This is a genomic window from Blastococcus sp. SYSU DS0510 (genome assembly GCF_054050835.1).
In genome coordinates this window covers 1-55739 of the sequence record NZ_JBJHAC010000009.1, presented here as the reverse complement: position 1 = coordinate 55739, position 55739 = coordinate 1, and the positions used below count along the sequence as shown (strand labels likewise).

The 55739-nt window shown below is 73.6% G+C and carries 55 protein-coding genes and 1 other RNA gene (1 of these 56 running past the window's edge); 35 read left to right on the top strand and 21 right to left on the bottom strand.

The annotated features are described in order from the left end of the window. Window positions 1-96: the final stretch of an HpcH/HpaI aldolase/citrate lyase family protein gene (locus ACI79P_RS09285; RefSeq protein ID WP_456580753.1), read on the top strand. It extends 858 nt beyond the left edge of the window; only the last 96 of its 954 coding nucleotides appear in the window; its start codon lies beyond the left edge, outside the window; it ends in the stop codon at window positions 94-96. Between the two features lie 72 nt (window positions 97-168). Here the strand turns inward: ACI79P_RS09285 and ACI79P_RS09280 are convergent, their stop codons facing one another. Beyond that, the gene (locus ACI79P_RS09280) at window positions 169-531 is read right to left on the bottom strand and encodes a DUF4190 domain-containing protein (protein ID WP_456580752.1); all 363 of its coding nucleotides are present in this window, start codon (window positions 529-531) and stop codon (window positions 169-171) included. A 163-nt stretch (window positions 532-694) separates the two neighbouring features. On the opposite strand from ACI79P_RS09280, the gene ACI79P_RS09275 reads away from it, so the two are divergent. Continuing rightward, window positions 695-1894 (top strand): acyl-CoA dehydrogenase family protein, encoded by a 1200-nt coding sequence (locus ACI79P_RS09275; protein ID WP_456580751.1) that lies wholly within the window; start codon window positions 695-697, stop codon window positions 1892-1894. A gap of 74 nt (window positions 1895-1968) precedes the next feature. Here ACI79P_RS09275 and ACI79P_RS09270 read toward each other — a convergent pair whose 3' ends face one another. Continuing rightward, a complete protein-coding gene (locus tag ACI79P_RS09270) occupies window positions 1969-2673 on the bottom strand; it encodes a DUF4230 domain-containing protein (RefSeq protein ID WP_456580750.1) in 705 nt (234 codons plus the stop codon). A 175-nt stretch (window positions 2674-2848) separates the two neighbouring features. Between ACI79P_RS09270 and ACI79P_RS09265 the strand changes: the two genes are divergently transcribed. The 3 genes from ACI79P_RS09265 to ACI79P_RS09255 all read left to right on the top strand — a co-directional run bounded on the left by ACI79P_RS09265 (window position 2849) and on the right by ACI79P_RS09255 (window position 8584). Then, window positions 2849-3784 (top strand): quinone oxidoreductase family protein, encoded by a 936-nt coding sequence (locus tag ACI79P_RS09265; RefSeq protein WP_456580749.1) that lies wholly within the window; start codon window positions 2849-2851, stop codon window positions 3782-3784. 82 nt (window positions 3785-3866) lie between these two features. Next, on the top strand, window positions 3867-4178 hold the full coding sequence (locus ACI79P_RS09260) for an EthD family reductase (protein ID WP_456580748.1): 312 nt from the start codon (window positions 3867-3869) through the stop codon (window positions 4176-4178). Window positions 4179-4243: 65 nt separating this feature from the next. Next, complete coding sequence (locus tag ACI79P_RS09255) at window positions 4244-8584, top strand: FtsK/SpoIIIE domain-containing protein (protein WP_456580747.1); 4341 nt, start codon at window positions 4244-4246, stop codon at window positions 8582-8584. A 69-nt stretch (window positions 8585-8653) separates the two neighbouring features. Here ACI79P_RS09255 and ACI79P_RS09250 read toward each other — a convergent pair whose 3' ends face one another. Next, window positions 8654-8950, bottom strand: coding sequence for a WXG100 family type VII secretion target (locus ACI79P_RS09250; protein WP_456580746.1), 297 nt, complete (start codon window positions 8948-8950; stop codon window positions 8654-8656). 178 nt (window positions 8951-9128) lie between these two features. Between ACI79P_RS09250 and ACI79P_RS09245 the strand changes: the two genes are divergently transcribed. The 3 genes from ACI79P_RS09245 to ACI79P_RS09235 all read left to right on the top strand — a co-directional run bounded on the left by ACI79P_RS09245 (window position 9129) and on the right by ACI79P_RS09235 (window position 13593). Beyond that, complete coding sequence (locus tag ACI79P_RS09245; RefSeq protein WP_456580745.1) at window positions 9129-10667, top strand: acetolactate synthase large subunit; 1539 nt, start codon at window positions 9129-9131, stop codon at window positions 10665-10667. A gap of 101 nt (window positions 10668-10768) precedes the next feature. Beyond that, complete coding sequence (locus ACI79P_RS09240; RefSeq protein ID WP_456580744.1) at window positions 10769-12220, top strand: esterase; 1452 nt, start codon at window positions 10769-10771, stop codon at window positions 12218-12220. Between the two features lie 179 nt (window positions 12221-12399). Beyond that, window positions 12400-13593, top strand: coding sequence for an MFS transporter (locus tag ACI79P_RS09235; RefSeq protein WP_456580743.1), 1194 nt, complete (start codon window positions 12400-12402; stop codon window positions 13591-13593). A gap of 11 nt (window positions 13594-13604) precedes the next feature. Here ACI79P_RS09235 and ACI79P_RS09230 read toward each other — a convergent pair whose 3' ends face one another. Beyond that, entirely contained in the window at window positions 13605-14273 is a 669-nt protein-coding gene (locus tag ACI79P_RS09230) for a hypothetical protein (protein WP_456580742.1), read from the bottom strand. A gap of 141 nt (window positions 14274-14414) precedes the next feature. After that, a complete protein-coding gene (locus tag ACI79P_RS09225; RefSeq protein WP_456580741.1) occupies window positions 14415-14552 on the bottom strand; it encodes a hypothetical protein in 138 nt (45 codons plus the stop codon). A gap of 307 nt (window positions 14553-14859) precedes the next feature. Between ACI79P_RS09225 and ACI79P_RS09220 the strand changes: the two genes are divergently transcribed. Both ACI79P_RS09220 and ACI79P_RS09215 read left to right on the top strand, forming a co-directional pair. Continuing rightward, window positions 14860-15357, top strand: coding sequence for a GtrA family protein (locus ACI79P_RS09220; RefSeq protein WP_456580740.1), 498 nt, complete (start codon window positions 14860-14862; stop codon window positions 15355-15357). A gap of 116 nt (window positions 15358-15473) precedes the next feature. Continuing rightward, complete coding sequence (locus ACI79P_RS09215; RefSeq protein WP_456580739.1) at window positions 15474-15980, top strand: OsmC family protein; 507 nt, start codon at window positions 15474-15476, stop codon at window positions 15978-15980. Between the two features lie 16 nt (window positions 15981-15996). Here ACI79P_RS09215 and codB read toward each other — a convergent pair whose 3' ends face one another. The 3 genes from codB to ACI79P_RS09200 form a co-directional block, all read right to left on the bottom strand. Beyond that, a complete protein-coding gene (gene codB, locus ACI79P_RS09210) occupies window positions 15997-17304 on the bottom strand; it encodes a cytosine permease (protein WP_456580738.1) in 1308 nt (435 codons plus the stop codon). Further along, the gene (locus tag ACI79P_RS09205; protein WP_456580737.1) at window positions 17301-17789 is read right to left on the bottom strand and encodes a nucleoside deaminase; all 489 of its coding nucleotides are present in this window, start codon (window positions 17787-17789) and stop codon (window positions 17301-17303) included. Before ACI79P_RS09205 ends, codB begins: the two co-directional genes overlap by 4 nt. Window positions 17790-17941: 152 nt before the next feature. Further along, the gene (locus ACI79P_RS09200) at window positions 17942-19318 is read right to left on the bottom strand and encodes an aminotransferase class V-fold PLP-dependent enzyme (protein WP_456580736.1); all 1377 of its coding nucleotides are present in this window, start codon (window positions 19316-19318) and stop codon (window positions 17942-17944) included. A 110-nt stretch (window positions 19319-19428) separates the two neighbouring features. On the opposite strand from ACI79P_RS09200, the gene ACI79P_RS09195 reads away from it, so the two are divergent. From ACI79P_RS09195 to ACI79P_RS09165, 7 genes are all read left to right on the top strand, one after another. After that, window positions 19429-21636 carry a putative bifunctional diguanylate cyclase/phosphodiesterase gene (locus tag ACI79P_RS09195; RefSeq protein ID WP_456580735.1) on the top strand — a complete coding sequence of 736 codons (2208 nt, stop codon included), beginning with the start codon at window positions 19429-19431 and terminating at the stop codon, window positions 21634-21636. Between the two features lie 204 nt (window positions 21637-21840). Continuing rightward, window positions 21841-23061 (top strand): CpaF family protein, encoded by a 1221-nt coding sequence (locus ACI79P_RS09190; protein WP_456580734.1) that lies wholly within the window; start codon window positions 21841-21843, stop codon window positions 23059-23061. Continuing rightward, a complete protein-coding gene (locus ACI79P_RS09185) occupies window positions 23058-23921 on the top strand; it encodes a type II secretion system F family protein (protein ID WP_456580733.1) in 864 nt (287 codons plus the stop codon). Before ACI79P_RS09190 ends, ACI79P_RS09185 begins: the two co-directional genes overlap by 4 nt. Continuing rightward, a complete protein-coding gene (locus ACI79P_RS09180; RefSeq protein WP_456580732.1) occupies window positions 23918-24859 on the top strand; it encodes a type II secretion system F family protein in 942 nt (313 codons plus the stop codon). The genes ACI79P_RS09185 and ACI79P_RS09180 overlap by 4 nt, the downstream gene beginning before the upstream one ends. 29 nt (window positions 24860-24888) lie before the next feature. Next, window positions 24889-25095 (top strand): hypothetical protein, encoded by a 207-nt coding sequence (locus tag ACI79P_RS09175; RefSeq protein ID WP_456580731.1) that lies wholly within the window; start codon window positions 24889-24891, stop codon window positions 25093-25095. Next, the gene (locus tag ACI79P_RS09170; protein WP_456580730.1) at window positions 25085-25495 is read left to right on the top strand and encodes a TadE family protein; all 411 of its coding nucleotides are present in this window, start codon (window positions 25085-25087) and stop codon (window positions 25493-25495) included. The genes ACI79P_RS09175 and ACI79P_RS09170 overlap by 11 nt, the downstream gene beginning before the upstream one ends. Beyond that, window positions 25492-25959 carry a hypothetical protein gene (locus tag ACI79P_RS09165; RefSeq protein ID WP_456580729.1) on the top strand — a complete coding sequence of 156 codons (468 nt, stop codon included), beginning with the start codon at window positions 25492-25494 and terminating at the stop codon, window positions 25957-25959. The genes ACI79P_RS09170 and ACI79P_RS09165 overlap by 4 nt, the downstream gene beginning before the upstream one ends. A gap of 18 nt (window positions 25960-25977) precedes the next feature. Here ACI79P_RS09165 and ACI79P_RS09160 read toward each other — a convergent pair whose 3' ends face one another. The 3 genes from ACI79P_RS09160 to ACI79P_RS09150 form a co-directional block, all read right to left on the bottom strand. Beyond that, window positions 25978-27561, bottom strand: a complete 1584-nt coding sequence (locus ACI79P_RS09160; RefSeq protein ID WP_456580728.1) for a helicase HerA-like domain-containing protein — start codon at window positions 27559-27561, stop codon at window positions 25978-25980. 67 nt (window positions 27562-27628) lie between these two features. After that, complete coding sequence (locus ACI79P_RS09155; protein ID WP_456580727.1) at window positions 27629-28858, bottom strand: hypothetical protein; 1230 nt, start codon at window positions 28856-28858, stop codon at window positions 27629-27631. Between the two features lie 153 nt (window positions 28859-29011). Beyond that, window positions 29012-29236, bottom strand: a complete 225-nt coding sequence (locus ACI79P_RS09150; RefSeq protein ID WP_456580726.1) for a hypothetical protein — start codon at window positions 29234-29236, stop codon at window positions 29012-29014. Between the two features lie 758 nt (window positions 29237-29994). On the opposite strand from ACI79P_RS09150, the gene ACI79P_RS09145 reads away from it, so the two are divergent. Beyond that, the gene (locus ACI79P_RS09145; protein WP_456580725.1) at window positions 29995-30597 is read left to right on the top strand and encodes a DUF305 domain-containing protein; all 603 of its coding nucleotides are present in this window, start codon (window positions 29995-29997) and stop codon (window positions 30595-30597) included. A 158-nt stretch (window positions 30598-30755) separates the two neighbouring features. Beyond that, a complete protein-coding gene (locus tag ACI79P_RS09140) occupies window positions 30756-30956 on the top strand; it encodes a hypothetical protein (protein ID WP_456580724.1) in 201 nt (66 codons plus the stop codon). A gap of 91 nt (window positions 30957-31047) precedes the next feature. On the opposite strand, the gene ACI79P_RS09135 is transcribed toward ACI79P_RS09140, so the two are convergent. Both ACI79P_RS09135 and ACI79P_RS09130 read right to left on the bottom strand, forming a co-directional pair. Then, on the bottom strand, window positions 31048-32559 hold the full coding sequence (locus tag ACI79P_RS09135) for a tannase/feruloyl esterase family alpha/beta hydrolase (RefSeq protein ID WP_456580723.1): 1512 nt from the start codon (window positions 32557-32559) through the stop codon (window positions 31048-31050). 233 nt (window positions 32560-32792) lie between these two features. Beyond that, window positions 32793-33029 (bottom strand): hypothetical protein, encoded by a 237-nt coding sequence (locus ACI79P_RS09130; protein ID WP_456580722.1) that lies wholly within the window; start codon window positions 33027-33029, stop codon window positions 32793-32795. 67 nt (window positions 33030-33096) lie between these two features. Here ACI79P_RS09130 and cutA point away from each other — a divergent pair, with 67 nt between their 5' ends. From cutA to ACI79P_RS09115, 3 genes are all read left to right on the top strand, one after another. Next, on the top strand, window positions 33097-33423 hold the full coding sequence (cutA, locus tag ACI79P_RS09125) for a divalent-cation tolerance protein CutA (protein WP_456580721.1): 327 nt from the start codon (window positions 33097-33099) through the stop codon (window positions 33421-33423). 127 nt (window positions 33424-33550) lie between these two features. Beyond that, complete coding sequence (locus tag ACI79P_RS09120; RefSeq protein WP_456580720.1) at window positions 33551-35317, top strand: putative bifunctional diguanylate cyclase/phosphodiesterase; 1767 nt, start codon at window positions 33551-33553, stop codon at window positions 35315-35317. Window positions 35318-35428: 111 nt separating this feature from the next. After that, window positions 35429-36451 (top strand): lipase family alpha/beta hydrolase, encoded by a 1023-nt coding sequence (locus ACI79P_RS09115; protein WP_456580719.1) that lies wholly within the window; start codon window positions 35429-35431, stop codon window positions 36449-36451. A 23-nt stretch (window positions 36452-36474) separates the two neighbouring features. On the opposite strand, the gene ACI79P_RS09110 is transcribed toward ACI79P_RS09115, so the two are convergent. Continuing rightward, window positions 36475-36765 (bottom strand): DUF6343 family protein, encoded by a 291-nt coding sequence (locus ACI79P_RS09110; protein WP_456580718.1) that lies wholly within the window; start codon window positions 36763-36765, stop codon window positions 36475-36477. 46 nt (window positions 36766-36811) lie between these two features. Between ACI79P_RS09110 and prfB the strand changes: the two genes are divergently transcribed. The 11 genes from prfB to ACI79P_RS09055 all read left to right on the top strand — a co-directional run bounded on the left by prfB (window position 36812) and on the right by ACI79P_RS09055 (window position 47714). Next, window positions 36812-37921, top strand: a complete 1110-nt coding sequence (prfB, locus tag ACI79P_RS09105) for a peptide chain release factor 2 (protein WP_456580717.1) — start codon at window positions 36812-36814, stop codon at window positions 37919-37921. A gap of 209 nt (window positions 37922-38130) precedes the next feature. Beyond that, complete coding sequence (ftsE, locus tag ACI79P_RS09100) at window positions 38131-38811, top strand: cell division ATP-binding protein FtsE (protein ID WP_456580848.1); 681 nt, start codon at window positions 38131-38133, stop codon at window positions 38809-38811. Window positions 38812-38868: 57 nt separating this feature from the next. Further along, a complete protein-coding gene (gene ftsX / locus ACI79P_RS09095) occupies window positions 38869-39753 on the top strand; it encodes a permease-like cell division protein FtsX (RefSeq protein ID WP_456580716.1) in 885 nt (294 codons plus the stop codon). Window positions 39754-39889: 136 nt separating this feature from the next. Further along, window positions 39890-40366, top strand: a complete 477-nt coding sequence (smpB, locus tag ACI79P_RS09090) for an SsrA-binding protein SmpB (RefSeq protein ID WP_091930005.1) — start codon at window positions 39890-39892, stop codon at window positions 40364-40366. 58 nt (window positions 40367-40424) lie between these two features. After that, a complete protein-coding gene (locus tag ACI79P_RS09085) occupies window positions 40425-41345 on the top strand; it encodes an NADP-dependent oxidoreductase (RefSeq protein ID WP_456580715.1) in 921 nt (306 codons plus the stop codon). After that, window positions 41345-42238 (top strand): amidohydrolase family protein, encoded by an 894-nt coding sequence (locus ACI79P_RS09080; protein ID WP_456580714.1) that lies wholly within the window; start codon window positions 41345-41347, stop codon window positions 42236-42238. Before ACI79P_RS09085 ends, ACI79P_RS09080 begins: the two co-directional genes overlap by 1 nt. Next, on the top strand, window positions 42235-42609 hold the full coding sequence (locus ACI79P_RS09075) for a VOC family protein (RefSeq protein WP_456580713.1): 375 nt from the start codon (window positions 42235-42237) through the stop codon (window positions 42607-42609). Before ACI79P_RS09080 ends, ACI79P_RS09075 begins: the two co-directional genes overlap by 4 nt. A 45-nt stretch (window positions 42610-42654) precedes the next feature. After that, entirely contained in the window at window positions 42655-43653 is a 999-nt protein-coding gene (locus ACI79P_RS09070) for a GNAT family N-acetyltransferase (RefSeq protein ID WP_456580712.1), read from the top strand. A 9-nt stretch (window positions 43654-43662) separates the two neighbouring features. Next, entirely contained in the window at window positions 43663-44541 is an 879-nt protein-coding gene (locus ACI79P_RS09065; protein WP_456580711.1) for an SCO6745 family protein, read from the top strand. A 92-nt stretch (window positions 44542-44633) separates the two neighbouring features. Continuing rightward, a complete protein-coding gene (locus ACI79P_RS09060) occupies window positions 44634-46283 on the top strand; it encodes an SLC13 family permease (protein ID WP_456580710.1) in 1650 nt (549 codons plus the stop codon). 279 nt (window positions 46284-46562) lie between these two features. Beyond that, window positions 46563-47714 (top strand): magnesium and cobalt transport protein CorA, encoded by a 1152-nt coding sequence (locus ACI79P_RS09055; RefSeq protein WP_456580709.1) that lies wholly within the window; start codon window positions 46563-46565, stop codon window positions 47712-47714. A 65-nt stretch (window positions 47715-47779) separates the two neighbouring features. On the opposite strand, the gene ACI79P_RS09050 is transcribed toward ACI79P_RS09055, so the two are convergent. Continuing rightward, window positions 47780-48679: an aminotransferase class IV gene (locus ACI79P_RS09050; protein WP_456580708.1), complete on the bottom strand. Its 900-nt coding sequence runs from the start codon at window positions 48677-48679 to the stop codon at window positions 47780-47782. Between the two features lie 4 nt (window positions 48680-48683). After that, window positions 48684-49424: a sulfotransferase-like domain-containing protein gene (locus tag ACI79P_RS09045; RefSeq protein ID WP_456580707.1), complete on the bottom strand. Its 741-nt coding sequence runs from the start codon at window positions 49422-49424 to the stop codon at window positions 48684-48686. A gap of 98 nt (window positions 49425-49522) precedes the next feature. Between ACI79P_RS09045 and ssrA the strand changes: the two genes are divergently transcribed. After that, window positions 49523-49897, top strand: a transfer-messenger RNA (tmRNA) gene (gene ssrA / locus ACI79P_RS09040). 169 nt (window positions 49898-50066) lie between these two features. On the opposite strand, the gene ACI79P_RS09035 is transcribed toward ssrA, so the two are convergent. Then, a complete protein-coding gene (locus tag ACI79P_RS09035) occupies window positions 50067-50426 on the bottom strand; it encodes a hypothetical protein (RefSeq protein ID WP_456580706.1) in 360 nt (119 codons plus the stop codon). 148 nt (window positions 50427-50574) lie between these two features. On the opposite strand from ACI79P_RS09035, the gene ACI79P_RS09030 reads away from it, so the two are divergent. Further along, a complete protein-coding gene (locus tag ACI79P_RS09030) occupies window positions 50575-50898 on the top strand; it encodes a hypothetical protein (RefSeq protein WP_456580705.1) in 324 nt (107 codons plus the stop codon). Window positions 50899-51400: 502 nt separating this feature from the next. Here ACI79P_RS09030 and ACI79P_RS09025 read toward each other — a convergent pair. From ACI79P_RS09025 to ACI79P_RS09010, 4 genes are all read right to left on the bottom strand, one after another. Next, on the bottom strand, window positions 51401-51811 hold the full coding sequence (locus tag ACI79P_RS09025; RefSeq protein WP_456580704.1) for a hypothetical protein: 411 nt from the start codon (window positions 51809-51811) through the stop codon (window positions 51401-51403). Between the two features lie 13 nt (window positions 51812-51824). Further along, window positions 51825-53459, bottom strand: coding sequence for a hypothetical protein (locus ACI79P_RS09020; protein ID WP_456580703.1), 1635 nt, complete (start codon window positions 53457-53459; stop codon window positions 51825-51827). Then, the gene (locus tag ACI79P_RS09015) at window positions 53456-54469 is read right to left on the bottom strand and encodes a hypothetical protein (RefSeq protein ID WP_456580702.1); all 1014 of its coding nucleotides are present in this window, start codon (window positions 54467-54469) and stop codon (window positions 53456-53458) included. Before ACI79P_RS09015 ends, ACI79P_RS09020 begins: the two co-directional genes overlap by 4 nt. A gap of 200 nt (window positions 54470-54669) precedes the next feature. Continuing rightward, window positions 54670-55509: a hypothetical protein gene (locus ACI79P_RS09010; protein ID WP_456580701.1), complete on the bottom strand. Its 840-nt coding sequence runs from the start codon at window positions 55507-55509 to the stop codon at window positions 54670-54672. Window positions 55510-55739 lie beyond the last annotated feature (230 nt).

Sequence of the window (55739 nt, the reverse complement as noted above, 5' to 3'; positions counted from 1 at the left end):
GACGAGGCCAGCCGCAAGATGGCCCTGGTCGTCGCCGGCAAGGGGCGGGCGGCCGGGCTGCAGCGGACGTCGTCCTTCACCCCGCCGGAGGCGTGACCCGGGCATAGGAAGCTCTACCTGCGGCTGGGGCCCTGATCCCGCAGGTAGAGCTTCCTGTGCCGCACTCGCTCAGGGGCCGAAACCCCCGCTGGAGAGCGCCGCGAAGGCGACGACCCAGAGCAGGATGATCAGCACGAAGAAGCCGGTGACCAGGCCGCCGACGATGATCCCGGCCAGCGCGAGCCCGGCGCCGTCCTCGCCGGTCCGGCGGATCTGCCGGCGGGCGACGACGCCCAGGACCAGCCCTGCGGGCGCGAAGACGAACGCCATGATCAGCGCGAGGATCGCCAGGGTGTTGGTGGGCCGGCCCCACTGCGGGGGGCCGTACCCGGGTGGCGGGCCGTAGGGCTGCCCGTAGCCGGGCGGGGGTCCGTAGCCCGGCGGGGGGCCGTAGCCGGGGCCGCCCTGGGGCGGCTCGTCGCGGGAGGTCACGCGGGGCACGCTAGCCCGCGCCGGCCGCCGGCGGTCCGACCCCCGCGAGTCCGCCCGGCACGCCGTCGCCCGCGGGGAGTGACCGAGCGCACGCAGAGCCGGGGGGCCGGGTGCTCCATACTCACCGGTAACCCGGACACCGGAGTCCCCGAGGAGCGAACCTGTGACCCGTCTGGCCCAGACCGCCGACCTGACCGACATCCAGCAGGAGATCCTGTCGACGGTCAGGAGCTTCGTCGACAAGGAGATCATCCCGCACGCGCAGGAGCTCGAGCACGGCGACGTCTACCCGCAGGAGATCGTCGACGGGCTCAAGGAGCTCGGAATCTTCGGGCTGATGATCCCCGAGGAGTACGGCGGCCTCGGCGAGTCGCTGCTCACCTACGCGCTCGTGGTCGAGGAGATCGCCCGCGGCTGGATGAGCGTCTCCGGCGTCATCAACACGCACTTCATCGTCGCGTACATGATCAAGCAGCACGGCACGCAGGAGCAGAAGGACCACTTCCTGCCCCGCATGGCCACCGGTGAGGTGCGCGGTGCGTTCTCGATGTCCGAGCCGGGCCTCGGGTCCGACGTCGCCGGCATCCGCACCAAGGCCGTGAGGCAGGCCGACGGCGGTTACGTCATCGACGGCCAGAAGATGTGGCTGACCAACGGCGGCAGCTCCACCCTCGTCGCGGCGCTCGTGCGCACCGACGAGGGCGCGGACAAGGCCCACCAGAACCTCACCACGTTCCTCGTCGAGAAGCCGGCCGGCTTCGGCGAGGTCAAGCCGGGGCTCACCATCCCCGGCAAGATCGACAAGATGGGCTACAAGGGCGTCGACACCACCGAGCTGGTGTTCGACGGCTACCGGGCCGAGGCCGCCGACATCCTCGGCGGCGCGCCGGGCAAGGGCTTCGCCCAGATGATGGACGGCGTCGAGGTCGGCCGGGTGAACGTCGCCGCGCGCGCCTGCGGCATCTCCATCCGCGCCTTCGAGCTCGCCGTCGCCTACGCCCAGCAGCGGGAGACCTTCGGCAAGCCGATCGCCCAGCACCAGGCGATCGCCTTCCAGCTGGCCGAGATGGCGACCAAGGTCGAGGCCGCGCACCTGATGATGGTCAACGCCGCCCGCCTCAAGGACGCCGGCAAGCGCAACGACGTCGAGGCCGGCATGGCCAAGCTGATCGCCAGCGAATACTGCGCCGAGGTGACCACGCAGTCGTTCCGCATCCACGGCGGCTACGGCTACTCCAAGGAGTACGAGATCGAGCGCCTCATGCGCGAGGCGCCGTTCCTGCTCATCGGCGAGGGCACCAGCGAGATCCAGAAGACGATCATCAGCCGGGGTCTGCTCAAGACCTACAAGCTCAAGGGCTGAGGACCCACCTCTGCCGGGTCCCACCACGCGCAGGCTCGCGGCGGGACCCCGCAGAGGGCGGGACGGGGCCCGTCTCAGCCGGCGTCGCGGGCCGGCGGCTCGAACTCGACGGTGACGTCGTCGACCCCGAGGGAGCGGGCCAGCGCGCCGAGCATGGCGCGGGTGTTGGTCTCCGCCCGCTCGAGCACGTCGCTGTCGGCCGCGGCGGCGGCGAGGCGCCGCTCGGCCACCGCGTAGAGGTCGCTGTCGTCGGTCGGGTTCTCCACCAGCGCGCTGCCGACCCGCTGTACCAGCCCGCGATCGCGGTCGACGACGCGGCTGCTGTCCGCATCGATCCGGACCTCGGACAGCTCCGGCGCCGGCAGCACGATGGTCGCCGACCCGCCGTCGGGGGAGAGCGTGACGGCGCCGTCGTCCAGGCCCTCGAAGTCGACATAGGCGTTCGCGGTGCCGGTCGCGAGGAAGTGCACCCGCTCGCCGCTGATGACCGACGGCACCCAGGGGGTGTCGACCTCGAGGTCGACCATCACCTGCAGGTCCGCCGTGGCGGCGTGGTACTCGGAGAGGTCGTCGAGGGCGATCAGCAGCGCCGGGGTGCTCCGGTCGACGACCTGCGGCTCCAGCGGCGAGCCCCAGTCGGAGATCCAGCCGCCCACGGCCGAGACGACGGGAACGGCGACGGCCACGGCGACGCCGGCACCGATCAGCCGGACGGGCACGCGGCGACGGGCGGCCGGGGTGGCGGGAGCGCTGGGACGGTCGGTCAGGAGTGCGGGCACGCGGACACCTCGCGAATCGGGCCAGGGATTGCGACGGGATGATCGGACGTGTGAGCGCCGCCACGGTCGCCGGTATTCCGCCGGTGGGCGTGTCGGTCGGGTCCGCCCGGGACTGGGACCGTCGCCCGGGGCGTCGCTCGCTGCCGGTGCGGCACCGGGGTGTAGGCAAGAGGTCATGCGCGCAGCGGGAGTGACCGAGTTCGGCGGGCCCGAGGCCCTGCACATCGTCGACGTGGAACCCGAGCCCCTGGGGCCGGGGCAGGTGCGGCTCCGGGTCCAGGCGGCCGCGGTGAGCCCGACCGACACCCACGCCCGCAGCGGCGCCTACGCCGGGCGCGACCCCGTGAAGACCCCGCCGTGGGTGCCGGGCATGGACGTCGCCGGCGTCGTCACCGAGCTCGGCGAGGGCGTCGACCACCTGGCCGTGGGTGACCTGGCGATGGGGATCGTCGTCCCGTTCGGCCCCTACGGCGGCTACCGGGAGGACAAGGTGCTGCCGGGCGACTCCGTCGTCCGCGCGCCGGCCGGCGCCACCGCCGTGGAGGCCTCGACCCTGCCGATGAACGGGCTCACCGCGCGGCTCTCGCTGGACCTCCTGGGGCTGCGGCCGGGAGAGGTGCTGGCGGTGACGGGCGCGGCCGGGGCCTACGGCGGGTACGTCGTCCAACTGGCGAAGGCCGACGGGCTCACCGTGGTGGCCGACGCGGCCGAGGCCGACGAGGAGCTGGTGCGCGGGCTCGGCGCCGACGTCGTGGTGCGCCGCGGGGACGACGTCGCCGGCCGGATCCGCGAGCACTACCCCGAGGGCGTCCACGGGCTGGCCGACGGCTCGGTGCAGGACGAGGTGGTCCTTCCGGCGGTGCGCGACGGGGGAGCGGTCGCGACCGTCCGCGGTTACCGAGGCAACGGCGAACGCGGGCTGCGGTTCTTCCCGACCCTCGTGCGCCGGGTGGCCACCGACCGCGCCGCGCTGGACCGGCTCCGCCGGCAGGTGGAGGAGGGAGTGCTCACGCTGCGGGTGGCGGGCACCTTCCCGGCCGAGCGGGCCGCCGATGCCCACCGGCTGCTCGAGGCCGGCGGCGTGCGCGGGCGGCTGGTGCTGACCTTCTGAGGTCGCGCCGGGGACCGCTGACCTGGTTGGCTGCGCGGACGGACCGGGCGACGGAGCCCGGGGAGAGCGGAGGTCGGTCGAGATGGTGCACAGGCTGGTGGTCAGCTACGGGACCCCGGAGGACCCGGCGGCGTTCGACGCCTACTACCGGGAGACCCACGTGCCGCTGGCGCTGAAGCAGCCCGGCCTGGTGCAGGTCACCTTCGGGCACGGCAAGGCCATGGACCCGGCCCAGCCGGCGCCCTACCTCGTCGCCGAGCTGGACTTCGACTCCGAGGCGGCCATGGGGGAGGCGCTGTCCTCGCCCGAGGGCCGGGCCGCCGGCGCCGACCTCGCGAACTTCGCCACCGGCGGGGTGTCCTTCGTGCACTTCGAGGTGCAGACCGCCACCTGACCCGCCCGGGCGTTTTTCCACAGGCCCGACGGCCCCGGAGCGGCGCGTCCGCCTACCGTCCGGGCGTGCGGGTCCAGCTGAGCGTCGCCCAGGACGACGGCACGTCGCTCGACGTCGTCGTCGACGTGGACGACGACGCGCCGGTCGGCCGGGTCGGCGAGCAGCTGGCCCGGGTGGCCGGCGTGCCCGCCCAGGGCCTGTGGCTGGCCGGCGCGCGGCTGGACGACGACCAGCCGGTGGGGGAGAGCGCGCTCGTCGACGGCGTCGTCGTGCACCTGGCCCCGGTCGCGGCCGACCGGCATGCGCGCGGGTGGCAGCTGCGGGTGCTCAGCGGCCCGTGCAGCGGCCTGGTCGCCGGGCTGCCGATGGGTGAGCACCAGCTCGGCCGCGACGGCGGCTTCGGCCTCGCCGACCGGGCGGTGTCCCGCCGGCACGCCCTGCTGCGGCTGGGTGCGGACGGCGCGAGGCTGCGCGACCTCGGCTCGGCCAACGGCACCACGCTCGAGGGCGCGCCGGTGCCCGAGGACGACGACGTGCCGGTGGCGCCCGGTCAGGTGGTGCAGCTCGGCGACACCCAGCTGGTCATCGGTCCGGCCCCGGTCGCCGACGCCGCGGTCGAGCCCGCCGGCCCCGGGGCGCGCGCGTTCGTGCGGGCTCCGCGGCTGCTCCCTTCGGCGCGCGAGGTGCGCATCGAGCTGCCGCAGGCGCCGAAGGGGCGGGAGCCGCGCCGGCTCCCGTGGATCATGGTGCTGGCGCCGGTGCTGGTCGGCGTCGTGCTCGCCGTCGTCATGCGCTCGCCGCTGTACCTGGTCTTCGCCGTCGCCGGCCCGGTGATGATGGTCGGCAGCACCGTCGCCGACCGCCGGCAGAACGCCCGCGAGCAGCGCCGGGAGCGCGAGGAGCACGAGCGGGCGCTCGCCCGCGCCCACCAGCGGATCGAGCAGGCCCTCGCCGAGGAGACCGCCCGCCGGCGCGACGCCCACCCCGACCCGGCGACCGCGCTGCTCACCGCCCTCCTGCCCGGCCGGCGGCTGTGGGAGCGGCGCCGCACCGACCCCGACGCCCTCGACCTGCGCCTGGGCGCCGCCGACCTCCCGGCCCGCGTGGTGGTCACCGACCGGTCGGGCACCGGCGAGCCGCCGGAGCAGCGCACCGTGCACGCCGTCCCGGCCGTGGTGCCGCTGCGCGAGGCCGGCGTCGTCGGGCTGGCGGGGCCGGCCGGGCCGCTGGCCGGACTGCTGCGCTGGGCCGTGCTGCAGCTCGCGATCGCGCACCCGCCGCGCGACCTCGCCCTCACCCTGCTGGCCGCGCGGGGGAGCGCGGACTGGGGCTGGGTGCGCTGGCTGCCGCACGTCCGCCCGGCCGACGGCGAGGGGCCGGTCGCCTCGGTGGGGAACGACGCGGAGACGGTGACCGCCCGGGTCGCGGAGCTGACGGCGCTGATCAAGGCCCGTCGCGCCGCGAGCACCGGGAGCGGGCGCGCGCTCCCGGAGTCCTTCCCGGCGCACGTGCTCGTCGTCCACGGGTTCCGGGCGCTGCGGGCCACCCCCGGCCTGGCCCAGGTGCTGCAGGACGGCCCCGCCGTCGCCGTCTACGCCGTCTGCGCCGACGAGGAGGAGCGCTTCCTCCCCGAGGCGGCGACCGCGACCGCGGTGCTGGACCCGGCCGAGGAGGCCCGGCTGGTCCTCCGGCGCAGCGGCCACGAGCCGGTGCCCGCGGTGCTGGCCGAACCCGTGCCCGCCGACCTCGCGGAGCGGGCGGCGCGGGCGCTGGCCCCGCTGCGCGACGTGAGCCTGGAGGAGGACGCTGCCGTCCTGCCCGGCAGCGCGCGGCTGCTCGACCTGCTCGGGCTCGAGCCGCCCAGCGTCGACGGCGTGCGGGCGCGCTGGCAGCTGGAGGGGCGGACCACCCGGCTGGTCGCCGGTGCCGGCCTCCACGGGCCGTTCACCCTCGACCTGCGCACCGACGGGCCGCACGGGCTGGTCGCCGGCACCACCGGCGCGGGCAAGTCCGAGCTGCTGCAGACGATGATCGCGTCGCTGGCGGTGGCCAACCGGCCGGACGCGCTCAACTTCGTGCTGGTCGACTACAAGGGCGGCAGCGCGTTCAAGGACTGCGTCGACCTGCCGCACACCGTCGGCATGGTCACCGACCTGGACGCCCACCTCGTGCAGCGGGCGCTCACCTCGCTGCGGGCCGAGCTCACCTACCGCGAGCACCGGCTGGCCGCCGCCGGGGTGAAGGACGTCGACGACTACGTCGAGTTGCAGGTGCGCGAGCCCGGCCGCCCGCCTCTGCCGCGGCTGCTCATCGTCATCGACGAGTTCGCGTCGATGGCCCGTGAGCTCCCCGACTTCGTGAGCGGGCTGGTCGACGTCGCGCAGCGGGGCCGGTCGCTGGGCATCCACCTGGTCCTGGCCACCCAGCGGCCCAGCGGCGTGGTGTCGCCCGAGATCCGCGCCAACACCAACCTGCGCATCTCGTTGCGGGTCACCGACGGCGCGGACAGCAGCGACGTGCTCGACGCGCCGGACGCGGCGCGGATCCCGAAGTCCGCGCCGGGCCGCGGGTTCGCGCGGCTGGGGCACGGCGCGCTGGTGCCCTTCCAGGCGGGCCGCATCGGAGGACGCCGGCCCGGCCAGGGCGCCGTCGCCGCGGCCGCGCCGTTCGTCGTCCCGCTGGGCTGGCACCAGCTGGGGTACGCGCCACCGCAGAAGCCCGCGACGGCGACCCGGGCGCCCGACGTCGAGGTCACCGACCTGTCGGTGCTGGTCGACGCCGTCCGTGCCGCCGCGGAGGCCGAGGGCGTGCCCGCGCAGCGCAGCCCGTGGCTGCCGGCGCTGCCCGCCCGGGTGCAGGCCGCCGACCTCGCGGCACCGGCCGGGGCCCCGGCGACCTGGCTGCCCTACGGCCTGCAGGACCTGCCGGCGAGCCAGGAGCGGCGGGTGGCCGCCTTCGACCCCGCGGTCGACGGGCACCTGCTGGTGATCGGCTCCCCGAGGAGCGGGCGCTCGCAGCTGCTGCGCACGCTGGCGGGGGCGGTCGGCGCGCGGTGCTCGACCGCCGACGTGCACCTGTACGCCCTCGACTGCGGCAACGGCGCGCTGCTGCCGCTGGCCGACCTGCCGCACTGCGGCGCCGTGGTGACGCGTGCGGAGTCCGAGCGCGCGGCCCGGCTGCTCGACCGGCTCGCCCGGGAGCTGGAGCGCCGGCAGCAGGTGCTGGCCGAGGGTGGCTTCGCCGACGTCGCCGAGCAGCGCCGCTCGGTGCCGGTGGGGGAACGGCTGCCGCACGTGCTCCTGCTGCTCGACCGCTGGGAGGGGTTCACCCCGGCGCTCGGCGAGGTGGACGGTGGCCGGCTCACCGACGTCCTGCTGGCGATCGTCCGCGAGGGCGCCTCCGCCGGCATCTCCGCCGTGATCACCGGCGACCGGTCGCTCGGCACGGGCCGGCTGTCGTCGCTCACCGACGGGAAGCTCGTCATGCGTCTGGCCGACCGGGGCGACTACCCGCTGGTCGGTGTGGCCGGCCGGCAGGTGCCCGGGTGGCTGCCGCCGGGCCGGGCGGTCGCGGTCGACGGGGCGGTGGAGACGCAGGTCGCGCTGCTCGCGGAGGACGAGTCGTGGCCGGGGCAGGCCGCGGCGCTCGCCGGGATCGCCAAGGACGCCCACGTGCGCGACGCGCTGGTGCCGCGCTCGGCCCGGCCTTTCCGCGTCGACGTGCTGCCCGCGCGCCCGGGCTTCGAGGCGGCGTGGGACCTGCGCCCGGCCGGCGCCGGGGCCGGGTTCGCGCTGGTCGGGGTCGGCGGCGACGAGCTGGTGGGCGCCGGACCCGACCTGGTCGAGCGGGGCCCGGCCTTCGTGGTCGCGGGGCCCGCGCGCTCGGGCCGCAGCACCGTCCTCGTCGTCATGGCGGAGTCGCTGCTGCGGCAGGGCACCCCGATCGTCCTCTGCGCGCCGAAGGCCTCGCCGCTGCGCGCGCTGGCCGGGCGGCCCGGCGTGCTCGACGTCGTCGTCGACCCCGCCACCCCGGCCGACCGGTGGTGGGAGCTGCTCACCGCCGACCCCGGCCGGCCGCTGGTGCTCCTCCTCGACGACGGCGAGGTGCTGCGCGACTGCCCCGCGGCCGAGGTCTTCCGCGAGGTGGTGCGGGGAGCCGTGCCCGGCCGCGCCCTGGTGCTGGGCGGGAACGCCGACGCCCTCTGCACCGGGCTGTCGGGCTGGCAGGTCGAGGCGAGGAAGGCCCGGCAGGGCGTGCTGCTCTCCCCCCAGGGCAGCACCGATGGCGACCTGATCGGCGTGCGGGTGCCCCGCAGCGCCGTCGGCGGGGCGGTCCGGCCCGGGCGCGGGCTGCTGCACCTGGGCGACGGCGCCCTGCTCACCGTCGCCGTCCCCACCGCACCCTGACCGCGGCCGGCCCGGGGACGGCGACGGCCGCCTCGCGCGGGGCGAGGCGGCCGTCGGGTGGTGCGGCGGTCAGCGGCCGAGCGCCCCGGCGAGCTGGGCGTCGGCCTCACGGAACGTGGCGGCGGCCTGGGTCAGGTACTGGGCCATGCCGTCGAGGCCGGCGACCGTGGTGCGGGCGCCGGTCGTGAACTCGTCGTAGGAGGCCTGGAAGCTGCGGCTGGAGGAGTCCGTGACGTAGCCGTCGGCGACGAGCTGGTCGACCAGGCTCTTGAGCTGCGCGAGCATGCCGTCGATCTCGACCCGCCCGTTGGTGAGCCGGCCGGCGGCGTCCTCCATCTGGTGGTAGGTGACGTTGACGTTCGCCATGTGAGTCCAATCGGGAGGTCCGGGTGCCCCGGGCACCGGCGGGAGCGGATGTGCGGCGGAACGTAACAGCGGGAACAGGGGCACTCCGGGGGTTGTCCACAGGCCCGAGGGGGCCCGTGCGGACGTAGTCGGGCGCTCCGGTCGCTCCCGCGCGGTGGGCGTGCCAGTGTCGACAGGTGTGAACGGCGCACAGGCACTGATCCGGACCCTCGTCGACGCGGGCGTCGACGTCTGCTTCGCCAACCCCGGGACGTCGGAGATGCACTTCGTCGCCGCCCTGGACGACGTCCCCGAGATGCGGGGCGTGCTGACCCTCTTCGAGGGGGTCGCGACCGGCGCGGCCGACGGCTGGGCGCGCATGACCGGCCGGCCCGCCGCGACGCTGCTGCACCTGGGCCCGGGCATGGGCAACGGGCTGGCCAACCTGCACAACGCCCGCCGCGGCCGGGCGCCGATGCTCAACGTCGTCGGCGACCACGCGCGCTCGCACAAGCGGCTCGACGCGCCGCTGGAGTCCGACATCGACGCCGTCGCGGGCACCTTCTCCACCTGGGTGCGGCGCTCGCTCTCGCCCGCCGACGTCGCCGCGGACGCGGCCGAGGCGGTGGCCGCCATCGCGAACGGTGGCGTCGCGACGCTGGTGCTCCCGGCCGACGTCTCCTGGGAGGAGGGCGCCGCCGTGGCCCGGCCGCGCGCGGTGCGCCCACGGCCGCGGGTAGCCCCGTCGGTCGTGGACGACGTCGCCGCGGTGGTGCGCTCCGGCGAGCCGGTGGTGCTCATGCTCGGCGGCGACGTCATGGGCGAGGACGGTCAGCTGGCCGCCGCGCAGGTCGCCGCGGGCACCGGCGTCCGCCTGATGGTGGAGACCTTCCCGGCCCGGTCGACCCGGGGCGCCGGCCTGCCCGACCTGCACCGGCTGCCCTACCCGCCGGAGATGGCGATGGCCGCCCTCGCCGGCACCCGCCACCTCGTGCTCGCCGGCGCCACCGCACCGGTGCACTTCTTCGGCTACCCGGGCGTGCCCGGCCACCCGGTGCCCGAGGACTGCGCGGTGCACGTGCTCAGCGCCCCGGGGGAGGACGGCACCGCCGCGCTGCGGGCGCTCGCCGACGTCGTCGCGCCCGACGCGAAGCCCGGGGTCGCCGAGTTCGAGCGGCCCGAGCTGCCCACCGGTGCGCTGACCCCGCGCACGATGGCCGCGGTGGTGGGCGCGCTGCTGCCGGAGGACGCGATCGTCGTCGACGAGGCTCTCACCTCCGGCGCCGGGCTGACGGAGATGACCTCGGCCGGGCCACGGCACGACTGGCTCGCGCTCACCGGCGGCGCGATCGGCGACGGGCTGCCGATGGCGCTCGGTGCGGCGGTGGCGTGCCCGGACCGCCCCGTGATCGGCATCCAGGCCGACGGCAGCGCGATGTACACGATCTCGGCGCTGTGGAGCTACGCGCGCGAGCAGGCCGACATCACGACGATCATCTGCGACAACGGCTCCTACAAGATCCTCGAGCACGAGCTCTCGCGGGTGGGCGCGGCCAACGATGGCGAGCGGGCCCGCAAGCTGCTCGACCTCGGCGGCCCGCGGCTGGACTTCGTGTCGATCGCGCAGGGCATGGGCGTGCCGGCGAGCCGGGCGGGGACGGCCGAGGAGCTGGCCGAGCAGCTGCGCCAGGCGCTGGCCGAGCCCGGCCCGCACCTGATCGTCGCCACGCTGCGCTGAGCGTCCTCGTCCCGAGACCCGGCTATCCGGTTCCCTCGGTCGTGGGGTAGACAAGGGCGCCCTAGTGACGCGCAGCACAGTGCCGACGAAGGAGTCGCATCTTGTCCCTGCACCGCAACCGGTTGGTCCCCCTCGCCCTCGCCGCAGGCGTCGGGCTCGGGACGTTCACCCTCGGGGGCTCGGCCCTCGCCGCTCCCCAGTCGTCGAACCCGGAGTGGCAGCCGGTCCAGCAGTCCCCGAAGGAGCCGGTCTACAACCTCCGCTGGACGGTCGCCGACCCGCAGTACGACTACGTGAACGGTGGGCAGGGCGCGGAGTTCGTGCCGCTCACCGACGAGGCCGGCAACCCGATCAGCAAGGTGCTCTACGGCATCGACCGCGGCTCGGCCTACCGCATCGAGGTGCCGCTGGACTGGAACGGCGACGTCGTCTTCTGGGAGCACGGCTACCGGGGCACGGGCACGACCGTCTACGTCAGCGACCCGAGCTACGACCTGCGGCGCACCTACATCGAGAACGGCTTCGCGTGGGCGGCGTCGTCCTACGGCGAGAACCGGTACGACATCGAGGCCGGCGCGCTCGCGACCGAGCGGCTCGCGCAGGTCTTCGACGCGCGCGTCGGCAAGGCCGACCAGCGCTACCTGCAGGGCGTCTCGATGGGTGGGCACGTCATCGGCACGCTGCTCGAGCGCGACCGCGGGGTCGAGTGGGACGGGGCGGCTCCGATGTGCGGCGTCATGGGGGACTACGAGCTCTACGACTTCTTCCTCGACTACAACCTGCTGGCGCAGACACTCTCCGGGGTGGACGCCTACCCGTTCCCCTCGCAGGCGGAGTACTTCTCGCAGGCCGTGCCGCAGTTCAAGGCCGCGCTCGGCACCCCGACCACGGCGACCCCGGTGTACTCGGGCCTCACCGAGGCCGGCGAGGTCTTCCGCGACAACATCACGGCGATCACCGGCGGCGAGCGCCCCGGTGACGACGAGGCCTTCGGTTACTGGGAGGGCCAGAACTTCGTCTACGCCGTCGTGACCAACGAGCCCGCCGGGCTCGACGGCGTGCTGCCGGGTGCGGTGTGGATGAACGCCGACCAGGACTACCCGGTCGACTACACGTTCGAGGACGGCAGCACGCTCGACCAGCGCATCGAGCGGGTGGCGCCGGCGCCCAAGACCCGGAGCACCTACCAGGCGGTCCCGGTGCCGGCGATCACCGGCGACATCGACGTCCCGGTGCTCTCCTCGCACACCCTGGGTGACTACTACGTGCCGTTCTCGATGGAGCAGTACTACGCCCGCGACGTCGCCGCCCAGGGCAACGCGGACCTGCTCGTCCAGCGGCCGATCCGGGCCGCCGGGCACTGCGAGTACACGCCCGAGGAGGCGGCCAGCCAGTTCCTCGACCTGGTGAACTGGGTGGAGAACGGCGTCAAGCCCGCCGGGGCCTCCGTGCTCGACCCCGAGGTCGTCGCCGACCCGAACTACGGGTGCGAGTTCACCACCCCCGTGCGCACGGGTACGCGGGCCTTCTACGAGGAGTGCCCGACCCCGTAACAGCGTCGCCTGACGCGCACCAGCACGGCATGACCTGAGGGCCCTCCTCCCCACCCGGGGAGGAGGGCCCTCGGCCGACCCGGGTGGCCGGTGCCCGGCGGCGCTGCCTAGATTGCGTGGCAGTGGACGGCGGAGGAGAACCGGAGCCCGGGCCCGCCGCACCCCGCCCGTCCCGGCGGTTGATCACCGACCCCGTCTTCGGCCCCTACTGGGCCGGCAAGCTGCTCGCGAACGTCGGCATCTGGATCCAGAACATCGCCAGCGCGGCGCTGGTCTGGCAGCTGACCTCGTCGGCGTTCCTCGTCGGTCTGGTGAGCTTCGCGCAGTTCGTGCCGCAGCTGGTGCTGACACCGCTCAGCGGCGCGATGGCCGACCGGGGCAGCCCGCGGCGGCAGATCCTGCTCGGCCGCGCGCTCTGCACCCTCGGCGCGGCGATCCTCTCCGGCTGGGTGCTGCTGACCCCCGAGATCACCGACGTGCCCGCGTGGGTGGTCATGGTGACCGCACTGATCGTGGGGCTCGGGTTCTCCGTCGGCGGGCCGGCGATGCAGGCGCTGCTCCCGTCGCTGGTGCGGCCGGGTGAGGTGGCGCGGGCCGTGGCCCTGGACAACCTCACCTTCTCGGTGGGCCGGGCCGTCGGGCCGGCCGTGGGCGGCGTCGTGGCCGCCACCGCCGGCTACGGCGTCGCGTTCGGGCTCGCCGCCGTCGGTCACCTCGTGTTCCTCGTGGCGGTCTTCCGGCTGCGGACGCCGGGGGCCCCCACCGCACCCGGGCCGCGGCTGTCGGTCATCGCGGGGGTGCGGTACCTCCGCACCGACCCGGTGGTGGGCGTGCTGCTGCTCGGGGTCACCGCGGTGGGCGTCGGCGCCGACCCGGCCGTGACGCTGGGGCCCTCGCTGGCCGACGTCCTCGGGGGCGGCCCGGAGCTCGTCGGTGTGCTGGCCTCGGCCTTCGGTGCGGGCGCGTTCCTCGGCTTCTTCGCGCAGGTGGCGCTGATCCGGTGGCTCGACCACGCCCAGATGGCGACGACGGGGCTCGTGCTGCTCGCGGGCTCGGCGGTGGGCGTCGCGGCGAGCTGGAACGTGCCCGCCGCCGTCGTCGCCTTCGTCGTCGGTGGCGTCGGCCTGACGCTGGCCATGAACGGCATCACGACGCTGCTCTACGACCGGGTGCCGCGGGAGTTCATCGGCCGCATCATGGCGCTCTGGCTGATGGGCTTCGTCGGGTCGCGGCCGCTGGCCGCGGCGCTCAACGGCGCGCTGGCCGACCTCCTCTCGGTCGGCGCGGCCCTCGTGGTGACGGCGGTGATGGTTCTTGGAGCGGCCGTGGTGTGCCGCCCCTCCGTGCTCCGGCGCCCTGCGCCCGGGAGCTGACGCCGCGCCGCTCAGCGGGCGGGTGCCCCGCGGGGTGCCTCCCGGGCGAGGAGGAGCGACGTCACGACGAGCCACAGCCCCCCGAACACGAAACCGAGCAGCCCGGAGGGGCCGACGGCGGTCAGGGCGACGAGCAGCGGCACGAGGGTCGCCGCGCTGAACCAGGTGAACCAGCGGGGGAAGGAGCCGGAGCCGAACCCGGCGACCACCACCGCGAGCACCATGACCAGCGACGGCACGGCCGCCAGGCGGGCGCTCTCCCAGCCGGTGGTCAGCAGCACCTGCGCCGCGGCGCCGTTGCCCAGGTCGGCCGCGGTGGCCAGGCCGATGCCGTCGGCGGCGAAGGAGAGCCACAGCGCGGCGGCGAGGACTGCCCCGGCGGCCCCCACGAGCGCCACCCCGTCGGACGCCGCCCTGAGCCGCTGCCAGAGCGGTCCGGCGAAGACGGCGGCGAGCACCGCGCCGACCGACAGCAGGGAGGCGCCCGCGCGCAGGGCGCCGGCATGGTCCTCCAGGCGGGCGGCGAGCACGTCGGGCGCCATCGTGGGGCTGATCCCCGCACCGCCCAGGTCACCAAGCGAGGCGCCCGCGTAGGCGACGACCACGGAGGCCGCACCGGCCAGCGGGACCAGTCGCCGGAGGGCGCGGGCGCGGTGCACGGTGGCGGTCTCCGTCGTCATGCCTGCTCCCCGGTCAGCGCTCCCGCCTGCGTCGGCGGTCGCAGCACTGTGGGGCACGCGCCGCTGCTCCGCAAGGAGGTGGGCGGCGGTGTCGACGTGGGCACCTGCGCGGGGCTCCGGCCCGGTAGGCCGGAGCGGACGTCAGTGCTTCTTGCCGTGGGTCAGGTTGTCCATCTGCGAGCTGGTGTCGGCCTTCGCCTTCTTCTCGTTCCGCTTCTCCTTGATCGACTTGCCGCTGGCCTTCTTGGTCATCGACTGTCGCGGGGACTTGTCACCCATGGTGCGCGCTCCCTCATCGGGAGCCTGGACGGCTCCGTGCGGCGGACGCTACGCCGCCGACCTCACCGGCGGGGGCGGGCGCGCGCGGCCGGCTCGTGCCCGAGGGACCGGACTGCCGTCGGCGTGGAGCCTCACCGGGCGTGACCGGCACGGACGCTGTGGCGCTCCCGCGAGGCTGCTGGCCGCCGCCCGCGCGCCCGCGTGCCCGCCGGCGCCGGACCCGGGTCGGGGTCAGGGGGCCGGAATCAGGGTCCGGCCAGGGTGCTCCCGGATGTGGCGGGAGGGCCGGGGCGCGAATGCTCGAGGCATGACAGCAGCGGTCCTCGAGCGCCCCCCGGTCACCCGGGCGGGCATGGGCATCGAGGTCCGACCCGCGCCGGTCGCAGTGTGGCTGCGGAGCGACCGCACGCCGGCGCAGTTCGTCCGGTTCGTGCTCGTCGGTGGCTCGGCCAACGTCGTCTACCTGGGGTTGTTCCTGTTCCTGGCAGGCCTGGGCGAGCAGGCCGCGAACCTCGGGGGCGTCGTCGTCTCCACCGCCGTCGCCAACGAGCTGCACCGCCGGCTCACCTTCCGCGCCACCGACCGCGCCGGCTGGGCGACGGCGCAGTGGGCCGGCGGCGGGCTGGCGCTCGCGGGGCTGGCGGCCACCAGCCTGGCGCTGGCCGCGCTGGACTCGTGGACCGCCTCGGCGGGTCCGCTGGGGGCGGTGGCGGTGGTGTGGACGGTGACCGCGGTTGTGGGGGTCGCCCGGTTCGTCGGACTGCGGTGGGCGGTCGGCGGTGCGGTCGGCCGACCCGGACCGTGATCGAGTGGGCGAGGCCGCGGGGCCGCGGGGACGCCCCCGAGCACTGGCGGAGCACCTCCGCACCCCCGACCATGGCAGTGCCGCCCGTCGAGGTCGGTGACGCACCGGGAGGTCGGATGGACGCCGCACGACTGCGCGAACTGCAGGCCCCGCTCAAGCAGCGCTACCGCGACGACCCGCCCTCGGCGTGCGCGCAGATGGAGGCCCGCGCCGACTTCGCCGACCCGGGCATCACGTGCACGGTGCAGACGTGGGCGGGACCGGCCCGTGCGGGCCTGCACCCCGCCACCGGTGGCGACGGCTCGGACGCCTGCTCCGGCGACATGCTGCTGCAGGCGCTCCTGGCCTGCGCCGGCGTGACCATGCGCAGCGTGGCGACGGCGATGGGCGTGGACATCCGGTCAGCCTCACTCACGGCGCGCGCCGACATGGACGCCCGCGGCACGCTCGGCGTCTCGAGGGAGGCACCGGTCGGGCTGGGCCCGGTCACCGTGGACGCCGAGCTGGACACCGACGCCGACGACGCGACGCTGGCGAGGCTCGCCCAGCTCACCGAGCGGTACTGCGTGGTGGCGCAGTCGCTGGCCGCTCCGCCCCGGCTCACGGTGCGCCGCACCGGCTGACCGGTCCCGGGTCGGGTCAGACGGCGGCCGGCTCCTGCGCCGGTCGCCGTCCGCGCTGCACGAGCAGCACCGCGGCCACCGCGACGAGGACGCCGACCACCGGCGGGATGAACCAGCCGGCCTCGTTGCTCCACCAGGCGGCCACCGCGGCGACGACGTAGGCGCCCAGGTTGCGCCACTCGAACGCGGGCAGCACCGACGCGCTGGGCATCCCGCCCCGCCAGCGGGCGAGGAAGTCGCCGATGACGACGCCGCCCAGCGGCGGGATGAGGATGCCGAGCCAGACCAGGTACTCGATGAGGTTGTCGTAGATGCCGGTGATCGCCAGCAGCGTGCCCAGGACGACGCCGCCGATGACGAACGGCTTCTTCGACCGGGAGTTGGCGATCTCCGCGCCTGCGACGCCGAAGTTGTAGGCGGTGTTGTCGTTGGTGGTCCACAGGTTGGCGACCAGGAACACCAGCCCCCAGCCGACCAGGCCGAGCTGGTAGAGGACGAGGACGAAGTCGCCCTCGCCGAAGGAGATCGCGCCGATCGCGCCGAAGCCGAGCATGAGCAGCTCGCCGATCAGGAAGGCGATGACGCAGGCCCAGAAGCCGGCCGAGGGCGTCTTCGCGAAGCGGGTCCAGTTCGGCGCCTGGGTGCCGCCCGAGGCGAAGGTGCCGACGACGATGGTGACCGCGGCGGCGATCGTCATGGTCGACGAGGGCTCGATGGCGGTCAGGCCGCTCCACCCGCCGACCTCCTCCAGCGACCGCCAGGTCACCCAGCCGGCGAGGATCAGCAGCAGCGGGACGGAGACCACCGAGAGGGCGTACATGCCCTTGTAGCCGTAGTAGGCGGTGACGCCCATGACGGCGCCACCGGCGATCATGAGCGCGATCTCGATGCCCCGGCCCGACCAGTCCAGCGCGCTCGCCGTGAGCCCGGCCAGGGTCGCGACCGTGACGCCGTACCAGCCGACCTGCGTGCCGCCGAGCAGCAGCGAGGCGAACTTGGCGCCGGTGGTGCCGAGCGAGTAGCGGCACATCATCACCGTGGTGAGCCCGGTGCGGGCGCCGATGCCACCGATGGCGGCGACGTAGACGCCGAGGACGGCGCTGCCGAGCAGGAGCACCCAGATCAGCGTGCCGACCTCGAAGGCGGCCCCGATCTGGGCGCCGGCCAGCATCGTCGGCGTGAAGAAGGTGAAGCCCAGCAGCACGATCGCCAGCGAGAACAGGGACTTGCGGGCGTGCCGGGGGACCGGGTCGATGGGGTAGTCGGGGTCGATCTCGCCGGCCACCGGCGCGACGTCGTCCCGACTGCTCGTGCTGCTGCTCATCTGCCGGCCTCCTGCGTGGTGTCGTCTTCGCCGATGTCCTCGTTCCACAGGCGCGGGTGCGCGGCGATGAACTCCGTCATCAGCTGCACGCACTCGGGGTCGTCGAGCACCAGGACCTCGACGCCGTTCTCGGCCAGCCAGTCGTGCCCGCCGGTGAAGGTGCGGGACTCACCGACGACGAGCCGGGAGATGCCGAACTGGCGCACCAGCCCGCTGCAGTACCAGCAGGGGGAGAGGGTGGTGACCATCGTCGTGCCGCGGTAGGTCGCCTGGCGGCCGGCGTTGCGGAAGGCGTCGGTCTCGCCGTGCACCGAGGGGTCGTCGTCCTGCACGCGCCGGTTGTGCCCGCGGCCGAGCACCGTGCCGTCCGGCCCGATGAGCGCACCGCCGATCGGGATGCCGCCCTCCGCGAGCCCGGCCCGGGCCTCCTCGATCGCGACAGCAAGCCACCGCCGGGCGGTCTGCTCGTCCAGTGGGACCGTCATGCCTGGTTCACCCCGTTTTTCCGTCGGCGTGGTGCCGAACCATGGCAGGGACGGTGCCCGCCGTCCATGACCTCCTCGTTCCCGTCAGGTCACGACTGGGCATCGGTCAGCCCCGCGAGCACCTCGCACACCCTCGCCGCGACCGTCGCCGGTCAGGCTCCCGCCGGGATCTGGCGGTGGGCCTCGTCGAGGACGTGATCACCGTGCTCGTCGATGCGGTAGCGCACCCCGGCCTCCGGCGTCGCGGCGATGGCCCGCAGCGCCTCCCCGAGGGCAGCGACGTCGCCGCTCCCGGTGGCCCTGTTGGCGCTGGCTCGCACGGCACCGGGGAGCACGCCTTCGCCCCTGCGTGCGTCCCGGTGGAACTGGTCGACCTGCTGCTCGGTCAGGCCGAGCAGCCGGGCCATGTAGGGATGCGCGCAGAAGCAGCCGCTGCGCACACCGATCCCGTGCTCGGCGGACAGCCGGGCAGCCAGCAGGCCGTGCGGGACGCCGTCGAGGTTGAACACGGCGACCGGCAGCCGCTCGCCTGCCGTGGGGCCGTAGCGGCGCAACCCTGGGACCGTGCGCAGCTCGGCGTCGAGCGCCTCGGTGAGCGCCTGCTCGTGGGCGAGCAGCCCGGGCCAGTCGCTCCGGAGCTCCTGGGCGGCAGCGGCCAGGGCGATGGCGCCGACGACGTTGGGCGTCCCGGCTTCGTCCCGGTCCGGGGCGTCGGCCCAGACGACGTCGTCGAAGGAGACGGCCTTGACCGCGCCGCCGCCGACGAGCAGTGGCTCCCCGGAGCGGAGGACGTGCCGTGGTGCGACGAGCGCTCCCGAGCCGAAGGGGGCGTACATCTTGTGGCCGGACAGGGCGAGGGCGTCCACCCCCAGGGCCGTCATGTCGATGGGCCGGTGCGGCGCCAGCTGGGCGGCGTCGACCACCACGAACACGCCCCGTGCCCGCGCGGCCGCCGCGATGGCGGCCAGGTCGGGGAGCCAGCCGGTGACGTTCGAGGCCCCGCTCACTGCGAGGACGCGGGGGGTGGGCCGCTGGTCGAGTGCGGCCACGACCTGGTCCACCGAGAAGGTCCCGCGTGCGTCGACGTCGACGATCCTGAGCTGCGCGTGCCGACGCCACGGCAGGACGTTGGCGTGGTGCTCGATGGCCGTGGTGACCACCACGTCGTCCGGCTGCAGGTCGAGCCGGAAGGCGAGGGCGTTGAGGGCCTCGGTGGTGTTGCGGGTGAAGACCGCGACGTGCGAGCACGGCTCGGCCCCGACGAAGCGCAGCACGCCCTCCCGCGCCTCCTCATAGCGGGCGCTGGTGTACCGGGATTTCGCGCCGGCGCCCCGGTGCACGCTGGAGTACCAGGGCATGAGGTCCTGGACGGCCTGCATGACCTGTGCGGACGCGGAGCTGGTCGCGGCGGCGTCCAGATCGACGTAGCGGGAGTGACCCCCGACGGTGGGCACGTGGATGCTGTCACCGATGAGCCGGTTCGGGGTCGTGTAGCGGACCGGGTGCATGGTGGTCGTATCGGCCGCCACGCTGCTTTCTGAAGTGCAGGTCACGGGTGCCTGCCTTGGTGTGGCCCCTTGTGGTGAGGTGGGCGTCACAGGGCTCAAGACGCCCCCTGTCGTCTGACGACTGACCGGGCATGAGTGGAACCCGGGCCTTGGGCGCCCTCGGGCACCGTCGTCGTCGCGGCTTCCGGCTGACGACCCGGGTGTTCTGGGATCTGGCTGTCTGGATGGTCGGCCTCGGCCTGACGGTCGGGCTGATCTTCCCGCCGTTCGCCACGGGGCTCGGCGTGCCCGCCGAGTTCGCGCAACGCCCGTTGTTCCGGGCGGCCTGCCTGGGCGCCGGCTTCCTCGTCGGCGCACTCAGCTACCTGGTGTGCCGGTGCGTGGTCGGTGGTCGACTCGCCGTCCTCAGCAGTCACCTGCGATCGGTGGCCCAGGGGATCTCGGAGGCCAGCCGCACGGGTGACTGGGCCCAGTCGACGTCCCAGCGCATCCAGGTGGACTCCGACGACCAGCTCGGGGAGACCGCCCAGGCGTTCAACAGCCTGCTCGACGCGCTCGAGGCCGGAGAGCACTTCCGCTCACTGGTGCGGAACGCCTCGGACGTCATCACCGTCGTCGATTCCGCGGGGACGATCACGTACCAGACCCCGTCGGTCGGGTGGGTGCTCGGCTATCCGCCGGGGACGCTCATCGGCACCGACATCCAGGACCTGGTGCACCCCGAGGACGCGCCGGCCTTCCGCGACCAGCTCACCTGTGTCGTCCGGGGCGCTCCGACCAGTTCGTACCCGGCTGCCCGGATGCGGCACCGGAACGGCTCCTGGCGCTGGACCGAGACGGTCGTCAACCACCTCCTGGACGATCCGGCCGTGAACGGCGTCGTGCTGACCACGCGCGACGTCAGCGATCGCAGGGAGCTCGAGGAGCGGCTCCGCACGCAGGCCTACTACGACCCGCTCACCGGCCTGCCGAACCGGGCCCTGTTCATGGAGCGGCTGCGCAGGGCGGAGGAGAGCCAGCGCACCACCGGCGCGCCGGTGGCGGTGCTGTTCCTGGACCTGGACAACCTGAAGACGGTCAACGACACGCTGGGTCACGACGGCGGCGACGCACTGCTCGAGGTCGTGGCCCACCGGATCAGCGGGTGCCTGCGCCCCGGGGACACGCTGGCCCGTCTCGCCGGCGACGAGTTCGCCGTCCTCCTCGTCGGTCCGCGGAGCGAGGAGATGGCACCCGGTGTGGCCGGACGCATCCTGGCGGCGCTCCGCGAGCCGGTGATCGTCCTCGATCGCGCCATCCGTGCCGGCCTCAGCATCGGCCTCGCCACCACCACCGGCTGCGCCGCCAGCGGTATCGGTCTGCTCAGCGCGGCCGACATCGCCATGTACGTGGCGAAGACCAACGGCAAGGGACGCTGGGAGACCTTCCAGCCGAGCCACCACGCCGCCCAGCTCGACCGCGAGCGCCTGCAGGCCGACCTGTACCAGGCGGTGGAGCGGAACGAACTCGTGCTGCACTACCAACCGATCATCGACCTGGCCAGCCGCCGGGTCAGCGGCTACGAGGCGCTGGTGCGCTGGCAGCACCCGGAGCGAGGGCTGGTGTCGCCGGCGCAGTTCATCGACCTGGCCGAGGAGAGCGGCCTCATCGTGCCGATCGGCCGCTGGATCCTCCGTGAGGCCACCCGCCAGGCCGCCGCCTGGCAGCAGGCCGACTGCGCCGGCCCGCGGATGAGCGTCAACGTCTCCGTGCGCCAGTTCCAGCACCCCGAGCTGGTCGACCACGTCACCGAGGCCCTGCGCGGCTCGGGTCTCGACCCCCGGCAGCTCACCCTCGAGATCACCGAGTCCCTGTTCGCCGAGGACACCCACGCCACCACCGAGAAGCTGGAGCAGCTCAAGTCCCTGGGGGCACGGCTGGCTCTCGACGACTTCGGCACGGGCTACTCGTCCCTGAGCTACCTGCGTCGCTTCCCCATCGACATCCTCAAGATCGACAAGTCCTTCGTCGACGGCGTCGCCACGAACGACGAGGACCGGGCCGTCATCGGCGCCATCGTCCAGCTGGGGCAGACCCTGGACCTCGCCCTCGTGGCCGAGGGCATCGAGACGAGCGAGACGCTCGCTGCACTGGAGGCACTGGGTGTCCACTACGGGCAGGGCTACCACCTCGGCCGCCCCGCCGCCCCGCCGCTGGATCCGCTCGCCCTGCCCAGCGCCGAGCGTCGTCGTCCCAGCAGCCCGGGCACCCCGATGCGCGCCGCACCCGAGCCCCGGGGGGGCGTGGAAGCGCTGACCGGGGAGCAGATCGACGTCCGGGAGGCCCCCTTCCCTGCCTAGCCCCGCACGGGCGGGATCCCGCCGGAGCGCAGCCGGCTCCCCGGTGCTTCCACCTCGAACCGGGCCCGTTCACCCGGCCGGGTGTTCGTGCCCCCGATCGGGCCGTGGTCTGTCCACAGATCGCCTGACGTCACCCCATGGGACCGGCCCGTTTCCCTACAGTCCCCGGCGATTCGACTGCTCGCGGTTCTACGGGGGATGGGCGTGCCGACTGCTCTGGACGTCGTGGACGGTGAGGTCCGCGAGCTGATCCGCCGGCGTGGGCTGGACCCGTTCACCGATCCGGGCCCGGTGCGGCTGCTGGTGCGCGACGTCGTCGCCGACTACTCCGAGCGGTCGCTCACCTCGGCGCTGCCGCCGATCGGTGACGTGGAGTCCGTGGTGCGGGACGTGCTGGACCGGGTGGCCGGGTTCGGGCCGCTGCAGCGCTACCTGGACGACCCGGAGGTCGAGGAGATCTGGGTCAACGAGCCCGGCCGGGTGTTCGTCGCCCGCCGGGGGCGCAGCGAGCTGACGACGACGATCCTGGCGCCGGGGGAGCTGGCCGACCTGGTCGAGCGGATGCTGCGCACCTCGGGTCGGCGGATCGACATGTCAACCCCGTTCGTCGACGCGATGATGCCCGACGGCTCCCGGCTGCACGTGGTCATCCCCGACATCACCCGGCGCCACATGGCGGTCAACATCCGCAAGTTCGTGCTGCAGGCCCACTCGCTGGACGAACTGGTCGCGCTGGGCACGCTGACCGCGCAGGCCGCCCGCTTCCTCGAGGCCGCGGTCGCCTCCGGACTGAACATCCTCGTCTCCGGGGGCACCCAGGCCGGCAAGACGACGCTGCTCAACTGCCTGTGCGCCGCCGTGCCGGCCCGGGAGCGGGTGATCACCTGCGAGGAGGTCTTCGAGCTGCGGGTGCCGCTGCCCGACGTCGTCTCCATGCAGACCCGCCAGCCGAACCTCGAGGGTGCCGGGGAGATCCCGCTGCGCCGGCTGGTGAAGGAGGCGCTGCGGATGCGGCCGTCCCGGATCGTGGTCGGTGAGGTGCGGCAGGAGGAGTGCCTGGACCTGCTCATCGCGCTCAACTCCGGCTTGCCGGGCATGTGCACGCTCCATGCCAACAGCGCCCGCGAGGCCGTGGTCAAGATGTGCACGCTGCCGTTGCTGGCCGGGGAGAACATCGGGACGTCGTTCGTCGTCCCGACCGTCGCCTCCAGCGTGGATCTGGTGGTGCACGCGGGCACCGACGCCGATGGCCGACGCCGGGTGCGCGAGATCGTCGCGCTGCCCGGCCGGACCGAGGGCGGGATCGTCGAGACCGCCGACGTCTTCACCAGCCGCGACGGGCGCCTGGTGCGGGCCGACGGCTACCCGCCGCACGCCGAGAGGTTCGCCGCCGCCGGGTTCGACCTCGCCGGCCTGCTGGCATGACGCAGTCCGGCGCCCTGCTGGGGCTGCTGCTCGGGGTGGGACTGCTGCTGATCTGGCGCAGCGGATCCCGTGCGCCCAGGCCGCGCGCCGACCCGCGCCGGCCCGGGCGGCGGCAGGAACTGCTGGCCGCCGCGGGGCTCACCGGCATCAACGGCGCCCAGCTGCTCGCCCTGCAGATCGGGCTGGGGGTGCTGGTCACCGCCGTCGTCCTCGTCGCCACCGCCACCGTGACGGTCAGCCTGGTGTTCGGCCTGTTCGGCTTCCTGCTGCCGCAGGTCCAGGTGCGGCGGCTGGCCGGCAAGCGCCGGGCCGACCTGCGCGAGGTCTGGCCGGAGGTCGTCGACAACCTGGCCTCGGCCGTGCGCGCCGGGCTCTCCCTCCCGGAGGCGCTCACCGTGCTCTCCACCCGCGGCCCGGAGGTGCTGCGCCCGCCGTTCGCGCGGTTCGCCGCCGAGTACCGCTCCAGCGGCCGCTTCGGTACCGCGCTGGACCGGCTCAAGGACGACCTCGCCGACCCGGTGGGCGACCGCATCGTCGAGACGCTGCGGGTGGCCCGCGAGGTGGGCGGAACCGACCTCGGACGCGTCCTGCGCACGCTCTCCACCTTCCTGCGCGAGGACGCCCGCGCCCGCGCCGAGCTCGAGACCCGGCAGGGCTGGGTGGTCTCGGCCGCGCGGCTGGCCGTCGCCGCGCCGTGGGGTGTGCTGCTCCTGCTGGCCACCCAGTCGACGACCCTCGCCGCCTACGACTCCGCCCTCGGCACGGCGGTCCTGCTCGGCGGCGGGGCGGTCTGCCTGGTCGCCTACCGGCTGATGCTGCGGATCGGCCGGCTGCCCGAGGACGTGCGGGTGCTGCGGTGAGCGCCGGCGTGGTCGGGATGCTGCTCGGCCTGCTGGCCGCGAGCGGGCTGGTCCTGGTGCTCACCTACGCGCCGCCGTTCCGCTCGGTGCGGCTGGTCGACCGGCTGGCGCCCTACGTGCACGACACCCCGCCGCCGTCGCGGCTGCTGGGGACCGCCACCGAGCCGGGCATGCTGACGGCGGTGCGCCGGATCGCCGGGCCCTCGATCGCGAACGGCGCACGGCTGGTCGACCGCGTGCTGGGCGGGCGGGCCGCGGTGCGCCGCCGGCTGGACGCCCTCGGTGGCGAGCTGACGGTCGAGGACTTCCGCATCGAGCAGGTGGTGTGGGGCGGGCTGGGGCTGCTCGCGGCAGGCGTGGCCGCGACGCTGGGGGCGGTTGCCGCCGGGAGGCTCAACGTGCTCTCGGCCGGGCTGCTCTGCGTCGCCGGCCTGGTCGGCGGGCTGCTGGGGCGGGACTGGTGGCTCACCCAGGAGGTGCACAAGCGCGAGGAGCTGCTGCTCGCCGAGTTCCCGGTGATCGCCGAACTGCTGGCGCTGGCGGTGACGGCCGGGGAGAGCCCGGCCGCGGCGATCGCGCGGGTCACCCGGCTCTCCGGCGGGGAGCTGGCCCGCGAGCTCGGCGCCGCGCTGGGCCGGGCGCGGGCCGGCGTGCCGCTGACCGACGCGTTGCAGCAGGTCGCCGACCAGACCTCGCTGGACGCCCTGGCCCGGTTCGTCGACGGCCTGCTCGTGGCGATCGAGCGGGGCACGCCGCTGGCCGAGGTGCTGCGCGCCCAGGCCGCCGACGTCCGCGAGGCCGGCAAGCGCCGGCTGCTCGAGGCCGGCGGCCGCAAGGAGATCGCCATGATGGTGCCGGTCGTCTTCCTGGTGTTGCCGGTCACCGTTCTCTTCGCCCTGTTCCCGGGGTTGATCAGCATCGTCTCGCTGTCGCAGTGAGCAGCGGACGAACGACAGGAAGGACGACGATGCGTGCACTCGCGCACCTCGATGCCGCGCTGCAGGCGCTGGCGGCCCGCATGCGGGGCGAGGACCCCGAACGGGGTGACGTGCCCGGCTGGGTCATGGTCACGGTGATGACCGCGGCCCTGGTGGTGGCGATCCTGGGGGTCTTCCAGGACGCCATCGTCACGGCGGTGCAGAACGCGCTGACCTCCGTCACCGGTGCGGGCTAGGGAGCTCCGGGCTGACGACGACGAGCGCGGCAGCGCCGTCGTCGACTTCGTCATGGTCTCGGTGCTGATCATGACGTTGCTGCTGGCGGTGCTGCAGGTGGCGGTCTACGTGCACGTGCGCAACGTCGTCACGGCCAGCGCGCAGGAGGGCGCCCGGTACGCGGCCAACGCCGACGTCGACTCCGCGGCTGGGGCCGCCCGGACGGTGGAGATCGTCGCCCGGGCCACCTCGGAGCAGACCGCGCTGGGGTTGGCGTGCACGTCGGGGGAGGAGGCCGAGCCCTCGGGCGCCACGCTGGTCGTGGTGCGCTGCTCGGGGTCGGTGCCCGCGCTGCTGGCGGCGCTGGGCAACCTGCTGCCGCTGGAGGTCACCGGCCGGGCGATGAAGGAGGCGGCGTGAGGTGGCTGCGTGCGCGCCTGGGGGTGATTGACGGCGAGCGCGGGTCGGCGCTGGTGGAGTTCGTGTTCGTCGCGCTGGTGGTGTTCGTGCCGCTGGTCTACGTGGTGGCGGGGTTCTCGGCGGTGCAGCGCGGGGTGTTCGCCTCGCAGGCCGCGGCGCGGGAGGCCGGCCGGGCGATGGGCACCGCCCCGGACGCGGTCACCGGGCAGGAGCGGGCACTGCGCGCCGCGCAGCTGGCGGTGGAGGACCAGTCGGTGGATCTGGCCGACCTGCAGGTGGCCTACGCGGCGGCCGGGGCCGGGTGCGACGCGGCGGGTGGCTACCTCCCGACGCTGGCGCCGGGGGAGGAGTTCTCCGTCTGCGTGACCGTCACCGTGCGCATCCCGCTGCTGCCGGACTTCGTGGATGCCAACACCGCCACCGGCCAGTTCGTCGTCGAGCGCGACCGCTACGTCGACGGCTGACCCGAGCGGTCTCCGGCGTCAGCGACGGCGACGCCGGGTGCCGAACAGCCCGCGGGTGAGCTCCCGGCCGAGCGCCGACGCCGCCGACCGGGCGAACGAGCGGAAGACCGGTGACTCGAGCACCCGGCTCAGGCCGCCCTCCTCCGGGTTGGGCTCCGGGGAGGCGCGCCGGCGAGGCGTCGGTGGCTCGGAGGCTTCTGGCGGCGCACCGGTCTCAGGGGGAGAGAGCCGGGCCGCCAGCCGTTCGTACGCGGAGTCGCGGTCGACCGGCTGCCCGTACTTCTGCTGAAGCGGCGACCCCGCCACCGCCTGCGCCATCGCGGCCGGCTCGATCGGCGCCATGAGCGAGCGGGGTGCCCGCAGCATCGTCCACGCGACCGGGGTGGGCGTGCCCCGGTCGGACAGCACGGTCACCGCCGCCTCACCGATGCCCAGCCCGGTGAGCAGCTCCTCGAGGTCGTAGTCCTTCGTCCGCGGGAAGGTGGAGACCGTCTTCCGCAGCGCCGTCGCGTCCTCGGGCGTGAAGGTCCGCAGCGCGTGCTGCACCCGGTTGCCGAGCTGACCCAGGACGGCGCTCGGCACGTCGGTCGGGTTCTGCGTGACGAAGAAGATCCCGACGCCCTTCGAGCGGATCAGCCGCACGGTCTGGGTGACCGACTCCAGGAACGCCTTGCTCGCGTTGCTGAACAGCAGGTGCGCCTCGTCGAAGAAGAACACCAGCTTGGGCTTGTCGAGGTCGCCGACCTCGGGCAGCTCCTCGAACAGCTCGGCGAGCAGCCACATGAGGAAGGTGGAGAACAGCGCCGGCCGGTCCTGCACGGCGGCCAGCTCGACCGCGGTGATGACGCCGCGGCCGTCGTCGGTGGTGCGCAGGACGTCGGTGGGCTCGAACTCGGGCTCGCCGAAGAAGACGTCGCCGCCGAGCTCGGCCAGCGCGATGAGCTTGCGCAGGATGACCCCCGCGGTGGCGGTGGAGAGCCCGCCGAGGTTCTTCAGCTCGGGCTTGCCCTCGTCGGACAGCAGCCACTGGACGACCGCCCGGAGGTCCTGCAGGTCGAGCAGCGGCAGCCCGGCGGTGTCGGCGTAGTGGTAGATCAGCCCGAGCGAGCTCTCCTGGGTGGCGTTCAGGTCGAGGACCTTCGACAGCAGCAGGGGTCCGAAGTCGGTGAGGGTGCAGCGCACCGGGACCCCCGTGCCGAGCCCGCCGAGCGCGAGGAACTCCACCGGGTACGCCGTGGGCTGCCAGTCGTCACCGGTGTGCGCCGCCCGCTGCGTGATGCGGTCACCGGAGGCGCCCTGCTGGGCGAGGCCGCTGAGGTCACCCTTGACGTCGGCGAGCACGACCGGCACCCCGGCGGCCGAGAGCTGCTCGGCGATCAGCTGCAGCGTCTTGGTCTTGCCGGTGCCCGTCGCGCCCGCGATGAGGCCGTGCCGGTTGAGCATCGCCAGCGGTACCCGCACGGCGGCTCCCGGGTGCGGAACCCCGTCGTGGACCACCGAGCCCAGCTCCACCGCCGGCCCCGTGGTGGCGAAGCCCGACGCGATCCGCCCGGCCGGGTCGTCGGAGGTGGCGGGGCCGGCTGCGGCGTTCTGGTCACTCACACCGCGGACCGTATCCGCAGGTGCTGCGGAGCGCGGGCGGAGAGCGGCCCCGTCGGCGGAGGCGGGATCAGACGGCGCGCCCGATCGCCCAGGCGACCCCGACGCCCGCGGTCGCGGCCGCAGCCCGCGACCGCCCGCCGCGCGGACGCGCCCACCGGGCGAGCAGGACGGCGCCGCCCAGGGCCAGGGGAGCGGACAGCACCCCGGCCAGCCGGCCGACCAGCCCGAACCAGTACGGCGACGCACCACCGGGGTCGGGTCCGCGGCGATCGTGCACCAGGAAGTCGGACACGTGCGGCAGGACGTCGGGCTGGAGCGCGGCACCGTGGTTGCCCCGGTAGGCGCCTGGCTGCTCCACCACGCGCGCCGGGCGGTCGTCGAAGCCGTCGACCCCGGCCGTCCCGACGTCGCGCATGCCCAGGCCGCGGAGCGCGGCGCACAGCCAGCCGACGGGCGTGTCGTGGGTCGCGCGGTCGTTGAGGACGAGGTCGGTCACCTGGCCGCGCGCGACGACCTCCGTCCACGGGTACTCCCGCGGCAGCACGGAACCTGCCAGGTAGATGCGGTCGAAGTAGAGCGCGGGCACCGCCTCGAGGGCGCGACCGAGCAGGTAGGTGCCGTTGCTGTGCCCGGCGAAGTGGCGGGGGCTCCCGTGGTGGACGACGTGCACCTGGCCGTACCACTCGAGGAAGCGGCGCAGGTTGCGCGACCGGGTGAAGGGCAGCGCGAAGTCGATCGCGCTGAAGTAGCCGTAGCTGGGCGCCCACACGACCGGCGGGCGGCTGCCCGGTTCTCCCACCGGCCGGGAGAGCCGGCTGGTCAGCTCGCCGACCCAGGTCGCGTACCTGCTGGTCCGGATCCCGTGCAGCACGACGTACACGGGAGCGTCCGACGTGCCCTCGGCGCGCAGCAGGTCGGTGTCCAGGTCCCCGAGCAGCGCGTGGCGCAGGATGCCGTACCGCGCGGGGTCGCCGGTGACGTCCACCAGGCTGCTGTGGTCGGCGCCCGGGACGTCGATCCGCATCGCACCCGCCATGTACTCGATGTCGAGGCTGTCCTCCCGGGTGACGAGGTCGTCGCGGTCGCCGAGCACCTGCACCACGAGGACCGCCGGCGGTGCCGGGGTGCGGAAGGCGTTCACCCAGCGCAGCCGGAGCTCGGTGAGGTAGGGCGACCCCGACTGCAGGTCCTCGGCGGTCAGCCGGCCGAGTGCGGCGGCCAGCGCATACGGCCCCCGCATCACCAGCGGCAGCCGGCTGGTCCGGAAGCCGGCGTTCGGCGCGGCCAGGAGCACCATGCGCATCACCTTCGACGTCCAGGGCTGGGCGGCCGATCCGCCTCCGGCGACCCCGGCGTCGAGCAGGAAGGCGTGCCGGACCAGCAGGCCGCCGAGGCTGTGGCCGACCAGCAGGATCCGGTCGACCGGCCGGCCGACACCGTTGTCGCCGGCTCAGGTGCGCACCTGCACGGCGAGCCGGTGCGCGGCGTCCTCCATCCGCTGGGAGCTCAGCGGCGTCAGCCCGTGCGGCCAGACGCGCACCTGCCACCCGGGGCCGAGGTCGGCGCCCACCTGCCGGAGGAGTTCCGCCGACCGGCTGGCCGCGCCGAGCCCGGGGACGTAGACCAGCAGCCCCGTGGCGCCGTCGCTGCCGGGCGGGATGGTGTCGGTGCTCATGACGATTCCTCCTGCTGGTCGACGACGGGTGCGTGGCCGCGCTGGGCCTCGGAGAACGCGCCGGTGCGGGAGAGGCGGGTGAGGGACCGTCCGGGCCGAGGCGCAGAAGGTACGGGGCCGGGGACCCACGCGCGTGGCGCTCGGAATCGGCCGCTGCCACGTGACCCCACTCCTCCGCGCGGCAGTACCCGCTGCGCACGTCACCTCCGTCCGGGGTGACCGGAGCACGAGCCCGGTCCTTTCAGGAGGGCCGCCGCCCCGTGCCGGATCCCCGGCCCTGGCGACGAGCAGCCGGTACCGATGACGTAGGTCGCCTGCTCGGGAGTCGCGAAGCCGTCGGAGATGGTCTGCGCGTTCTGCCATCGGTCCACACCCGGTAGACGACGTCGTTGCCGTCGTCCCGCCGGAGCTCCTGCTCGTGTCGTCCGGGGAACCGTCGTCGGGCTGTCGATGCCGACGATCCACGGCGGGCCCAGCCGCTCCGGAGTCGCTGGTCCGGGAGCCGTGTGACGGTTCCGTGACATCTGCCGGCGGTAGGACCGCAGCAGCGTTGCGTTGCCCCGCGATCGTGTTTGTCCTCCGGATGCACGGGCAGGCGGTCGTCGCCCCGATCCAGGGTGCCGCCCTCCACCTCGCATGTGTCAGCGAACGGCGAGGCCGGGCCGCCGCCGCACCGGCCGGCTCGCGGAAGGCCACGGCGGCACCGCCGGCGCGGAACGGGTGACGCGCCGGCCGACGAGAGAACGGAGACCTCAGCGATGGCTTCCACGCACGACGACGAGCAGCAGGAACGCGAGCAGGGCGGCGGCAAGCTGTCGCACGAGACGAAGATGTACCTGCGCTTCGCGGCCATGATCCTGACGGCGATGGTCGTCATGTACTGGACCATGTTCGTCAGCTCCTGGGAGTGGAGTCACGTCCGCTTCAGCGAGAGCCGCGTCTTCATGGCGCTGACCATGGGCGGGACCATGGGGCTGGTCATGCTCGCGTGGATGCTCAACATGTACAAGAACGTGAAGGGCAACATCGCGATCGTCGTCGGCAGCCTGCTGCTGTTCGGCGGTGCGGTGTACCTGGACCGCAGCCAGGCCACCGTGGACGACCGCAACTGGATGAGCGCGATGATCCCGCACCACTCGCTGGCCATCACCCGCTCCGAGCGTGCGGACATCGACGACGTCCGCGTGTGCCAGCTCGCCGTCGACATCATCGTCGCCCAGAAGAAGGAGATCGCCGAGATGGAGTGGCTGATCGAGGACATCCGGGAGAACGGCGAGGCGGAGACGCTCGAGGAGGCCCGGGAGCGGCCGGTGCCGGAGTTCGCGGCCGAGGCGCTGCGGGACTGCCCTCCGGCCGGCTGACGCCGTGAGAGGCCGGCCGCGGTAGGGCGCTCCGCCCTCGCGGACGGGGACTCTCGACCCTCGTGCCGGGGCCGCGGCGGGAGCAGCCTGGAACCGGGCCCGCAGAGGGCCCGTCCGGGCGCCGGCCGGCGCCCGTCGGTCCTGCACAGGGAGCCGTCATGAGCGTCCACGCCCACAACCCCGGCCTCGTCGAACCGTCCACCGCGCAGGAGGCGGAGGCCGAGCACCCGGCGGTGAAGCTGGCAGCGGAGGACCACGCCTGGCTGTTGGGCCTCGGCGTCCTCGCCGCGGTCGTCCTGGTCTTCGTCGCCATGGTCGTGCTGACGGCGCTCGCCGGCGGGAGCGGCTACGTGCGGTGAGCCACCGCGCTGAGCCGGGGGCGCGGGGGAGAGGACGGGAAAACCGCCGCACGGCCACGGGGGCATGCCGTGCGGCGGTCGTCCTCCCCGGTCAGCCGACGACGTACTCCGGCACCACGCGGGTGCTCACCACGTCGCCGTCGGCGAGCTTGCTGGCGGTCACCTGGTCCGGCGCCTCGCCGTGCTCGACCCACCGCTCGATCGCGGTGAGCCAGTCCACCGTGTCCTCACCGGGGCCGCCGGTGCAGTGGTAGACGCCGGGCAGCAGGAACAGCCGCATCCAGTCCTCGGTGGCCGCCCGCCCACCGTTGGCCGCGACGGCGTCCCGCACGTAGTCGATCGTGCCCTCGGGCGTGATCAGCGGGTCCGCCCAGCCGTGCCACACCAGCAGCTTCCCGCCGGCGCGCTCGAAGCGGTGCATGCGCACCTCGTCGGCGTTGTAGATCGTCGCCATCGACCGCAGCTTGGGGGCGTCCCGCGTGGGGTCGAAGTCGAACAGCGAGTAGTCCGGACCGGGGTCCCGCGGGAAGGCCAGGTACCGCAGCACCGACTCGGCGAAGGCGCCACCGCCGGAGAGCGCCGTGTCGGTGCCGATGGACCAGCCCGGCCAGCCCGCCTCGGACCCGACCACGAGGCCGCCCGGGTAGAGCTGGCGGCCGCGGTCGTCCACCGGCGGGGCGTAGAAGGCGCGCACGACGTCGACCTGCGCGGAGGTCAGGCAGGTCGCCTGGTCGACGTCGTCCGGGCACTGCAGCGTCCCCGGGTCGAAGTCGCAGCCCTCCGGGTCGGCGATCACGCCGTCGACGAGGCCGTCCAGGCCGTCGCACCGGGCCAGCGCCGCGGCGGCGACCACCGGTGCCTTGGTGCCGGGCAGGATCACCGTGCCGTCGGGGTTGCGGTTCACGGTCTCCAGGTGTCCCTGGGAGAGCGGGGCCAGGTAGTTCTGGTAGAGCGCCGGGGCGCCGGCGACGATGCCGTCGAAGTCCTCCGGGTATCGCTGCGCCTCCGAGAGGGCCTGCCGCCCGCCGGTGGAGCAGCCCTGGAAGTACGAGTAGGCCGGCCGCTGGCCGTAGAACTGCTCGATGTACTGCTTGGCGGCCATCGCCACCACGTGCGGTGAGCGGTAGCCCCAGTCGATCTCCGCCCGCCTGTTGTCCAACGCCCAGGAGCCGTCGCTCTGGCCCTGGTGGCCGCTGTCCTCCGCGGCGACCGCGTACCCGCGCGACAGCGCGTCCCCGCAGGCGTCGATGGGGATGAAGCCGCAGAAGCCGCCGCACCCCGTCTGGAAGTACTTCTGGTTCCAGCCGGTGGTGGGGAACTGCATCCGGAAGCGGATGCCGCCGATGGCGCCGGTGATGTCGCAGTGCTCGGGGGTCCCGGCGGTGGCGGGGACGACGGCGGCCGTGTCGACGACCGCGCGGCCACCGTCCACCCGGACCCCGCTGCCGACCAGTGCGGCGCACCGCTCGACGCCCGACGCGCCCGGGGCCGGTCCACCGGGGGGTGCGGCGGACGCCGGTACGGCGAGCGCCACGAGGATGACGAGGGCGAGCAGCACGGCACCCGCCCGTCCTCTCCCGGTGGTGTGCGGAGCCTTCGTCACTCGGGCCTCCCAGAATGCCGGCGCCGCTCGTTCCGCTGATCGGAACAATGGTCGCCCGGTATGACGGGCATTCAAGAAGGCGACTATTCCCCTCGCAAGTCCGGGAGCCCAGAAATGCGTCGACGCGCCAAGAAATTCACACAGACGCCGCCATTGTTCCGATGACCGGAACGAAGCCCAGCCGATCCGGTCCGGGACCGGTGGCCCGCGGGGGGACGTCGAGCGCCCGGGGGTCAGGCGCCCCGCTCGACCTCGGCCTGCACCACGCCGCGCACCGCACGCAGCAGCGACTCGTCGGAGGTGTCCCCGTTCGAGAGGGCGGCGCGCGCCTGGTCGTCGAGCAGGCTCCCGTCCACCGACTCGAGCCAGGTGACCTCGCCGCCGACGCGGCGCCCGACCCGCAGGCCCTCGCCCTCCGGGCTCACCACGTACTCGTCCCCGTCCAGCTGCATCGTCATCTCGTCGCTCATGCCCGCCCCCCTACCCGCGCGGCCCCCGGTTCCACGCAGGACGGCGCCGCGCGGGCAGGATCCGGCCATGGACGAGGAGTTCTGCGAGGTCGTGATCACCGCCGCGGACGCCGACTGGCTGGCCGGCTTCACCCGCACGCTGGTCGAGGAGCGGCTGGCCGCCTGCGGGCACCACACCGCCCCCATCCGTTCGGTGTACCGCTGGCAGGGCGAGGTGCACGACGAGCCGGAGGCGCGGGTGGCGCTGCACACCCGCCGCGCCCTGGTGCCCCGGATCGTGGCCCGCACCCGCGAGCTGCACCCCTACGACGTGCCGTGCGTCATCGCCCTCCCGCTGGTCGGCGGCAACCCCGACTACCTGCGCTGGATCGACGAGGAGACGCGGCAACCCTGACCGGGCCGGTTGTCCGGGCCATCCTGTGGGGGTACGGGACCGCCGTCGGCTCATGGCACCCGCCGCTCCTGCCGATGCAGACGGTGCGCCGTACCGGACGGCGCACCGCGACCCGGCGGAGGGGGATGTGGCGAGAGCACCTGGCGAGCGCGAGCTGCCCCTCGACGTGCGCCGCAGCACGGGCTCGTCCGGTCGGGACGCCGCGCTCGTGGAGGCGGTGCTCGACGCCCTGGCCTCACCGACCGTGCTGCTCGACCCCGCCGGCCGGGTCGTGCTGGCGAACTCCGCGTGGACGGCGGCGGGGCAGGAGCGCCGGGCGCCGATCCTGCCGGGTGCGGACTACCACGACCTGGCCCTGCAGCTCTGCGGCGACGACGCCGCCCGCCGCCTGGTGCGCGAGCTCCGCGAGCTGGCCGACGGCGAGCGCGCCGAGGTGTCGGTCGACCGCTCGGTGCCCGACCCCACCGGCGCCGGCACGAGCTGGTTCCACGTGCAGGCCTCCCGCGTCGACCAGGCGGGCCACGTCGTCGTCACCCACGTCGACATCACCGCGCGTGTGCTGGCCGAGCGCGCCTCCTCCTGGCAGGCCCGCCACGACGCGCTGACCGAGCTGCCCAACCGCACTCACCTGCACGAGCTCATCGACGCCGAGCTGCGCCGCCCCGGCCGCCCCGCCGTCGCCGTGCTGTTCCTCGACGTCGACGGCTTCAAGGACGTCAACGACTCCCTGGGCCACGACGTGGGGGACGAGCTGCTGCGCCAGCTGGCGGGACGGCTGCTCGCCGTCACCCGCGGGCAGGACACCGTGGGCCGGCTCGGCGGTGACGAGTTCGTCGTCCTGTCCCGGGACTGCGAGGCCGACGGCGCCGAGCTGCTGGCGCAGCGCTGCCAGGCCACCTTCGAGCAGCCGTTCGACCTGGGCGGCCGCACGCACCGGCTCAGCGCCAGCATCGGCATCGCCGCCGTCCCCGCCGGCTCGCCCGCCGAGGTGCGCTCGACGGACCTGGTCCGGGACGCCGACCTCGCCATGTACGCGGCCAAGGCCGCCGGGCGCAACCGGGTGCGGGTGTTCAGCCCCGACCTGCGCGACAGCGTGCAGCGCAAGGTGCAGCTCGCCGCCGAGCTGCGGGACGCGATCAGCGACGGCCAGCTCCTGCTGCACTACCAGCCGGTGGTGGAGGTGGCGACGGGGCGGGTCACCGGTGCCGAGGCGCTCGTGCGCTGGCAGCACCCCGAGCGCGGGTGCATCGGGCCGTGCGACTTCGTGCCGGTGGCCGAGCAGCACGACCTGGTCATCCCGCTCACCCGCTGGGTGCTCGGGGAGGCGTGCCGGCAGACCGCGGCCTGGCGCGACGCGGGCGTCTCCGTCGTCACCGCGGTCAACGTCAGCGCCGCGCACCTGGTCACCGGCACGCTCGTCGACGACGTCCTGACCGGGCTGCAGGGCGCCGGCCTGGACCCCCGCCAGCTGGTCGTGGAGCTCACCGAGAGCAGCGCCGCGGAGGACCCGGCGCGCGCGGCGCAGCAGTTCCGGCGGCTGCGCGAGCTCGGGGTGGAGTCCGCGATCGACGACTTCGGCAGCGGCTACTCCTCGCTGAGCCAGCTCGTGTCCATCCCCACCGGGCTGCTGAAGATCGACCGCAGCCTGGTGACCGGTGGGGACGGGCCCGGCAGCCACGCCACCGCCGCCATCGCCGCGGTGGTCGGGCTCGCGGAGGCCTGCGGGATGCGCAGCCTCGCGGAAGGCGTGGAGACGGCCGCGCAGCTGCAGCGCGTCGTCGACCTGGGGTGCTGGTACGCCCAGGGCTTCCACCTCGGCCGGCCCATGTCGGCCGACGAGTTCCTCCGGTGGGCGCGGGCCAACGGCGGGCGGCTGGACCTCGCCGGCGGCTGAGGCGTTCCCTCGCCCGGACTCCGGTGACGCCGGCCACAACCGTCCGGGCGCTCGCTCGTTGTGCTCGGCGAACGGGGCGAGGACGCGCCCCCTGCCCCGAGGAGACACCCGATGCCGAGGTCCCGGCTGCTGACCGCACTGACCGCTGCGCTGGCCACCGCCCTGCTGGGCGGGGGCGTGGCCGCGGCGGCGCCGTCGACGGGGGAGTACGCCCCGCTCGACCAGCGCGGCCCCGCGCTGTCGGTGGCGAAGGCCGACCTCGAGGCGAGCCTCACCTGCAACGGACCGCTGCGCGACCTGCGGCAGGACCCGATCCTGCTCGTGCCCGGCACCACGATGGACCCGTACGTCGGGTTCGACTGGAACTACATGCGGGCCTTCGACCAGCGCGGCTGGCGCTGGTGCGCGGTCACCCTGCCGCACGACGCCACCGGCGACATCCAGGTGGCCGGCGAGCACCTGGTGCACGCCATCCGCACCGTGAGCCGGGAGGCCCGGCGCGAGGTCGACGTCGTGGGCTGGAGCCAGGGCGGGATGGTGCCCCGCTGGGCGCTGCGCTTCTGGCCCGACACCCGCGCCCTCGTCGACGACCTCGTGGGCCTCTCGCCGTCCAACCACGGCACGGTGCTCGCCGACACCTCGTGCAGCACCGGGCCCTGCACGCCGGCCAACCACCAGCAGGCCTCGCAGTCGGAGTTCCTGGAGGCGCTCAACAGCGGGGCGGAGACCTTCGACGGGGTCGACTACACCGTCGCCTACACCGCCGCCGACGAGATCGTCGTCCCCAACACCCCGCCGGTGGCCAGCTCCGCGCTGCGCACCGGCGCCGGCCGGATCGCCAACATCGCGACCCAGGAGGTCTGCCCGGCCAATGCCGCGGACCACTTTGCGATCGGCAGCTACGACCCGGTCGGCTACGCGATCGTGGTCGACGCGCTCACCCACGACGGACCGGCGGTGCGCGGGCGCATCCCGCTGACCACCTGCGCCCAGGTGTTCCAGCCGGGGGTCGACCCGGCGGCCTTCACCGCCGACTACGCGGCCTTCGTCGGCTACGCGCTCGACGACGAGGGGAACGCCCCCGAGGTCGACGACGAGCCGCCGCTCGCGCCCTACGTGTACGCCCGCCGCTGACCCCCCAGCGCCGGGCGGTCACCTCAGCCGGGTTCGCCCCGTGCCTTGCGGCGCACGATGATCACCAGGTCGACGGCCGCGATCACGGCGAGCACGAGCAGGACGACGCCGGGCCAGGTCGGGAGGTCCTCGACGGCGAGCCAGCCCAGCCCCGCCAGCAGGCAGAAGACCAGGCCGAAGCCGGCGAGGAACAGCCGCAGGGTGAGCGCGGAGCGGGCCGGGCGCGCCCCGCCGATGCCGGCCGTGGGGTCGTGGTGGTCGGGCAGGCCGCGCGCGTAGTCCTCCCGCGAGCGGGGCCGGTCAGGTTCGCTCATGGCACGCCTGCCTACCCGGGGCGGGGGCGCACTACCCTGGGTCGACGTGGCCGCTGACTTCTCCGTCGTCCTGGACGAACTCGACACGACCCTGAAGTCGATCGAGGCCGTCCTCGACGTCGACCGACTCCGCCGGGAGGTCGCCGAGCTCGAGCTCCAGGCGGCCGCCCCCGACCTCTGGGACGACGTCGAGGCCGCGCAGGCGCTGACCTCCAAGCTCTCCTACATGCAGGGCGACGTGCGCCGGGTCGAGGAGCTGCGGAGCCGGCTCGAGGACGTCGGGCTGCTGCACGAGATGGCCGCCGAGGAGAACGACGAGGCCACGACGGCCGAGGCCGAGCGGGAGCTGGAGAGCCTGCGCAAGGCGATCGACGAGCTCGAGGTGCGCACCCTGCTCTCCGGCGAGTACGACTCCCGCGAGGCGCTGGTGACGATCCGGTCCGAGGCCGGCGGCGTCGACGCGGCCGACTTCGCCGAGATGCTCATGCGCATGTACCTGCGCTGGGCCGAGCGCCACAAGTACCCGACCGAGGTCCTCGACATCAGCTACGCGGAGGAGGCCGGCATCAAGTCGGCCACCTTCTCGGTCAAGGTGCCCTACGCCTACGGCACCCTCTCGGTCGAGCAGGGCACCCACCGGCTGGTGCGCATCTCCCCCTTCGACAACCAGGGCCGCCGGCAGACCTCGTTCGCCGGCGTCGAGGTGCTGCCCGTCGTCGAGCAGACCGACCACGTGGAGATCCCGGAGAACGAGATCCGGGTCGACGTCTTCCGCTCCTCGGGCCCCGGCGGGCAGAGCGTGAACACCACCGACTCCGCCGTCCGGATGACCCACATCCCGACCGGCATCGTGGTGTCCTGCCAGAACGAGAAGAGCCAGATCCAGAACCGCGCCGCGGCGCTGCGGGTGCTCCAGGCCCGGCTGCTCGTCGTCCGCCAGCAGGAGCAGAAGGCGGAGATGGACGCGCTCAAGGGGGAAGGGAGCAGCTGGGGAAACCAGATGCGCTCCTACGTGCTGCACCCCTACCAGATGGTCAAGGACCTGCGGACCGAGCACGAGACCGGCAACACGACCGCGGTGCTCGACGGCGACATCGACGCGTTCATCGAGGCCGGCATCCGGTGGCGCCGCCAGCAGGAGACGGCCGCCGCCTAGCGGCTCCGGGTGCCGTTCCGGCCCGTCGCGGCGGATGCCAGGGAACTCACAGTCGGGCGCCGGCGGAGCCGGATGCGACTGTCCGTCACCGGGTGACCTGGCCGTTGCCGCCGCCCTGGTGACGCAGGGCGAGAACGAGTCCGGTGCGTTCCGTGGCGATCGGGCCGCAGAGGCCCCCGGGACTAGTACCGTGGCGCCTCGTGATCGAAATGCAACACGTCACCAAGCTGTACCCGGCCAGCGGCCGGCCCGCCCTCGACGACGTCTCAACGGAGATCGACAAGGGCGAGTTCGTCTTCCTCATCGGGTCCTCGGGGTCGGGCAAGTCGACCTTCCTGCGGCTGCTGCTGAAGGAGGAGGACCCGACGTCGGGCACGATCACGGTGAACGGCCAGACGCTGCACACGCTCAGCAAGTGGAAGGTGCCCAAGCTGCGCCGGACCATGGGCTGCGTCTTCCAGGACTTCCGCCTGCTGCGCAACCGCACGGTGGCCCAGAACGTCGCCTTCGCCCTCGAGGTGATCAACAAGCCGCACCGGACCATCAAGCGGGTGGTCCCCGAGGTGCTGGAGATGGTCGGGCTCGAGGGGAAGGCAAACCGGCTCCCCGGCGAGCTCTCCGGTGGTGAGCAGCAGCGGGTCGCGATCGCCCGCGCGTTCGTCAACCGGCCGCTGGTCCTCCTGGCCGACGAGCCGACCGGCAACCTCGACCCGGAGACGAGCGAGGGCATCATGCTGCTGCTCGAGCGGATCAACCGGACCGGCACCACGGTGCTCATGGCGACGCACGACTACCACATCGTCGACTCCATGCGGCGCCGCGTCATCGAGCTCAACGGGGGAGCCCTCACCCGCGACCAGTCGCGCGGTGTCTACGGCGTGGGCCGCTAGCAGCGCCCGCCGCACCGCCGCCGATCGCGTCTCAACGCACTCCACGACAGGGAATCCATGCGCGTCAACTTCGTGCTCTCCGAGGTGGCCACCGGGCTTCGTCGCAACCTGACCATGACGGTCGCGATGATCCTGACGACGGCCATCTCGCTCGGCCTCATGGGCACCGGCCTGCTCATCGCCGGGATGATCTCCGAGATGAAGGAGATCTACTACGACAAGGTGCAGGTCTCCATCTTCCTCGCCGACGACGTCACCGACGAGCAGCGGCAGGCGATCCAGACCGAGCTGGAGTCCTCCGACGAGGTCGCGAGCTTCCTCTACGAGTCGCGGGAGGAGGCGTACGCGCGCTTCCAGCAGCAGTTCAGCCAGCAGCCCGAGCTGGTCGCGAACACCCCGCCGGACGCGCTGCCGGAGAGCTTCCGCGTCGAGCTGGTCAACCCCGAGCGCTACGAGGTCATCGCCGCGCAGTTCCCCAACGGGGCGGACGGCGTCGACCAGGTGCGCGACGAGGGCGAGTTCCTCGACCGCCTGTTCAGCCTGCTCAACGGCGCGCGCAACGCGACGATCGCCGTCGCGGTGGTGCAGGCGCTCGCAGCCCTGCTGCTGATCTCCAACACCATCCAGCTCGCGGCGTTCAACCGGCGCAACGAGACCAACATCATGCGGCTGGTCGGCGCCTCCCGCTGGTACACCCAGCTGCCGTTCATCCTCGAGGCCGCGATCGCCGGTCTCATCGGTGGTCTGCTCGCCGCGGGCGGCCTGATCCTCACCAAGGTCCTCTTCATCGACCGCACCCTCTCCGGCCCGATCCGGGCGGGGATCATCCCGCAGGTCGAGTGGGACGCGATCATCACCAACAGCGTGATCGTCTCCGGGGTGGGCGTCGCCCTGGCCGGCATCGCCGCCTACGTGACGCTGCGGTTGTACGTAAGGTTGTAGGGAGGAAGGCGAGCCGCCCCGCGGGGCGGGTCGAGGAGCGGGGGCCGGAGGCCTCCGCGAGGAGGCCCGGGACGCGCTCGTCGCACAGGGGTACGGCACCTGGCCGCGGTGTCGTCCGGAGGACGACGGAGGAGCATTGCCGCGGGAGCAGGGGCGCAAGTTCATCGCCCAGAACAAGAAGGCGCGGCACGACTACTCGATCCTCGACACCTACGAGGTGGGCCTGGTGCTCACCGGCACCGAGGTGAAGAGCCTGCGGGCCGGCCGTGCCTCGCTCGTCGACGGGTTCGCCTCGATCGACGACGGCGAGGTGTGGCTGCAGCACGTGCACATCCCCGAGTACACGCAGGGCACCTGGACCAACCACGCCCCGCGCCGCAAGCGCAAGGTGCTGATGCACCGCGAGGAGATCGACAAGCTGATGGGCAAGACCCGCGAGGGCGGCCTGACGCTGGTGCCGCTGGACCTGTACTTCAAGGACGGCAAGGTCAAGGCGACCCTCGCCCTGGCCAAGGGCAAGAAGTCCTACGACAAGCGGCACGACCTCGCCGAGCGCGACTCGCGCCGGGAGATCCAGAAGGCGTTCGGCCGCTACGTGAAGGGCCGTCGCTGAGCCACGCCCGAGCGGCGTCCCGGCACGGGCTGACGGCGGCGCGCATACGGTGATGCCCATGAGAGGCATCGCCTACGACCGGTTCGGCGGGATCGACGTGCTGCAGCTGCGGGACGACCTGCCCGAGCCGCCCGTCGGCCCCGACACCGTGCTGGTGCGCACCCGCGCCGCCGGGGTCAACCCGGTCGACATCGGCATCCGCGAGGGCAACCTGGCCGGTTTCTTCCCGCACCACTTCCCGATCGTGCCGGGCTGGGACCTCGCCGGGGTGGTGGAGGCCGTCGGCCCCGCCGTCGTCGACTTCGCCCCCGGCGACGAGGTGTTCGGCTACCTGCGCCGGGACGACGTCCAGTGGGGGACGGCGGCCGAGCTCGTGCCGGCCCCCCAGCGCTGCGTGGCGCACAAGCCGGAGTCGCTGTCGTTCACCGAGGCCGGGGGCGTGCCGCTGGCCGGGCTCACCGCCTACCAGGCGCTCACCGAGGCGCTCTCCGTCGGCGAGGGCGACCGCGTGCTCGTCCACCGCGCCGCGGGTGGCGTCGGGTTCTTCGCCGTCCAGATCGCCGTCGCCCTCGGCGCGCACGTCATCGGCACCGCGAGCGCGCGCAACCACGGCTTCCTCACCGAGGCCGGCTGCGCCGAGGTGCTCGACTACTCCGCCGGCCCGATCAGCGGGCAGCTCTCGGAGCCCGTCGACGCGGTCCTGGACCTCAACGGCGGCGACACGCTCTCCGACGCACCGAAGCAGGTCCGCGACGTCTCCCGCATCGCCAGCGTGGTCGACCCCTCGGTCAACGGGATGGGCGGCCGCTACGTCTTCGTGCGCCCCGAGCGGCACGACCTCGAGGAGCTCGCGCGCATGGCCGACGCCGGCCAGCTGCGGGTCGCCGTCGCCAAGGCGTTCCCGCTGGCGCAGACCGCGCAGGCGCAGGAGCTCGTCGCGGGCGGGCACGTGCGCGGCAAGGTCGTCGTCACCCTCTGATGGCGATCCGGCCACCGGTCGACGACGGCGACGTCCCGCGGTACTGGCGCGAGCTGGGGCTGCCCGGGCTGGTCGACGTGCACGTGCACGTGCTGCCCGAGCGGGTCCAGGCCAAGGTCTGGCAGTACTTCGAGGCGGCCGGCACGCACTACGGCGCCGAGTGGCCGGTGGCCTACCGGCTGCCCGAGGAGGAGCGGCTCGCCGTCCTGGAGCGGCTGGGGGTCCGCGCCTTCCCGACGCTGCCCTACCCGCACAAGCCCGGCATGGCCACCTGGCTCAACGACTGGTCGGCCGGGTTCGCCGCGGGCCGCCCGCAGGTGCTCCAGTCGGCGACCTTCTTCCCCGAGCCGGGCGTCGCGGGCTACGTCGCCGAGGCGCTGGACCGGGGTGCCCGGGTGTTCAAGGTGCACGTGCAGGTCGGCGCCTTCGACCCGCGCGACCGGCTGCTCGACGAGGTCTGGGCGCGGCTCGAGGAGACCGGCACGCCGGTGGTCATCCACTGCGGCTCCGGGCCGCTGGCCGGCGAGCACACCGGGCCGGAGCCGATGGAAGGGGTGCTCGAGCGCTTCCCGCGGCTGCAGCTGGTGGTCGCGCACCTGGGCATGCCCGAGTACCGGGAGTTCCTCGACCTCGCCGAGCGGTACGAGCGGGTGCACCTGGACACGACGATGTTCGCCACCGACTTCACCGAGCAGCTCATGCCCTTCGACCGGGCCGACCTCCCGCGGCTGGCGGCCCTGCGCGACAAGGTGCTCCTCGGCAGCGACTTCCCGTCCATCCCCTACCCCTACGCCCACCAGCTCGCCGCGCTGCACCGGCTGGACCTGGGCGAGGAGTGGCTCCGCGCGGTCCTGTGGCGCAACGGCGCGCGGCTGTTCACGATCGAGGGGTGACCCCGAGCGCCCGGCTGACCGCGACCGTCCTCGGCATCCCGGACCCCCAGGGGCTGGCCCGCTTCTACCAGCGGCTGCTGGGCTGGCCGATCCGCGACGATGCGGCCTCGGTGCAGGGCCCCGCGCCGAGCGTGCGAGGGGTGGGGGGCACCGAGGTCCTTTCTCACGTGCCGCCGGTGTGGCCGCCGGAGCCGGGCACCCAGCAGATGCAGCTGCACCTCGACCTCCAGGTCGACGACCTCGACGCGGCCACGGCCGTGGCGGAGGAGGCCGGGGCACGCCGGGTGGGCGGCCACACCGACGACCGGGAGGACCTCCGAGTGTTCACCGACCCGGCGGGCCACCCGTTCTGCCTGTTCGTCCGGCTGTAGAAAACCGCTCGCCCCGGGCCGGGCGGCTGCCTACTCTCTGCAGCCGTGCCCGCTCTCCCCACCGTCCCCGACGGCCTCACCGTCCGCCCGCTGAGCAGCGACGACGTCCCGGCGGTGGCCGAGCTGCTGGTCGCGGCCGAGCCGCTCGACGACACCGGGGAGTTCCCCGACGCCGACGACGTCGCCGAGGAGTGGACCGGCTGGGGCGTCGACCCCGGGCGCGACGGGGTCGCCGTCACCGGCGCGGACGGCGCGCTCGTGGCCTACGCGGCGGTCGCGGCCAGCCCCACCTTCCGCGACTCCTTCCGCATCGAGCTCGACGGCCGGGTGCACCCCGACCGGCGCGGCCGGGGCATCGGCAGGGCGCTGCTGCGCTGGGAGCTCGCCCGCGGCGCGGAGGTGCACGCCGAGCGGCACCCGGAGGCCCCCGCGCAGCTGGTCGTGCGCGTCGCGGGTACCCAGTCGCGGCTGGAGCGGCTGGTCGAGCGCAGCGGGCTGACGGCGGAGCGCTGGTACCGCACGATGGAGCGTCGGCTCGCCGACCTGCCCGAGGCCCGCGGGGTCTCCGGCGCCGAGTTCGTCCCGTTCACCTGGGACCGCGACGACGAGGTGCGCCGGGCCCACAACGCGGCCTTCACCGAGCACCACGGGTCCAGCGAGCGCGACACGGAGTCCTGGCAACGGCTCTTCACCGGCAGCCGCGCGTTCCGCTCCGACCTCTCCGTGCTGGCGATCGCCGACGGCGCCGTCGCCGGCTACGTCCTGGCCTACGTGTACGAGGCCGACACCCGCGCCCGCGGCTACCGGGAGGTGGTGCTCGGCCAGATCGGCGTGCTCCCCGGTGCCCGGGGGCGCGGTCTGGCCTCGGCCATGATCGGCGGCAGCCTGCGCGCGGCCGCGTCGCGGGACTGCGCGGTGGCCGCCCTCGACGTCGACAGCGACAACGTCACCGGCGCGCTCCGGCTCTACGAGAGCCTCGGCTTCGCCACGGTGCGGACCCGCGTGGCGTGGTCCCGCTCACTGCCGCCGGTGGCCGCTGGCTAGGGTGCGCCCATGGTCAGCGCCGATCGAGCCGAGCCCGTCTTCGACCCCGCCCTCGTCGGCCGCGCCCACCGCGCGATCGACCCGCTGCACTCGCACCTGTACTTCGCGCCCGAGCAGGACGAGTACCTCGCTGCCCTCGGGCTGCGGCCGGGGCGGATGGTGTACTTCGCCGGCCGGTCGGCCGCCATGGGCGCCGTCGGCGCCGGCGTCGTGACGGCGACCTTCTACAACTTCGCGCCGTCGCTGGTGGCGCACATGATCCCGCGCGCCTGGACGCTCGCCACGCCCGAGCAGGTGGTCGCCGCCCGCCTGGAGGCGGCGCGGGCGTCGCTGACCCGGCTGCTGGGCGAGGAGATCGTGGGGTCCCCGGAGGTGGAGGAGCTGGCCGGGCTGCTGCGCGAGGCGAGCGCGGGGCTGAGCGCGGAAGGCCGGCCGCTCTACGCCGGGCACGCCGACCTGCCGTGGCCCGACGAGCCGCTGCTGGCGCTGTGGCACGGCACGACCCTGCTGCGCGAGCACCGCGGTGACGGGCACGTCGCCGTCCTGGTGCACGCCGGGCTGACCGGGCTCGAGGCGCTGATCACCCACTGCGCGACCGGCCGGGGGTTCACCGTCCCCGCGGCCAAGGCGACCCGCGGGTGGAGCGACGAGCAGTGGGACGCCGCGTGCGCGGCGCTGGCCGACCGGGGGCTGCTCGACGACGCGGGTCTGACCGAGGAGGGCGAGGAACTGCGCGCCCGCATCGAGGTGCGGACCGACGCGCTCGCCGCCGATCCGTGGCTGCAGCTGGGGGCGGAGAAGACCGCCCGGGTCGTCGAGCTGGGCAAGGGGATGTCCCGCGTCCTGACCGCCAACGGCGCGTTCGGCCAGGGGGTCTTCGGCCGCTGACCCGGCCCCGGCAGGCGCCGCGAGCGGGCGACTGGTGGGCCGTGGGGAGTGCTCCTAAGGTCGTGGCCGGGTCCAGCCCCGAGGGAGGCGCCATGACCGCGACCGAGCGCGAGCAGGGTGGCGTCCAGGCCGCCGCGCACGGCGGGCCCGGGTGGCAGCGGACCGACGTGGACGCTGCGTTCCGCGGCAGCGCGACGTACCGCAGCCTGGGCGAGCAGCAGCTCAGCCCGGCCGAGGAGCGGTTCGAGAAGGGCCGCCGCACCGTCGGCCTCTTCCTCGCGCCGCTGGTCACCCTCGTCTTCGCGCTGGTGCCGATCGACCTGCCCCGCGACCAGCACCTGCTGGCCGCGATCCTGCTCGGCGTCATCGTCCTGTGGATCACCGAACCGGTCCCGATCCCGATCGGCGGCCTCATCGGCGTCGGCGCGATCGCGGTGCTCGGTGTGGTGCCGGCCGACGACGCGCTGGCGCCGTTCGGGTCGACGACGGTCTTCACCTTCATCGGCGCGTTCATCCTCGCCGCGGCCATGCTCAAGCACGGGGTCGCGCGGCGGTTCGCGATGTTCATCCTGTCGCTGACGTGGGTCGGCGCCTCCACCGCGCGCGTGATCATCGCCTTCGGGTTCATCACCGCGGTGCTCTCGGCGTTCGTGTCCAACACCGCGACCGTCGCGATGCTGCTGCCCACCGCCATCGGCATCCTGTCGGTCATCGCCAAGCTGCTGCAGGACAAGGAGCTGGTGAAGCCCGACTTCGACCCGCTGCGCCTGCGGGTCGGCGTCGCGCTGATGCTGATGCTGGCCTACGGCGCCGGCGTCGGCGGCCTGCTCACCCCCGTCGGCAGCCCGCCGAACCTGATCGGCCGCGGCCTCATCGAGGAGGCGACCGGCGAGCGCATCGGCTTCCTCGACTGGATGCTCATGGCGCTGCCGATCTGCGCGCTGATGTTCGTCGCGCTCGTCATCGTGCTGCTGCTGGTCAACAAGCCGGAGATCAAGCGGATCGAGGGCGTGCACGAGTACGTGCAGAAGGAGCGGGGCGAGCTCGGCCCCTTCTCCGGCGCCGAGCGGAACACGCTCATCGCCTTCGGCGTCACCGTGGCGCTGTGGATCTTCCCCGGCGTCATCGCGCTGACCGCCGGGACCGAGTCCGACCTGTACGCGACGATCAGCGACCGCCTGGACGAGGGGATCGTCGCCGTCCTCGGGGCCTCGCTGCTGTTCCTGCTGCCCACGGACTGGAAGCGCCGGGAGTTCACGCTCAACTGGAGCGACGCCGCCACCATCGACTGGGGCACGATCCTGCTGTTCGGCACCGGCATCATCTTCGGCTCGCTGCTGGCGAGCACCGGGCTGGCCGAGACGATCGGCCAGGCCTCCGCCGACGGCCTGGGCCTCACCAGCACGATCGCGATCACCGTCTTCGCGGTGATCCTGGCGATCATCATCAGCGAGACGACGTCGAACACGGCGTCGGCCGCCGTCGTGGTGCCGATCATCATCCCGGTGGCCGTGGCCGCGGGCATCAACCCGTTCGTGCCGGCGCTGGCGGCGACCTTCGCGGCGTCGTTCGGGTTCATGCTCCCGGTGTCGACGCCGCAGAACGCGATCGTCTACGGCTCCGGCGTCGTGCCGATCACCAAGATGATCCGGTCCGGCATCTCCTTCGACGTCCTGGGCGCGATCCTCATCGTGCTGCTGCTCCCGCTGCTGGTCGACCTCGTCCTGGGTGCGGTGGGCTGACGCCACGGGCTCACCCGTGTGGGCGATCGCACGTCCGGCGATCGGCGCCGGACGTGGGACGATGGTCGACGGCCGAGAACGCACGGGCGAGGGCAGCCCGGACCGGGAGGGGGGACGTTGTGCGCAGCGAACCTCCCAGTACCGATCCCCAGTAGAAGGACCACCCTTCCCCCCACGCCTCGCAGGCTCGCCGCGGGCCCCTGAAGGGTGGCCGTTCAGCGCCTCGCCGCTTGCGCGAGCACCTGTCGCCCTCGCCGTCCCTCGCCCCGGGAGCCCGTCATGACCGAGCGCCGACTTGCGCCGCTGACCGCCCTGACCACGCTGACCCGCCGTCCCGCCCGGCCCGGACCGGCGCAGCCACCGAGTGGCGCCACGGCGTCCGCGGTGCTCTCCGACGCCCCGGCCGTGCCGTCGCGGATCGTGGACAACGCCGTGTACTCCGAGGGGCGCCGCGTGGCGACGCCGGACTCTCCTGCCGACAGCCGGGAGGAGCTCCTCCACGGGGAGGGGCGCCTGGCCTGGCTCGGGCTCTACCGGCCGGGCCCGGGCGAGCTGGGGACCCTCGCGGAGCTGTTCGACCTGCCGGAGCTGGCCGTCGAGGACGCGATCAAGGCCCACCAGCGGCCGAAGTTCGAGCGGTACGGCAGCACGGTGTTCGTCGTCCTCAAGGCCGCGCGGTACCTGGACGCCGCCGAGGAGGTCGAGTTCGGGGAGCTGCACCTGTTCCTCGGGCAGGACTTCGCGATCACCGTGCGGCACAGCGAGTCGCCCGACCTGTCCCGGGTCCGGCGCCGGCTGGAGAGCGACCCGGAGCTGCTGGCCAAGGGCAGCGAGTCGGTGCTGTACGCGACCCTGGACGCCGTCGTCGACGGGTACCGGCCGGTGGTCGACGGGCTGGCCAACGACATCGACGAGATCGAGACGCAGGTGTTCGGCGGGGACCCCGGCGTCTCCCGGCGCATCTACGAGCTCTCCCAGGAGGTGCTGGAGTTCCAGCGGGCGGCCCAGCCGCTGAGCGGCATCATCGCCGCGCTCACCGCGGGGTTCGACAAGTACGGCGTCGACGAGGAGCTGCGCAGCTACCTGCGCGACGTCGCCGACCACGTCATCCAGGTCAACGAGCGCGTGGAGGGCTTCCGGCTGCAGCTGCGCGACATCCTCACCGTGAACGCGACCCTGGTGGCGCAGCGGCAGAACGACGAGATCCGCGAGCTCACCGAGGCCTCGATCGCGCAGGGCGAGGAGGTCAAGAAGATCTCGGCCTGGGCCGCCATCCTGTTCGCGCCCACGCTGGTCGGCACGGTCTACGGCATGAACTTCGACCACATGCCCGAACTCGACGAGGTGTGGGGCTACCCGTTCGCGCTGCTGCTCATGGTCGGCGTCAGCCTGACGCTCTACCTGGTCTTCAAGCGCCGCGACTGGATTTGAGGACCCCGCTGCCCCCCGCCACTCGCAGGCTCGCGGCGGGACCCTGCAGCGGGGCAGCCGTTCCGTCAGGTCACCAGGGTGCCGCTGCCGGCGGTCAGCTCCCCGTAGGCGGCCGACAGCTGCCGCGTCAGGGCGCCCGGCTCCCCAGTGCCGATGCGCCGGCCGTCGACGGCGAGGACGGGCGTGAGCTCGCCCATCGTGCCGGTGACGAACACCTCGTCGGCCGCGTAGAGCTGGGTCGTCGAGAAGTCGCCGACCTCGGTGGGGAGGTCGGCCTCGGCGGCCAGCCGCAGCACGGTGGCGCGGGTGATGCCCTCGGGGCACGCGCCGGTCGTCGGGGTGCGGAGCACGCCGTCGGCCGCGAAGAAGACGTGCGTCGCGTTGGTCTCGGCGACGAAGCCGCGCGCGTCCAGCATCAGCGCGTCGTCGGCGCCGGCGACGTTGGCCTCGATCTTGGCGAGGATCGAGGTGAGCAGGTTGTTGTGGTGGATCTTCGGGTCGAGCACGTCGGGGGTGGGCCGGCGGACGCTCGACGTGATCAACGTGATGCCGCCGGTGTCGTAGACCGGCGGCTTGTGCTCGGCGAGCACGATGAGCGTCGGGCCGCTCCGGTTGAGCCGCGGGTCCATGCCGCTGGTCACCTTGACGCCGCGGGTCAGGGTGAGCCGGATGTGCACGCCGTCGGTCATGCCGTTGGCGGCCAGCGTGGCGCGGATCTGCTCGACGACCGCCGCGTCGTCCGGGATGTCGGTGAAGGCCAGCGCCTGCGCCGAGCGTCGGAGCCGGGCCAGGTGCTCCTCGAGCGCGAAGATGCGGCCGCGGTAGAGGCGCAACCCCTCCCACACCGCGTCCCCGCCCTGCACGACGGAGTCGAACGGGCTGACGCCGGCCTCGTCGCGGTGGGCCAGCCGGCCGTTCACGTTGACCACCAGGTCGCGGTTGCGCTCGTCGAACTGCTGCAGCACGGGGTCAGCTCCTCAGCCGGTTCTCGGCCAGCTCGTCGTAGTAGGGGAGGCACTCGGCGGCGAGACCGGCCAGCGACCCGGGCAGCTCGACGGGGGAGTCGCGGTACGGGCCGAAGCCGGTGGACGCCTCGACGCTCGCGTACCAGTGCGGCGCCCACACCCCGTCGCTGTCCCGCGGGCCGGGCCGCCAGGAGAGCATCCGCTCGTCGAACGGGACCTCCAGCGCCGAGCAGAGGGCGGTGAGCACGCCGCGCGGGTCGCGCAGCAGGTCGTCGGAGTCCACGACCGGTCCGCCGAAGCGCCGGTGCAGCGCGACCTGCTGGGCGAGGCCGAGGTCGGCCAGCGTGGGGCGCTCGCGCACCCGGGCGTAGGAGGCCAGCAGCCGGCGCGGGTCGCGGATCAGGAAGGCGTGCCGCAGCCCGGCGAAGGCGTCGAGCTCGACCTCGGGGAGCACGTGGTGGGTCATGTGCTTCTGATAGGAGATCGTGGCGCCGTCGGGAAGGTCGCCCTCGGTCAGCGTGCGGACGACGGTGCGCCAGTCGGTCGGCTGGCTGGCGACCACCTCGTCGCGGCCCGGGTGGTCCAGGCCGGTCGCAGCGAGGTAGTAGGCGTACAGCGGCTCGTCGACGACGACGGTGTCGGGGCGGTTCTCCCAGGCGCGCATCGTCGCCGTCGACAGGGTGCGGGGCCCCGACCACATCGCGATGCGCACCGGCGTCGTCGGCGTCCGGTCCGCACCCGTCATGCACGGCATCGTGCCCGACGAGGGGCCGGTCAGCGCGTCGTCCTCCTGGGGGAACACACCGCGGCCACCTGCCGTTACCCTGGTCGTACAACTACACAGGGGGTGATTGGTCTCGACTTCGGTCGGGTGTCCAGGGGAAGCGAGCCGAGGAAGCCAACGATGAGCTCGTTAACCACGCGTTGGAAACAACACAAGCGCCGACTCCAGTCAGCGCGAGTTCGCCCTCGCTGCCTAAGTAGCGAGGCGACTCTGTCAGCCCGGGTTCGTCATCGGCCCGGATCCTGGCATCAGCTAGATGACTCACCGTGAACGCCGGTCGCGGGCGTTCACGGGACATCTCACAGCGACTGGGCCCGTCACATCGACTTGTCCGCGAGATCGATGGGGTCGAGCAGAGGCAGTAGCGGACTGCGCTCGGAGAAGCCCTGGATATGCGTCGAAGGACGCGGGTTCGATTCCCGCCACCTCCACCAGGGGGTTCTCCCCGAAAAGCCTGATTCGTTTCCCCGAATCCGGTGATCAGGGAGAAGCCCAGGTCAACCCCCGTTTCACCACGTAGGGCCCGGTCATCTGACCGGGCCCCACGTGCGTCTGTGCCCGAGCCTCTGGCTCTCGGTTGGCGTAGGCCGGCGCCGTGACGGGTCAGCCCGACCGGCGGAAGCGCAGCCAGCCAGGCCACCGCGGCCACCGCCGGGCGTGCTCCTGTTCGATCAGCAGGTCCGCGAGCGACGCAGGGTCCTCCGCGAGCGCCGGGTCCATCGCCACCCGCGGCTGAACCAGGAAGGTCCGCAGCCGCTCCCGCAGCTCCTCCGGCCTCTTCTCGTCGGTGGGCGTCAGCACCACCCGCTGGTCGCGGACCGACGGACTGATGACGGTGCCGTCGTCGCCGAAGAAGACGTACTCGTCGTTCTCGACGTCGATCGCCTCGAAGTAGCCCTCGGCAGCGGCCAGCGATTCGGAGGCGTAGACCTCGTGCGGCCCCTCGAACGCGTAGATCCTCATCGGTAGCTCGCCACCTCCGTCTCGGGCCCGCAGTGCAGTCGGACGGTACCGGCGGTGACCACGCCGGCACGGAACCCCGCGCTGCTCCATCTGCCCCCATGACGCCGCGTTGGCCAGCGCGGCGGCCGGCGTGGGGCACCATCGCGGCGTGACTGCTGCCCCCGGCCCGGACGACCCTCGAGCGCTGGTGTCCCAGCTGTGGGAGCACCACCTGCGTGATCCCTTCCCCGCTCGACTGCGTGGTGAAGAACTCGCGGGCGTCGACATGGTCATGCTCGACGCCGACGTCGCCGGCTGTGTCGACACGTGGCTTCACGGCAGCGGTCCGCTCGACCGGGGCAGGCTCGCCCTGCTACGAGACCTCGCACATGACCTCGATGGCGTCCTGCCGCTCCTCGATGATCAGCACGAGAGCGCGTACTACGGGCGGTTGCGGGATGTTGCTCGCGTTCTGCTGGAGGTAGCGAGCTGAGTCGAGGATCCGACACCCGCGTGGGACCAGTAGCCATCGACGCGTTGCCGACGGACGTTCTCGGTCTGGGAGTCGGCGCGTTCCTGGCACAAGCTGAGGACGCGACGTAAGAGCAGTGAGCTCCCTACGGTGCGCCCGTTCGAACCCCGAGAACGGAGATCACCGTGAACCACACCCGGAACCGACAGCTGCTGACCGGCGTGGCCCTGACCTTCTCGCACAGCCTCGACCTGCCCGGGCCTACGTCCGGGCCACGGATCACCGGACACGCGGTCCACCCGGACTCGTGGTTCGTCGCACTCTGCGGAAGCCCCCTCTCGGAGCTACCGGATGGCGAGTCCTCCTGGGCGCATGACGACGTGACCCCCCGGTGCTCGACCTGCGTCCAGCTCGGCGCCTGAAGACCGGGCCCTTTGTGCGTCTGCGTGGCGCTCTCCGGCTGTGCCGTCAAGACGATGTGGGGCCCGACCGGATGGTCGGGCCCCTCATCGTGGTGGTGCTCCTACGCCGCGGCGGGCAGGTCGGCGTCCTCGCTGTTGGAGCCGCTGATCTCCGCCAGCCAGTGGCCCTCCCACTGCGCGCGCTCCGCCGCCGTGAGCATGGTGAAGCCGTGCACCCAGCTCGTCGGCTCGTGCAGCGGGTGCTGCGCGTAGAGGCGGAGCAGCTGGTTGTCCGGGCAGTGCTTGCTGGCCCGGGCGTGCCAGTTCTCCAGCTCGCGCAGGTTGTAGGCGACGACGGCGGCGGTGAGGCCGAGCGTGACCAGGGCGCGGCCGGTGAACTGCATGTAGCCCCGGTGGATGTTGCCGGTGGCGTAGTTCTTCATGTTGCCGAAGACGCCCTCGACGTAGGTGCGCCGGTTCCAGGACAGCAGCCACTCGGGGCTGCCCCAGTACTCCTCCTGGTGGTACTTCATGTGCGCGCCGGCCTCAACGGTGACCGGGTTGCCGGAGCAGAACCTCAGCTCCGTGGCGGGCGGGGTGATGATCGGCAGGCCCTTCTCGCGGGCGATCTCGACGCTGTCGTCGATGCGGGGGGCACCCGGCGGTGCCGGCCGCGGCGGGGCAGAGCCAGCGGGTGGTGCTGTCGCCGCCGGGGCCGCGGCCGTTGCCCGACCAGGCGGTCTTGTGCCGCTTGAGGGCGTACTGCCGCCGCTCGGCGATGGCCTCGTCGTGGACGTCGAACTCCTTCTTCGCAGCGCCCTTGCCGGGGCGGGGCAGCTTCCACAGGTGCTGCGGCGGCTGGCAGTGCGGGGTGCCGGCGAGGATGACCGCGCCCTCGTAGTCGACCGGGCGGTGGTCGTTCTCCCGCAGGTCGAGCACGGGGCGGACCTTGAGCTGCCAGAGCGCGCGGGCCCAGCGCTCCCACTTCTTGTAGCTGTAGTGGCGGTCGCCGAGCAGGTCCTCGACCGGTGCGCCGCGGGCGATGCGCTTCTTCACCAGCGCCAGGCTGGGCTCGACGATGTCCTCGGCCGGGGCGGTGATGGCGAACTCCTCGATCAGGTTGGGCTCGCGGTAGCGCTCGGCCTTGCTCGCCTTCTTGCCACGGCCGACGGCGGGCACGCGGACCAGGGCGTGCAGCGAGTAGCCGAAGAACGAGGCGCGCTTGCCGGTCTTGTGCGTCTTGACGCCCCACGCGGCGAACCAGCAGCGCTTGCCGAGCTTCTTCTTCGGCGTCTTGTCCTCCTCGTGGCCGTTGCGGGTCGATTCCTCCGCGGCGGCGGAGTCGCCGGCCGTATCCATACCCGTGCGGGTGTCGGGGACGAAGTCGGGGTCGTCCTCGTCGACGTCGGCCGGCTCGTCGGCGCCGGCGGCAGGGACGGCGTTGATGGCCTCATTGCGCACGTCGTCCTCGTCGGCGTCGGGGTCGTGCTTGAGCGCCGCGCCGATCGTCTTCTCCAGCTTGGCGCGCTCCTCGGCGGCGAGGTTGGCGTCCTCATCGTTCGGGTCGACGAGCGGCAGGTTCTCCGGCTTCCGGCCGCCCTTGATCCACGACCACACACCGCTCTCGTCGATGGCCACCGAGGTACCGGTGAGGGGCAGGACGTGGGTGGCGTAGAGGAACGCGTCCTTGATGTCGTCGAGCAGGGCGAGCCGTTCGGCGACCTCGTCGTCGGTGAGCGCGAGCTCGGGGTCGACGTCGAGGTGCTCGCGGATGTTGTCGATCAGCGTGTACAGCTGCTTGGCGGTCAGTGTGCGCAGCTCCGGCTTGCCGTGCCGGCTCGTCCAGTACTGGATCCCTAGATCGCGCTGCATCTGCAGCGGAAGGCCGGACAGCGCCAGCGTGAGCAGGTCCTTGACCTGAACGCGGCCATGACCTGCGGCGACGAAGAGCAGGATCATGAACAGCCGTACCGTCAGGCCCTGGCGCTTCACCCCGCGCTTGTCCGGGCGGATCTTCTCCTCGATGACCTCCACGGCCAGCCGAGGCGGGGCCGGGTCCTCGACCGGGGTGACGACGCCGTTGTCGTCCACGTGCGGGCGCTGCGGCATGTAGGCGTGGTCGACGATCCAGGTGGCGTGCTCGATGGCGGTGATGGTCGCCGCGACGTCGGTGGCGCTCACTGGGCACCCCCGTCGCGCAGCGCCACTGCGCCGGCGGTAGCGGTGCTGGTGTCGAGGTGGGGGAGCAGGTCGAACAGGGTGCGGGTGCTCTTCAGCCCGGCGGCGGTGAGGATGACTGCCAGCGGCACGGGGCGGGTCATCAGCGTGGCCAGCCAGGTGGTGCGCAGCCGGGACTGCTCGAGCTTCGGCAGCGAGCCGAGCAGGACGGCGTCGGCGTAGACGGCGGCGGCGACGTTGCGGCGGGTCTTGACCCGGCCGATCAGCGGCTGCCCGTCGCGCAGGCCCTGCAGGCCGCGGCGGACCAGCTGCTCGTAGTCGCGCAGCACCCACACCTCGCGGGCGTGCGGGCCGGGCACCTGGATGCGGATGCCGTCGTCGCCGTGGTCGGTGACGCAGGTGGTGTCGAGCAGCTTCAGGTCGGGGCTGTCGATTCCGGCGCCGGCGCCGAGGCCGACGCACAGGCACAGCCGCCGCACCAGCTCCTCGGTGGGCTGGACCTGGATGACCCGGATCAGCGCCTGCATCTCGCCGTTCCTGTACGGCGGCTTGATCGCCTCGCGGGGGATGACGACGCCCTTGTGCGGGGCCTGCTCGGGGTTGAGGTGGTCGCTGATGACCCGCAGCCGGGAGCGGCGGTCCGAACGGCTCTTCTCGCTGCAGGCGGGCATGCCGGTGCGGGCGTACTCGTCGACGTCGTGACGGTTTATCGCGTCGCGCGGGTCGAGGGTCAGGCCGCGCTGGTGGCGCCAGGCGCCGTAGTGGGCCAGGTGGGTGACGTGCTTGCGCAGCGCCTCGTCGCCGCGGATCTGCGACAGCAGCAGCGTCTGCTCGCAGAAGGACAGAAGCGGGGCCGGCCACAGCCGGCGCAGGGTGTCGTCCTGCGGTCGGTAAGTGGCGCTCAGCCAGGTGGTGAACTCGGCCGGCAGGGGCGCCGGGCCGGCGGCGCGCTCGGCGGCGCGCTGGGCGCGCAGCCGCCGGACCTCGGCGGCGCTGATCTTGCGGGGGGACATGGACGGTCTCCGATGCCTCGGTGGGCGACCGCCCCCGGGCGGGGCGGCGGCCGCTCCGGGAGGGGCGGCGGCTCAGGACCGTGCGGGGGTTCGCGTCGGCGGCAATCACCGGCGGAAAGGCCTGAAGTAGGAGGTCACAGACGCGTCAGGGCCGGTCCGAGACGTGGTCTCGGGCCGGCCCTGACGCCGTGGTGGATCGTTCAGCCGCGCAGCAGCCGCCGAGCCTGCTCGGCATCGACCGCGGGAAGGTGCCCGGCGGCGTTCTCCAGGTCGGCGCGGGTCAGGCCGCACGACTGGGCGATCTGCGCGAGCGGTCGCGGCGTGGACAGCTGCATGGCGACCCACGTGGCACGGAGCCGGGCGGCGGTCAGCGTGACGCCGGCGTCCTGCGCTGCCGCGCGGGCGCGCGCCCACTCCTCCTGGCTGAACTCCCGCGGGGACACGAGCGCGGTCCACCGGTCGTCCATCCGCAGGGCGTCGGCGACGGCGCGCAGCGTCTCCGTGTCAGGCGGCGGCGTGCCGATCGCGGCGGGCACCACGAGCCCCGCGCCGAGGCCGCGGGCCAGCGCTGCCGCCAGCGGTGCGCAGCCGAACGCCGTTGCGGCCAGCTTGTCCAGCTCGGCCGCCGTGTACGACTGCGGGCCGGCACGGCCCGGCCCGTGGACGACGCGCGGCGCGTCGCCGGCGGCGGCCTTGAGTGCGCGACCCAGCTGGCCGCGGCGGTTCTGCCGCGTCTTGTGGCTCACCTTGCCGTCGCTGTCGATCAGGAACCGGTTGACCAGGTCCTCGGTGAGCACCTCGGCGAGGTCGACCGAACCGACGACCTTGTCGGTGAAGGCGAGGAACGCGCAGGTAATGCTCATCTGCGTCTTGGCGTCCTCCCGCGACGGCGGCTCCGTGGCCGCGCAGGAGGTCCACACCTCCTCGCAGCAGCGCGCCCACTGCTGGCTGGTGAGCAGCCGCTGCGGGACGAACGTGGGGATGTAGGCGGCGACCTCCGGGGACAGCTTCGCGGCCAGGTGGGCGGGCAGGTTGAACACGGTCGAGCTCCAGGGCAAAGGGCCGCGGGGATGCGGCCGGGCACTGGGCACGGTCCGAGCAGGAGGCAGAACGTCAATCGTCCGTGAGCGGCACGGCAGGGGTGTCCGGACAGCAGCGTGGGGGGGGGGGGGGGGGGGGGGGGGGGGGGGGGGGGGGGGGGGGGGGGGGGGGGGGGGGGGGGGGGGGGGGGGGGGGGGGGGGGGGGGGGGGGGTCGACTCGCCGGGTTCG

Excerpts from the sequence above, each read along its gene's own strand:
- ACI79P_RS09265 (WP_456580749.1), top strand. The coding sequence starts at position 2,849 with ATGCGCGCAGCGGGAGTGACCGAGTTCGGCGGGCCCGAGGCCCTGCAC.
- ACI79P_RS09230 (WP_456580742.1), bottom strand. The coding sequence starts at position 14,273 with ATGACGACGGAGACCGCCACCGTGCACCGCGCCCGCGCCCTCCGGCGA.
- ACI79P_RS09065 (WP_456580711.1), top strand. The coding sequence starts at position 43,663 with ATGGTCAGCGCCGATCGAGCCGAGCCCGTCTTCGACCCCGCCCTCGTC.
- ACI79P_RS09145 (WP_456580725.1), top strand. The coding sequence starts at position 29,995 with ATGGCTTCCACGCACGACGACGAGCAGCAGGAACGCGAGCAGGGCGGC.
- ACI79P_RS09175 (WP_456580731.1), top strand. The coding sequence starts at position 24,889 with ATGCGTGCACTCGCGCACCTCGATGCCGCGCTGCAGGCGCTGGCGGCC.
- ACI79P_RS09110 (WP_456580718.1), bottom strand. The coding sequence starts at position 36,765 with ATGAGCGAACCTGACCGGCCCCGCTCGCGGGAGGACTACGCGCGCGGC.
- ACI79P_RS09055 (WP_456580709.1), top strand. The coding sequence starts at position 46,563 with ATGACCGAGCGCCGACTTGCGCCGCTGACCGCCCTGACCACGCTGACC.
- ACI79P_RS09250 (WP_456580746.1), bottom strand. The coding sequence starts at position 8,950 with ATGGCGAACGTCAACGTCACCTACCACCAGATGGAGGACGCCGCCGGC.
- ACI79P_RS09015 (WP_456580702.1), bottom strand. The coding sequence starts at position 54,469 with ATGTCCCCCCGCAAGATCAGCGCCGCCGAGGTCCGGCGGCTGCGCGCC.
- ACI79P_RS09085 (WP_456580715.1), top strand. The coding sequence starts at position 40,425 with ATGAGAGGCATCGCCTACGACCGGTTCGGCGGGATCGACGTGCTGCAG.
- ACI79P_RS09035 (WP_456580706.1), bottom strand. The coding sequence starts at position 50,426 with ATGAGGATCTACGCGTTCGAGGGGCCGCACGAGGTCTACGCCTCCGAA.
- ACI79P_RS09225 (WP_456580741.1), bottom strand. The coding sequence starts at position 14,552 with ATGGGTGACAAGTCCCCGCGACAGTCGATGACCAAGAAGGCCAGCGGC.
- ACI79P_RS09220 (WP_456580740.1), top strand. The coding sequence starts at position 14,860 with ATGACAGCAGCGGTCCTCGAGCGCCCCCCGGTCACCCGGGCGGGCATG.
- ACI79P_RS09185 (WP_456580733.1), top strand. The coding sequence starts at position 23,058 with ATGACGCAGTCCGGCGCCCTGCTGGGGCTGCTGCTCGGGGTGGGACTG.
- ACI79P_RS09060 (WP_456580710.1), top strand. The coding sequence starts at position 44,634 with ATGACCGCGACCGAGCGCGAGCAGGGTGGCGTCCAGGCCGCCGCGCAC.
- ACI79P_RS09260 (WP_456580748.1), top strand. The coding sequence starts at position 3,867 with ATGGTGCACAGGCTGGTGGTCAGCTACGGGACCCCGGAGGACCCGGCG.
- ACI79P_RS09195 (WP_456580735.1), top strand. The coding sequence starts at position 19,429 with ATGAGTGGAACCCGGGCCTTGGGCGCCCTCGGGCACCGTCGTCGTCGC.
- ACI79P_RS09045 (WP_456580707.1), bottom strand. The coding sequence starts at position 49,424 with ATGACGGGTGCGGACCGGACGCCGACGACGCCGGTGCGCATCGCGATG.
- ACI79P_RS09115 (WP_456580719.1), top strand. The coding sequence starts at position 35,429 with ATGCCGAGGTCCCGGCTGCTGACCGCACTGACCGCTGCGCTGGCCACC.
- ACI79P_RS09080 (WP_456580714.1), top strand. The coding sequence starts at position 41,345 with ATGGCGATCCGGCCACCGGTCGACGACGGCGACGTCCCGCGGTACTGG.
- ACI79P_RS09150 (WP_456580726.1), bottom strand. The coding sequence starts at position 29,236 with ATGAGCACCGACACCATCCCGCCCGGCAGCGACGGCGCCACGGGGCTG.
- ftsE (WP_456580848.1), top strand. The coding sequence starts at position 38,131 with ATGCAACACGTCACCAAGCTGTACCCGGCCAGCGGCCGGCCCGCCCTC.
- ACI79P_RS09215 (WP_456580739.1), top strand. The coding sequence starts at position 15,474 with ATGGACGCCGCACGACTGCGCGAACTGCAGGCCCCGCTCAAGCAGCGC.
- ACI79P_RS09140 (WP_456580724.1), top strand. The coding sequence starts at position 30,756 with ATGAGCGTCCACGCCCACAACCCCGGCCTCGTCGAACCGTCCACCGCG.
- ftsX (WP_456580716.1), top strand. The coding sequence starts at position 38,869 with ATGCGCGTCAACTTCGTGCTCTCCGAGGTGGCCACCGGGCTTCGTCGC.
- ACI79P_RS09205 (WP_456580737.1), bottom strand. The coding sequence starts at position 17,789 with ATGACGGTCCCACTGGACGAGCAGACCGCCCGGCGGTGGCTTGCTGTC.
- codB (WP_456580738.1), bottom strand. The coding sequence starts at position 17,304 with ATGAGCAGCAGCACGAGCAGTCGGGACGACGTCGCGCCGGTGGCCGGC.
- ACI79P_RS09130 (WP_456580722.1), bottom strand. The coding sequence starts at position 33,029 with ATGAGCGACGAGATGACGATGCAGCTGGACGGGGACGAGTACGTGGTG.
- ACI79P_RS09025 (WP_456580704.1), bottom strand. The coding sequence starts at position 51,811 with ATGAAGTACCACCAGGAGGAGTACTGGGGCAGCCCCGAGTGGCTGCTG.
- ACI79P_RS09155 (WP_456580727.1), bottom strand. The coding sequence starts at position 28,858 with ATGGTGCTCCTGGCCGCGCCGAACGCCGGCTTCCGGACCAGCCGGCTG.
- cutA (WP_456580721.1), top strand. The coding sequence starts at position 33,097 with ATGGACGAGGAGTTCTGCGAGGTCGTGATCACCGCCGCGGACGCCGAC.